The following is a 54215-nucleotide window of genomic DNA, read 5'->3' as shown; positions in this document are numbered from 1 at the left end:
CTGTCACGGCGGCGGCCCTCGCGCCGATGAGCGTGTCCGTCGCCGCTCTATTTTTCACCGGCCTCAAGGCGGGTCTTCTGACCTTCGGCGGCGCCTACACCGCCATCCCCGTCATGCGCGCTGACGCCGCAAGAGGCGGCTGGATCAGCGACGGCCAGTTCTTGGACGGCGTCGCCCTGGCCCAGGTGATCCCTGCGCCCCTCATCATCTTCGGCACCTTCGTCGGCTATGCCGGCGGCGGGTTTCCAGGCGCTATGGCGCTGACGGCCGGCATCTTCCTTCCGGCCTTCAGCTTCTCCCTCATCTTCTATGATCGGCTGGAGTTGGTCCTCGAGAACAGGTCGCTGCACGCCCTGCTGGACGGCGTCGCCGCCGCCGTCGTCGGCCTGATCGTCGCCACCGTCCTTCAACTGGGGGCCTCTCTGGTCGGCACTGTTCCGTATTGGCCGCTGGCCCTGGCGATCTTCGGCGCCGCCCTAGTCGCCGCCTACCGCTGGCGGGCGCAACTGGCGATACCTATCACCTTGGTCGCGGCCGGTCTGGCGGGAGCCCTCGCCTTCTGAGGGGATTGCCATTCAACCGGCCGCTGACCGATCTCCCTAACCGCAACAGCCCTTGCGATCCTCCTGGATCGGCGGACACGGCACGTCGGCGTAGGAGCAGAAGACGCAACAATCGCCGGGCAAGGGCTTCAGTTTCACGCCGCAACCGAGGCAGTCGTAGAACCAGATGCAGGCGTCGGTGGGCATGGTCTCGGTCGCGACATGACCGCAATGCGGACAGGTCAGCGTGGATTGGAGCAGGATCGACGCGCTCATTTAACGGCGGCCAATTGGGGCAGAAGCCAAGGCTCGACATAGGGCTCCCAGGCCAGGGAAAGCACGATCAGCAGCGTGGCGATGACAAGCAGCCAGAAGGCCAGCCGCGAAGGTCGGCCGCAGGCCGCATCGCGTCGGCACATCCGGGAGCGGCGCCAGTGCAGCAGCCAGCCGGCGGCAAGAACCAGGGCGGCGATCGGAGTCAGCCAATGACGCGCTCCAGCGAGCACAGTAACGCCCGCGAATGACACCCCGGCGACCGACAGCGCCAACGGCAGGACGCAGCAGGCCGCCCATGCCAGAAGGGAAGCGAACCCGCCGACCGCCGCTGAGGCGCTGACGGTGACTTCGGGAATATGGGGACGGTTTTGATCGGTCGTCATGGGCTATCCTGTCTGACTTCTGATACAGCCTACAACCCGTAGCCACTACGGGATCAAGAGCGTGTCCAGACAGGGTTTAACCATCGGCCGCCTGGCCCTCAGCACCGGGGTGAACCTGGAGACCGTGCGCTATTATGAACGCATCGGGTTGATGCCTGCGCCTGCCAGAACTCAGGGCGGCCATCGGTGCTACGAGCCCGAGCACGCCCAGCGGCTGAGATTTATCCGCCGATCTCGCGAACTCGGGTTCGGCATTGACGCTATCCGTCGCCTGATCGCGTTGAGCGAACCGACGCTCCAATCTTGCAGCGAGGTGCGGGACATGGCTCAGGATCACCTTGTCAGCATCGAAGCCAAGATCGCCGACCTGCAACGCCTTCAGGCCCTGTTGAAGCAGACGGTCGCTGACTGCGGCGACGGAGGACAAATTCGCTGTCCTGTCATTGAGGAACTGGGCTCAACCCCCCCCGCTTAGACGGACCGAGGACCTAGCGCCTCGATAATCAGGCAGTCCGAGATCGTGCCCTGGCGGCACTGGGACAGCAGGGCGCCCAGCTCACGACGCAGGGCCTCCAGGTCGGCGATCTTGCGCTCGACCTCGACCAGGTGGGCGCGCGTCAGTTCATCGACCGTGGCGCAGGATTGGTCGCGCCGATCCGACAGGTTCAGCAGGTCGCGCACCTGTTCGATGGAGAAGCCCAGATCGCGGGCGCGTCGGATGAAGGAGAGGCGGTTCAACTCCGCCTCGCCGTAGGCGCGGTAGTTGCCCTCTGTGCGGGCGGGCGCGGCCAGCAGGCCGATCCGCTCATAGTAGCGGATCGTCTCGACCTTGGTGTCGGTCCGCCGCCCCAGTTCGCCGATGCTCAGCGCCATTACGGCCCCTCCGTTTCCCGCCTCAGTGTCCGCCGCCGAACCTTAGACGCGCGCCGCCATTGACGGTGAAGCCGTCGGTCGGGCCCCAGGCGTCGACCGTCCAGCGGCCGTCAGCGGCACGTTGCGGCAGCAGCAGGGGATCATGCCGCGTCTGGCGCACGTTCAACAGGTTCTCGGCGTTCAGGAACAGGCTGACCCGTCCGAAGATGACCTCGCCCAGCAGGCCGACCTCGACATAGGACGGGCTTTCGCTGCGATAGGGGCTGTCCTCCAGCGTCTGCTTGCCGGTGTAGTAGATTTCCAGCCCCAAGCGGCCCCGGTCGTGCTCCTCCCACATGGCGACCAGGCCCGCCGTGTGACGCGGGGTCACGGGCGTGTCGCGGCGGGCGAAACCGTTGTCGTCCGGCTCGGTCGCATCGACGAAGACATAGCTGCCGGTCAGGGTGAACGGCGCTTGGCGATAGCGCAGCAGGGCCTCGGCCCCGCGCGTCCGGGTCACGCTCTCGACATTGATCAGGCGCACGCGGTCCATGCCATCGTTTACCGCCCGAATGGCGTCGTCCAGATCGGAGCCGAACAGGGTCAGGTTGGCCTCGATCCGCCCCCGCCGATAGCCGACGTCCAGGGAGGCGGTGCGGGCGACTTCTTCCTTCAGCCCGTCTAGCGGTTCCAGCCGCGACAGGCCGGTCGCCTCGGTAACATCGACGAAGGGCGTTGGCGCGAAGAAGCCTTGCCCCACCGAGGCGCGGACGGTCCAGGGACCGGGCCGGTACAGCATCGACAGGCGCGGGCTGAACTGGCCGCCGTATTCGCTGTGTTGATCGAAGCGCGCGCTGCCCGCCAGGGTCAGGTCGGGCGTCAACTCGTGCTCGACCTGCGCGAAGACGCCGGGGACCGTGTAGGTGTAGTCGAAGCCGGAAAAGGTCTCAGAGCGATAGGCGTCGACCTGAACCGCCGCGCCGGCCAGCCAGGTCGTGGCGCCGACCTCGGACCCCAGCGACGTTTCCAAGAAGCCGGTGTCGTGGCGGTCCTGCTCGAACACATCGCCGAACTGATGGTCGTGGGCCTGGGTCATGGCCGAGGCGCGGATGTGGGCCGTGCCCCAGGCGACAGGTAGGCGAGCCACCAGGCCCGCATCGAAGCGGTCGGTGTCCTGGGCCTGGACGAAGGGACGGCCGTCGGGCGCGGTGCGGCCCGGCTCGGTCCCGCCGCTGCGGGTCTCGGTCATGGCGCCGACGGTGACGAAGGCATCACCGCCATTGTCGCCTTCCCAGAACAGGCGCGGGCGCACGGACCAGCGCTCATAAGCGGCGATGTCGCTCCAACCGTCGCCATCCAGGTCCTGACGGCTCTGGCGATTATAGCCGCCGACAATCGACTGCCCCCACGCCCCTTTGAACGGCGCCGAGGCGTAAGCCGTCAGGTCCTGCCCGTCGCGGCTGGTGATGTTAGCCAGAACCTCGGCCTCGACCTCATCGCCCGGTCGACGCGACACCAGGTTGATGACCCCGCCCAGGGCCGACGGGCCATACAGCGCCGACGCCGCGCCCTTGATGACCTCAACCTGACCCAGGTCGGTCGGCGGAATCTGAAGCACGCCTAGGGATGACGCTTGACCGCCGTACAGGGGCAGACCGTCGGCCAGAAGCTGGGTGTAGCGGCCGCTCATGCCCTGCATACGGATATTGGCCGCGCCGAGCGCGGGCGACGTGACCTGAACCCGCACGCCGCCGGTCTCATTGACCAGCATGGCGATGTTGCCGGGCGTCATCAGCAGCTTTTCCTCGATCTCCTCGCGGCCGATGACCTCGACGCGGATCGGTTCGTCCTGAATGCGGCGGCCCGAGCGGGTCGCCTGGACGATGATGTCTTCGACCTCGGTCGCCTCGTCATGCCCGTGCTCCTGCTCGTCATCATGGTGTTCAGCGTCCTGCGCGAAGGCTGAGGGAGCCGACAGACTGACAGCCAGGGTGGCGGCGACTGCCGCCAAAACCGCGCGGCGGCCATTGCGAAGCGAAATGAAAGAAGAGGACACCAAGGCTCCAGTAATCTCGGAAAAACAGGAAGGCGCTGTCGGGTCAGGCGACCGGCTTGTGACGCGATTCGACTTTGAACGGGGCTGGCGCAGGGGCCGCCTTGACGGTCTTCAACTCAGCACGGGCGTGGCGGGCCACCTGCCAACCGCCCTGTAGCGCCAGTCCAGCCATGACCGCGGCGACCAGCAGGTCGGGCCAGCGCGACCCCGTGCCGAACACGCCCAGCGCCGCCAGCATGACCGCCAGATTGCCGATGGCGTCGTTGCGCGAGCAAATCCAGACAGACCGCATATTGGCGTCGCCCTTTCGGAACCCGAACAGCATGACGGCGGTCACCACGTTGGCGATCAGTGCCGCCAATCCAATCACACCCATTACCTGCGCCTCAGGCGTCTCGCCGCGCCAGACACCGACCAATGTGATGACGGCCACCCAGCCGCCGAAGACCAGCATGGTCGCGCCCTTCAGCAGCGCCGCGCGCGCCCGCCAGACCAGAGCCAGAGCCACGACGCCCAGGCTGATGCCGTAGTTGGCGGCGTCGCCCAGGAAATCGAGCGAATCTGCCTGAAGCGACGCCGACCCCGACAACAGCCCGGCGACGCCCTCGACCGCGAACATGCCGGCATTGATCGCCAGCGCCAGCCACAGCGCCAAACGCCATCGACCTGCCGGGGGCCGCTCATCCGCACAAAGATCGTCGCCGCAGCAGTTCGCCATAAAGGTATGTTGCACCCTGTAGTAGCTAGAGGGTCAAGCGGGACTGCCGTCCAAACGCGACCTTCGGTCGACGTATCCTGCGATGGACCTGGCCGATGTTTAGCGCGGGTTGGCGGGCGTGGACTGAGAAGCGCGCTGCGGGGCGGGTGGTGCCGCTGCCGCTGCCGGTGCCGGTGTCGGTGTCGGTGTCGGTGTCGGTGTCGGGCTCACCATAGGCGCGAAGGCCTGCGCTTCAGACAGTTTGGACGCTGAATGTGATGCCGTCGTTGGCGATGTGAGAGAAGCTGGGCAGCGGCCAGGCGTCTCTGTCACCCTGAAATAGGCTGCGGTGGCGAAGATAGCCCCTGCGATCGCAATGCCAGCGACGAACACCAGTACTGCGTAGTGCCACCGAATGCGGCGCTTGAGCCCCGCGAAAACACCGGAGAAGCGCTCGCTGATCGCAGCGTAGTCAGTGTTCAGCCGCTCTCCCTGGGAATCGATATCCTCACCGATAGCAGCCAGCGTTAGCCACTGGTTGACGATCGCTACCGCTAGCAGGACGACGAAAATCCAGACGCCCCCGAGCAGCGCGCGGTTGGTCCAGGCCTCCAGATCGCAGCCCGTCGATGCCTTAAGCTGGGAAGCCACGACCACCGTGGCGATTGGAATGCCGAGCAGTTGCCCCTGGATGTCGATCAACGTCTTGTGGATTTTGGAGACGTACTCGACCTTTGCCGCTTCGATCTCGCCCCGAATTCGAGCGTAGGAGAAGCTTGAAGCAAAGAGGCTGTAGCCGTTCTTCACCGCATCGTTGAGCGCTTCGGCGTTGTCGAGAAGGTAGGTAAAACGGTCGGCCAGCGGCTGCGGCTCTGCCGTCGTGATGAGCGTTTCAGCGAGGATCGCCCGCTTCTGATCCCTGTGAACGTCGTCAGTAAAGTGGGCCAGCAAGGCGTCGATCGCCGGCACCGATACCCGCGCCAGCGCCGACGCATCGTAGTGGACAGGTATGACCACCTTTCGGTCCCTGAAGAAGACCAGTTCCTGCTTCAGCGGGTCGACGTAGGCCGCGCACTCTGACACCAGAGCCACAAAGGCCAGAACCTTTCGATACGCTGCAATCCTCGACGGCACAGGAACCGTCGTATGATCGACCGCGCCGTCGATGATGTAGTATCGAGCGGGTTCATGAAGGCGCGCTTCACGCGCCCGGAGAAGGTCGTCAAGGGTCCGCACAAGCAACCCTGTGCCTATGCGAGGCGCTCCAGCACGCACCGGAACCACGTCGCCAACACCAGGCAGTTCATCGACCAGCACCGCTAGGTTAGCGTCGTCGGCCGCAACAGCATCCTGCTCGAGCAGTTGAAGGTTGGCGAGAATTTCTGCCGTTGCGATCGTCAGATCGCCCTCCACTCCATCCGCATCAAACGCGATGTTGCGGTAGACGTCGACGAGCTGATCGAACCGCAGGTTAGGCATCGACGTTGAACTCCCCCCGAAGCTGGGCGGCGAGTTCGTCCGGAAGACCTACGAGGGTCAGGCTGTTCTCGGCGGCGTCATACCGCACCTTGTTGCTTGTCAGAGCCTCGCGATCAAATTCGACTGACCACAGAGCGGTCTTGCCGCGAAATCGGACCAAGCCATTCAGTGCCCGTCCGTCGGGGACGAACCGGTCATTCAACTGACGATCCGGATCGACCAGGACGTCGAGTAGGACGCGCGGCGAATTCGGCATCAACTCATTCGCCAGGGCCTCAAACTCAAGTTCGGATCGACTCCTCGCCGAGCGGCTGCAGATCGTCTTGGCACGGTTCAGGAAGTCATCCTTCGCCTCACCGACAAGGCCCTGATCTATGGCGAATGCCTTCAGCGTGCGCACAAGGTCTGTGGTGTCCTGGCGATCTTGAACTGTGGTGTCGCAGCCAAGGAAGGCTTTAAAATACTCCGAAACGGCTCCCTTCCCCTTGAGGAAGCCGATGTACCGTTCGTCCTTGGCAGCCCATCCTTCGAGATTGACCCGGCCGGCGAAACGGAACCCGTCTACGTCGAGGTGATGCACGTCGGCGACGTCGTAGGTGTTGGTAAGGGCCGCGCCGAGTTTGTCATTGACGATAACGACCAGCAGATAATTTCGGCCATCTCGCGTGAAATGGGCGAAGAAGACATGCCCTCCCTGGGCGGCGTTCCTCAACCCAGCCTGGTGCTTCAACGTCTCCATCAGGCTGCCGGTCAGTTCGGCGAAGTCTTTGTAGCCGCCGTCGGCATAAGCACGAACATGCGCCTCCGTCGGCGCCGCGTCGGCGGCCGTCGAGAACTTGCCGTGCGATTTAGACGCGCGTCGGCTGTAGAGTTCGTACAGATCGTCGATCACGCGCTGCGCCGTCGTTGTCACAGTGAGCGCGCCATTGCCCATCTGCACACGAAAGCCGTCTTCACCCTTGACGAGATCATGGATGGCGGCGTGAATTATCGTGTTGGCCATCGATTGGTCCCCTCGCATCGAGGCCGCTCAGGGCCTCCCCCCGGCGAGCAACCTACAACACCCCATCCTGAATGCTACGGTTGACTCGTTGAACGAGTCCTTCGCAGCACATGGGTGCGCACGGGGATCAAGGCCCTACACCCTCATCTTCACTCGCCGACGGGTCGAGCCAGCCTATTTGGCGACACGCCGCCGCTTGAGCGGCTCCTGATCAGGCGACCTAAGCTGAACCCCCGCGCCGTGCGTGCCAGCGGGTATGAACATCACGCCGGCGGCCTCCAAGGTGGAGGTCAGAAGCTTTGCGTTGGCGGCTGTGACTGGAGCGGCGGCGTTGGTGCTCTCGGCTTTACGCACCGTGTTTAGCGCCAAGCCCGTCCGCTCAGCGAGATCAGAAACGGACATGTTCAGAAGGCCTCGGGCAGCGCGCAGTTGGGCGCCGGTAACGACCACGTCGCGCACGTCCGCATTATGATTCGGCTGCATGATTGACCAATAGCACCATAGTTGATAATTGGCACCAACCTTACGCGAGGGAGGTGACCATGAACGACGTTAAACGCGATCCGCCAGTTTGTCCGCTCCACGGCAAGCCGACGATGCGCGCGACCTGCCAAAAATGTAACGCCGCCTACATGCGGGGCTACCTGAGCACCATGCGCAAGACCCGTCCGGCAAAGGCGATCCTTGAGCGGGCGAAGCAGCGCGCCAGACGGCAGGGGATTCCTTACTCCCTCCGCCGCCAGGACATTGTCTTGCCGACAAGATGTCCGGTTCTGGGTCTTCCTCTGATCGTGGGCGAGGCGCGGTCTGACGCCTCGCCGTCTCTGGATCGCATTGACCCCGCAAAAGGCTACCAGCCTGGCAATGTCAGGGTTATCTGCGACCAGGCCAATCGGTTGAAGGGCAATCGCAGCCTGGGGGAGGTTCTGCGCTTGAGTCAGGCAGGGCCTCGCTGCCGGCGATCGGCGTATGCAGCCGTGGCCGCTTACATGGAACGTGAGGCCCTGCTGGTTGAAGTCAAACAGAAGGCGGCAAGGGAAATCTCCCCTAACAATCCGTGGGCGGTGGTTGCCGAGTTTCTGGAGCGGAAGTTCCGAGAGTTTCCAATCAAGTCGAACAAGTAGTCGTTTGGAATAAAGTTACCTTAATACAGAATTAACTGAACTTTTATTCCAATAACCGCGACATCACAACTTGACTAACGCATTTAGTTAAGTTTTCATGAAGGAACTGCTAACCGCGCACCGACCCATAGGAGACGTGCAACGAACCCAAGGAGAGAGCCATGAAGACCGACGAACGTGACGCACCCAGCCTGACGCCGCTAGAGAATCGCTGGCTGACAGCTGAAGAGGCCGCCGCCTACATGGGCGTGAAGGTGGAGACGCTGTCGAAATGGCGCCTCCGGGGGCACGGCCCTCGCTACTCGGCCGCGCTGCGCCGAGACCCGCGTTACCAACTGTCGGACCTCATGGAGCATATGACCGCGCGCATGGCGTCCAATACCCGCGAAGCACGGGCGATTCGGCATCAACCCTATGATGCTTACCCTGTGACAATGCGACGCCAAGCGCGGCCAGCGGCGCGCCGCTGATTCCACGTCGGCCAAGCGAAAACTCCTAGAGCGCCGCTATGTGGTGCCGGCCCCTTGGGGCGGTAACGAAGACCGCGACTCAGTTTTGTAGAGGTCGGCGGGACGGACCCCGAGCACCTCGGCCAGCTCCCCCAGAACGGCCACGGTCGGATTACCCGCGCCGCGCTCAAGGGAGGTTCGCTTCGACGGCTACCCGCACCGCTTCCACCTGGACCTGGCCCCGTCCGGGACGTAAGCCGCGACTCCAGTCGATATCCCGACCGTGCCTCCTCAAGTCACCCAGGGCATGATGCGCACCGCCCAAACCTGGCACTGAACCGATGGCCTGCCGCCGACCACTTCCGAAGAATGCCGATAATCGATTGAGCCGCTTAGGCTACCCCAATCCCCGGCTGGTCTCGATTGGACCAGACCCGCTGAAATTGATAGGATTGGTCGTTCGCATCGACACGCGGCGTTCCAAAAATGTGGAGGTGGTTCCAGCGGTGGTTCGGGAAAAGGGCGTCACCTATGCCTCGGCTTTGAAGATTTGCAGACGCGTTGCTTCATGGTTCACTAGGATCAACAACTGTCGGCCCGACATCGGGTCGGGCGCCGGATCGATCTGCGATTGAAAAGGGGCGGCTCATGGCCGAGTCGAAACACAACGCATCTGCTGGACCTCATGGGTCCGCAAGTCATGCACAGCACGGGCCGGACGGAATCTCCGACACGGCCGTCGATCCGGTTTGCGGCATGACCGTCGATCCGCAGAAGACGGCCCACCACGCCACCCATGCCGGCCATGATCACCATTTTTGCAGCGCAGGCTGCCGAGAAAAATTCGTCGCCGATCCTGAACATTACCTGAGTCCGTCTGTTGATCGGATTGTGGAAGCCCCGGCGGGGTCGATCTGGACCTGCCCGATGCATCCGGAAATCCGACAGGATCACCCTGGGGCCTGCCCCATCTGCGGCATGGCGCTCGAACCGGAGATGGTGACCGCAGGCGCTGGCCCCAGCGCCGAACTGACCGACATGTCGCGCCGGTTCTGGGTTGCACTGGTGCTGACCCTTCCCGTGTTTGTCCTTGAAATGGGCGCGCATCTCTTCCCCGCGCTGCATCATCTCGTGCCCATGAAGCTGTCGATCTGGATTCAGTTCGTCCTGGCGACGCCGGTCGTGCTCTGGGCAGGCTGGCCTTTCTTCGAACGCGCATGGGCGTCGCTGAAGACCCGCAATCTCAACATGTTCACCCTGATCGCCATGGGGACAGGAGTGGCCTGGGGCTACAGCGTCATTGCGACCTTGATGCCGGACATCTTCCCGGCCGCCTTCCGGGCCTCGGACGGGTCGGTTGCGGTCTATTTCGAAGCTGCCGCCGTGATCACCACCCTGGTGCTGCTCGGGCAGGTTCTCGAACTGAGGGCGCGCGAGCGGACCTCCGGCGCGATCAAGGCCCTGCTCAACCTGGCACCGAAAACCGCGCGGCGTATCGCCGATGACGGCAGCGAAGAGGAAGTCGCGCTCGAACTGGTTGTGGTCGGGGACCGGCTGCGCGTGCGGCCGGGTGAAAAGGTGCCGGTCGATGGTGTCGTCGAGGAAGGCCGCTCGGCGCTCGATGAATCGATGGTGACAGGCGAATCCATGCCGGTCACCAAGACGGTCGCCGACACGGTGATCGGCGGGACGATGAACCAGAGCGGCGCGCTGGTAATCCGCACAGACAAGATCGGCCGTGACACCATGCTGGCCCGCATTGTCCAGATGGTCGCCGAAGCGCAACGGTCGCGAGCGCCGATCCAGCGTATGGCTGACCAGGTCGCCGGATGGTTCGTGCCGGCGGTGTTGGTGGTCGCGGTGATCGCCTTCGTCGCCTGGGGCATATGGGGACCGGAGCCCCGCCTGGCGCACGGACTGGTCGCGGCGGTGGCGGTGCTGATCATCGCCTGCCCCTGCGCGCTGGGGCTGGCGACACCGATGTCGATCATGGTCGGCGTAGGAAGAGGCGCCGGCCTCGGCGTCCTCATCAAGAACGCTGAAGCCCTGGAGCATATGGAGAAGGTCGACACCCTGGTCGTCGACAAGACCGGGACGCTGACCGAGGGCAAGCCTGCCGTCACCCGGATTATCGTCTCAGAGGGTTTTGAGGAGGAAGAACTGCTGCGCATCGCCGCCGGGGTCGAACGGGCGTCCGAACATCCCCTCGCGTTGGCGATCGTCAACGCGGCGATGGACCGCAACATCGAAATCCCCTCCGTCAGCGACTTCGATTCGCCGACGGGCAAGGGCGCGGTGGGAACGATTGAGGGCAGACGCATCACGCTGGGCAATGCCCGCTTTCTGGGAGAGGCCGGGATCGACACCTCTTCCCTTGCGACGCAGGCCGACCAACTTCGCACGGATGGGGCGACCGCGATTTTCATGGGCATCGACAGCATGGTCGCAGGGGTGTTTGCCATTGCTGATCCGGTCAAATCGACCACGGCCGAAGCGCTCACCGCCTTGCGCGCCGATGGCATCACCGTGGTGATGCTGACGGGCGATAACCGCACGACGGCCGAAGCGGTCGCGCGTCAACTCGGCATCGACGCCGTCGAGGCTGATGTGCTCCCCGATCAGAAGGCCGCTGTCGTCGCGCGGCTGAAACAGGAAGGCCGTATCGTCGCCATGGCTGGCGACGGGGTCAATGATGCGCCTGCGCTGGCGACAGCCGACGTCGGCATTGCGATGGGGCCGGGCACCGACGTCGCCATGGAAAGCGCGGGCGTGACGCTTCTGAAAGGCGATCTGAACGGGATCGTCCGGGCTCGCGAACTGAGTAAGGCGACGATGTCGAATATCCGACAGAACCTGTTCTTCGCCTTCATCTACAACGCCGCCGGAGTGCCGATCGCGGCGGGGGTTCTGTATCCCTTTTTCGGCATCCTGCTCTCGCCAATGATCGCGGCGGCGGCGATGGCGCTGTCTTCCGTCAGCGTCGTGACCAACGCACTGCGCCTCAACCGCGTGCGGCTGTGAGTAGGAGCACAACCAGGTCCGATGGCGGGACGGAACTGAACTGTTGCGCAGGGGCGTGCTGGTGGCGTTCAGCCAGACTCTGCGTGGAGGACGCGGCCTGCATGAGATGATCGAGACCGTGGCCTGGCTTTGATCAGCGCCTTCGACAAAGCGCGTAGACAGGATCAATCATCCTGTTCCTGCTGATCGCCGTGGTTGCCTTCTACGCCACCGTGCGGCGCGGGGAGGAATGGCTGGGCACGCGGTGTTCGACGAGCCCTATGCTGCCTATGTGGCGCGCATGCCGCGTTTGTGGTCCGACTTCAGCAAATGGCGCGATCAGGAGACGCTGGAAGTGCGGTCTTCCTTCTTGCTGACCAACCTCCGCGACGGCCTGGCCTTCCTGCTGGTCATTCCGCTGTTCGTGGCGCTGGAGCACGCCTAGAGCAATCGGTCGCTGAGTTGAATCGAATGTGATCGGGCGGGGATTCCCTTGGCGTGCGAACCATGAGTCCATCGGCCTCTGATCTGGGAGGCTATGATGGGCAAGGCGCATTCGGACGATTTGCGGGAGCGGGTGGTCGCGGCGGTGGCGGCGGGGATGTCTCGACACCAGGCGGCGGCCCGGTTCCAGGTGGGGGTGTCTTCGGCGATCCGCTGGGTGACGCTGAAGGCGCAGACGGGGGGCATTGGACAGCGACCTCGGGGCGGCAAGCCACGGTCGCCGCTGGCGCCGCACACGGACTGGCTGCTGGCGTTGATCGCGGTGGAGAACGACCTGACGCTGGCCCAGATCGGTCAACGGCTGCTGGACGACCGGGAGGTTCGGACCAACGAGGCCTCGATCCGGCGGTTCTTCCAGCGCAATCGGATCACCGTCAAAAAAAACACTGCACGCCAGCGAGCAGACGCGGCCCGACGTGGCCGAGGCGCGCGCCCTGTGTAAGGCCAACCAGCCCCATCTTGATCCGGCCCGGCTGGTGTTCATCGACGAGACGGGAGCTAACACCAAGATGGTCCGGGCCTATGCCCGCGCCCCCAGAGGCCAGCGCGCCCTGGCCCGCCAGCCGTTCGGTCATTGGAAGACAACCACCTTCACCGCCGCCCTGCGTCATGACGGTCTGACCGCGCCCTTCGTGCTCGACGGCCCCATGAACCGCGAGGCTTTCCTCGTCTATATCGACAAGGTGCTCGGGCCGACGCTGAGGCCGGGCGACATCGTCGTCATGGACAACCTGCCCGCCCACAAGGGTGACGAGGTCAGGCGGCGGATCGAGGCCCGGCAGGCCCGGCTGATGCTGCTGCCGCCCTACTCGCCCGACCTCAACCCCATCGAGCTGGCCTTCTCCAAGTTCAAGACCCTGTTGCGAAGCGCCGGCGAACGAACCGTCGATGCCCTCTGGGACCGCATCGCTGAGGTCATCAAAGCCTTCACGCCAACCGAATGCGCCAACTACTTCCGCCACGACGGATACGAACCAACTTGAGCGCCGAATGGTCTAGCGGTGTAAAGGCCGTCTCGGCCATCAGCCCCTGTGAATGCAGTCGCCAGTGGTTTCTCCGCCTCCGCCCGGGCGGGCGTCACCAAAAACTCTAATGATGGTGCCGATGGTGCTGTCACCCTCGGCCAGTCCGGCTCACACCAGCGGGAGCGCCGGTGGCACTCTCAGCCAGTTTGGCTGACACCGATAAAGTGCTCCTTGCGTGGGGAGTGTCTCGCTTAAGCCATCTGGCCGTCCCAACCCGGAATGGCCCTATCCGTTGGACGGGTGCGCTTGAATTTGGTAGTTTCGCTAGGCCGTTTCAGATTGATGCGGCTCACAAATGCGGAGGTGGTTCCAGCGGTGGTTCGGTAAATGGGCGAGGTTTGAGTTGTCGGGTGAGCGCGGTGTTCGTGCGTTGATTTTTCAGCGTAATCACCCAGTTTTCCTAGTCAATCGGCTTCTCTCTCAAGGGGAGAAGGACCATTCCTGTTTGACGTCTTCGTCTGCTTCCTGCGCCAGCCGCCCGGCGCGTTCGACCTCGAACCGCTCCGGCGATAGCTGCGACAGCGCCCACACCGCCGCCCCACGCACCACGGGCGCCGGATCGTCCAGCAGCCCTTCGACCGCTGCGATCAACGCCGCCTCGCCCGAGTTCCCGGCCGCGTAAAGCGCATTGCGAATGAACCGATCGCGGCCGATCCGCTTGACCGGGCTCTTGGTGAACAGGGTGCGGAAGGCGGGGTCGTCCAGCGCCAGCAGGTCCGCCAGCGGCGGCGACTTCAGCGCGTCGCGCGCCTGCAACCGCGCCTCTGACGCCTCCTGCGCGAACTTGTTCCACGGACAGGCGGCCAGACAGTCGTCGCAGCCGTAGATGCGGTTGCCCGTCGCGATGCGGAACTCGCGCGGCCAGGCGCCGGCGTATTCAATGGTCAGGTAAGAGAGGCAGCGCCGGGCGTCGATCTGGAACGGCGCCGGAAAGGCCTGCGTCGGGCAGGCGTCCAGACAGGCGGTGCAGCGGCCGCAGTGCTCGGTCTCGGCCTCGTCCGCTTCGATCTCGGCGGCGCTCAGTATGGTCCCCAGGAACAGCCAGTTGCCGTGGGTGCGGCTGAGCAGATTGGTGTGCTTGCCCTGCCAGCCCAGACCCGCCCGCTGGGCCAGCGGCTTCTCCATCAGCGGGGCGGTGTCGACGAAGACCTTCACCTCCTGGCCCAGCCGCGCGGCGATCTGACCGGCCAGGATCTTCAGCCGCCCCTTGATGACCTCGTGATAGTCGTCGCCGCGCGCATAGACGGAGATATAGCCCGCCGACGCCTCCTCCAGTTCTGGCCGGGGATCTTCGTCGGGGCCGTAGTTCATGCCCAGAACGATAGCCGTCTTCGCCTCGTCCCACATGGCGGTGGGGTGGGCGCGGCGCTCCAGCGTCGTCTCCATCCAACCCATGTCGCCGTGACGGCCCGCGTGGACGAAGTGGGCCAGCTTCTCGCCTGCGCTCCACGGATCGCTGGCCGAGGCGAAGCGGCACACGCCGAAGCCCAGTTCGGCGGCGCGCTGTCGGATGAAGATGCGGGGATCGGCCGCCATGAGGGCGCTTTAGCCCTCTGTGCCCTTAGAAGTCGAGGTCGGCGTACCAAGGGGCCGGATGCACGCCGGGGAAGCGGTCGCCCAGAAGCGGCCGGAAACAGGGGCGCGACTTCAGCTTGGAATACCACAGCTTCAGCGACGGCCAGGACGCCCAGGCGATCTCGCCGAAATAGTCCAGCACCGACAGATGGCCCGCCGCGATCAGGTCGGCCTGGCTGAGACGGCGTCCGGCCAGCCATTCGCGGCTCGAAGCCAGCGGCTCCAGCACCGACAAATGGCCCTTCAGGGATTCGCGGCCTTCGCGCAGCATGCGGGCGTCGGGCGGCCCCAGACGCAGCAGGGGCTTCTCCATCCGCTCATGCAGCAGGACGGCGTCCACCTCGTCGGTGAAACGGCGGCTGAACCAGGTCGCGAGGCGGCGCGCCTCGGCGCGTTCGGCCGCATCGGCGGGCAGCAGCAGATCGCCTTTGGAGCGATCTTCGATCCAGCCCAGAACCGCCTCCAGTTCGCACAGGGTCAGGGGCCGGTTCTTCTCGGTCGTCCTCAACACCGGGGGCATGCCCGAGGGGTTCAGCTCGAACAGGGGGCAGTCGTCCTCCCACGGACGGACGGGCTCCTCGCTGTAGTCGACCTTGGCTTCGCCCAGCGCCAGCCGCGCCGCGCGCGAAGCCGGATGAAAGGCGAAATGATAGAGGACGGCGGGCGTGGACATCGTCCGGTCTTCATGCGCCCGCGCGCGTTAAGGCTCCGTTTACCGCGCGCGATTGTCGCAGGGGTTCAGGACCAAGGGCCGGTGCGGGCGACAGGCGCGTCGGGCGCGGTCGGTTCCGGCGTCGACGGCCGGGCCGGGGCGAAGGCGCCGCCGTGCGGTTCGGCGGCCCCGCGCGGGTCGGCGTGGATCAGGATGTCAGCGTGGGGGAAGGCCTTCAGCACCCGTTTCTCGGCGTCCAGAATGATGTCATGGGCGGCCTTCAGGCTGAGGTCGGGGTCCAGATCGACGTGCATCTGCACCATCAGGGCCTGACCGGCCATGCGGGTGCGAAGCTGGTGGACGTTGGCGATGCGGGCGTCCTCGGTCACGGCGGCGACGATGGCGGCGCGGTCCTCGTCCGAGGCGGCCTGATCCAGCAGGTGGCCGGCCGCCCCCTTCAGCAGATTGATCGCGCCCCAGGCCAGCCAGACCGCGACCACCAGGCCCGCCGCCGCGTCCAGTCCCGGCGCCTGGAGGAAGGCGCCCGAGATCACCCCGATCAGCACCACGACATTGGCGGCCAGGTCGGCGGCGTAGTGGGCGCGGTCGCCCGCCACGGCCAGGGAGCCGGTCTTCTTCATCGCCTGAGTCTGCATCCACACCAGGCCCGCCGTGATGGCGATGGACAGGACGACCACGCCGACGGCCCAGCCGCCCGAGGTGACGGGGCGCGGGTCGAAGATGCGCTGGATCGCCTCCCAGCCGATGAAGACGCCGGACGCCAGCACCATGCCCGCCTGCACCAGGGAGGCCAGGCCCTCGGCCTTGCCGTGTCCATAGCGATGATCGTCGTCGGGCGGGGCGGCGGCCCAGCGCACGGCGAAGAAGGTCGCCAGCGACGCCACCAGGTCCAGCGCCGAATCCGCCAGGCTGGCCAGGATGGAGACCGAACCGGACGCCCCCAGGGCGAAGGCCTTCATGACGATCAGCAGGACCGCCGTCGCCACCGACAAGGTGGTGATCCGGCGCGTGGTCTCATGGGCGGCGTCGAGGGGAGAGGCGGTCATTTCCCTGCCCTTGTCGCCCAAAACAACGCCCGCGCCAATGGCGGCGGCGGGGCGGGGACGCTAAGGAGAGGAGACGGGACGCCGCAGGGCGCAGCGCGCCCGACGTAAAGATCGAGACGGAGCATTCATGGCGGACTGGCTGGCGGCGATCCTTCTGGGTCTGGTCGAAGGATTGACCGAGTTCATTCCGGTGTCGTCTACCGGCCACCTGCTGCTGCTGGGGCATTTCCTCGGCTTCGAAAGCACCGGCAAGACGTTCGAGATCGTCATCCAGCTGGGCGCCCTGCTGGCCATCATCAGCGTCTATTTCAAGCGGCTGTGGACGCTGGCGACGCGCTGGCCCTTCGACCCCGAGGCGCGGCGCTTCCTGATCGGCCTGCTGGTCGCCTTCCTGCCGGCGGCGGCGATCGGCTATTTCGCCTACGGCTTCATCAAGACGGTGTTGTTCGAGACGCCGCTGGTGGTCTGCGTCGCCCTGATCGTCGGCGGTGTGTTGCTGCTGTGGCTGGACCGGATGAACAAGATCCCCGCCTATCTGGACGCTGATCGCTATCCGTTCCGGGTCTATTTCCTGATCGGCCTGTTCCAGTGCCTGGCCATGATCCCCGGCGTGTCACGCTCGGGCGCCACCATTGCGGGCGGTCTGCTGCTGGGCACGGACAAGCGGTCGGCCGCCGAGTTCAGCTTCTTCCTGGCCCTGCCGACCATGGGCGCGGCGGTCTTCTATGATCTGTTCAAGAACCGCGACGTGCTGGACTTCAGCGACTTCGGCCTGATCGCCATCGGCTTCATCGCCGCCTTCATCTCGGCCCTGGCCGTGGTCCGCTTCCTGCTCGACTTTGTGTCCAAGCGCGGCTTCGGCCCCTTCGCCTGGTGGCGCATCGTGGTCGGCGTGGTCGGCATCATCGGCCTGGGCGTGACGGGCGCGCTCTGACGCCCTCATGCAGCGTGCAGCAAAAACCCCTCGGGACGCCGGTCTCGAGGGGTTTTTCTTGAGCCGTCGTTGAGATCAGGCGGCGGGGCTTTCGGCGTACTGGCCGCCGTCGCGATAGCGCCACAGATAGCTCGGCGCGATGGCCTCCAGGCCCGAAGGCTCGACGCCCAGGTCGGCCAGGCCCTTGGCCCCCGGCGCCACGACGTTGTCGTTCTCCAGCAGCACGACCTGATCCTTGGTCAGGGCCGGGGCCAGGCCGATCATGGCCGGGATCTGGGCCAGCGAGCCGATCAGGCGCGCCACCGGGAAGGGCAGCGGCAGCAGGATGTTGCGGCGGTTGGTCTCGCGCAGGATGAACTTCAGGATGTCCTCGAAGGTCCAGACCGACGGGCCGCCCAGTTCATAGGTCTCGCCCTCGGCCTCGGGGGCGACGGTCGCGCGGGCGATGGCCTCGGCGGCGTCGGCGACATAGACGGGCTGGAACTTCGTCTGGCCGCCGCCGATCAGCGGCAGGACCGGCGACCCGCTGGCCATGGCGGCGAAGCGGTTCAGGAAGTGGTCGCCCGAGCCGAAGACGATCGATGGACGCACGATCACCGCGCCGGGGAAGGCGGCGCGCACGGCGGCTTCGGCCTGGCCTTTGGTGCGGGCGTAGTCGGCCTTGCCGTCGGCGTCGGCGCCCAGAGCCGAGATGTGGGTCAGGCGCTTGGCGCCCGCCGCCTTGGCCGCCTCGGCGACATTGATCGCGCCCTCGACGTGCAGGGTCTGGAACTTGCGGCCGCCGGTCTCGAACAGGATGCCGACCAGGTTGATCACGGCGTCGGCGCCGCGCACGGCCTCGGCCACGGCGGCCTTGTCGGTGATGTCGCAGCGCACGACCTGAACCTGGCCGACGTCGCCGGCCATGTGCAGCACGGGCGCGCTCTTGGCGTTGCGCGCGGCGACGCGCACGCGCCAGCCGCGACGGGCCAGGGCGCGCACCACCTGGGTTCCGATAAAGCCCGAGCCTCCGAACACGGTGACCAGACCGGGGGCGAAATCAGCCATCTCAGACGCTCCAACGCCAAGCCCCGGCCGCAGACGCAGCCGGAGGCGAAAATCTCATGGGCGGGGCTTAACCGAAGCGGCCCCGCCCCGCAACGAGAAGGGGCGGGATTCCGCCCGATCCATTCGCCTCTTGGGCAGCCCCTCAGTCGGCCCGGTGAACGATGCGCCCGCCCACGACCGTCAGCACGGCCCGGCCCTTGGGAATCTCGGCGGCGGGGACGGTCATCAGGTCGATGTCGAAGGCGGTGAAGTCGCCGCGCTTGCCGACGGCGATGGTGCCCAGTTCGTCCTCGCGGAAGCTGGCGTAGGCGGGCCACAGGGTGAACATCTTCAGAGCCGTCGTCCGGTCCACGGCCTCGTTCGGGCGCCAGTCCGGCCCCTGGAAGCCGTTCAGGTCGCGCCGCGCCACGGCGGCGTAGAACTCGATCAGGGGATCGCCGCGCTCGACCGGCGCGTCCGAGCCGCCGACCACGATCACCCCGCGGTCCACCAGAGTATGCCAGGCATAGGCCCCGTCCAGACGGGCGTCGCCCAGACGGTCGGCGGCGAAATGCAGGTCGCCGATGGCGTGGCTGGGCTGCATCGAGGCGATGATCGGCAGCTCGTCGAAGTAGTGATAGTCGGCGGGCCGGATAATCTGGGCGTGCTCGATGCGCCAGCGCGGATCGGCCAGCTTCCACTCGGACTTCGGCACGGCGCGCAGGGCTTCTTCATACCAGGCCGCGACGTCGTGGTTGCCCTGATCGCCGATGGCGTGGGTGGCGATCTGGATGCCGGCGCGCAACGCCTCCTGATAAAGCGGCATGACCTCCTCGCGCGAGGTCCGCATCAGGCCGGTGGTGTCCGGGCGATCCGAATAGGGCTCGAACAGCTTGGCCCCGCGCGAGCCCAGGGCGCCGTCGGCGTAGAATTTGATCGCCCGCGTGATGACCAGGCCGTCGCCCGCGTCGCGCGGACCGCCCGCCATCAGGGCGCGCGCGTCGCCCATGTCGATATTGTTGTAGACGCGGGCCGTGGCCTCGCCGTCGCGCGCCATCTGCTCCAGCAGGGGCACGTCCTTCCACGGCGCGCTCATGAAGTGGATGCCGGTCCAGCCGTAGCGGGCGTAAACGTCGAAGCCCGCGCGATAGGCTGCGCGCGTGGCCGCCGCGTCGGCCTGCGGCGCCAGGCCCGCGATCAGATCGCCCGAGGCGTCGACCAGCAGGCCCGTCGGCTGGCCGTCCGGCCCCTTCAGAATGTCGCCGCCCGAGGGTGAAGGCGTCGAGGCGTCGATGCCCGCCGCCTTCATCGCGGCGCTGGAGACGGCCACCGCATGGCCGTCGGCGCGGGTCAGCATCACGATCCGGCCCGGCGCGGCGGCGTCCAGATCGGCGGCGGTCAGGAAGCGTTTCTCGGGCCAGCGGGTCTCGATCCAGCCGCGCCCGACGATAACGCCCTCGGGGTGGGCCTCGGCCCAGGCGGTCAGACGTTGCATGGCCTCGACGACCGAGGCGGAGCCTTCCAGGTTCAGCGTCGTCTCGCGCCAGCCGATGCCGTCCAGGTGGGCGTGGCCGTCGGTGAAGCCGGGGAACAGCGCCGCCCCCTTCAGATCCACCACCTCCAGCCCCTCGGCCGAAGGCGCGCCGTTCGCGGCCCCGACATAGGCGATGCGTCCGTCGCGCACGACCACCACCTCGGCGGTCGGCCGGGTCTCGTCGCCGGTATGGATCGGCCCGCCCCGGATCAACAGGTTCTGGGCGTAGGCCGCAGGCGCGGCCGCCAGCATCAGGGCGGCGGCCAGGGACAGGGTCTTCAGGGTTCGGATCATCAGCGCCTCCAGTCGCGGCGCAGGGGAGCCTCAGCCGAGCTTGGCGTCAAGCGATCCTGCGCGCATCATCGCCGCATGAAGCTGTTCACCATCGGCTATGAAGGGGCGACGCAAGCCCAGGTCATCGACCGGCTGAAGACGGCGGGCGTGGAGCTGGTCGCCGACGTGCGGGCGGTGGCCTCGTCCCGCATCGCCGGCTTTTCCAAGACGATCTTGGGCGAAAGCCTGAAGGCGGAAGGGCTCGACTATCTGCAGCTGCGCGCCCTGGGCACGCCCAAGGCGGGGCGCGACGCAGCGCGCAAGGGCGATGTCGCAACCATGCACGCCGTCTTCTCCGCCCACATGCATGAGCCGGACGCCGAGGCCGCCTTCCAGCAGTTGCGCCATGTGGCGGGCGAGCGGCGCGTCGCCCTGTTGTGCTTCGAAGCCGACGCCTGCGGCTGCCATCGCTCCATCCTCGCGGGCCGGCTGGCGCGCGAGGATGGAGCTGAGGTGGTGAACCTCTAGGCGATCTTACGGACGCCCCACCACCTGATCGACCGAGTTGCTGGTGACCGGGTGATACAGCGGGCGGGCCTTGGCGTAGATGCGCGTGGCGATGGGACGGCCCCAGTCGCCTTCGGCCCACAGGGTCTGGAACAGCGGCAGGACGAATTTGCGCCGTCCCTGGCTGGTCAGGAAGCGGTCGGCCGTGGCGACGGCGGGCTCATAGCGGTTGGCCAGGGCGGCCTGCAGCCAGGCGAAGACCAGTTCGGCGTTGCCTTCGCGGTCCAGCTTCAGCGTGCTTTCCAGATCGGCCAGCTGGGCTGGGCTCAGCCAGTCGCCGCCCGCCGCCAGCCCCTCGGGCCGCCACGACAGGAAGCGCAGGCGCTGCTGGGTGTTCCAGTCCTTCCACGGCACGGCCGAGGCCGGGCCCTTGGCGACGTAGAAGGCGCGGGCGGCCGCATCGACCGGCTCGAAGGCGTGCGACACCGGCGCCTGGACGTTGGACGGCAGGCCCGGCTCATAGACCCAGGCGTTCAGTTGCAGCTTCTGCTCCAGACCCGCGTCGCCCTTGATCAGGTGCGTGCGGATGTCCTCAAGGAAGCGTTCCGACGTCATGGGCCGCCAGGCGTTGCGCTCGAAATAGCCGCGCAGCCAGGCGTCGAACGCCTCGCGCCCGGCGATCTGTTCGATCGTCCGCAGGAAGGCGGCGCCCTTGTCATAGGCGATGGTGTTCATGCCGTCGTCGGGATCGCGTCCGGTCAGCTCCAGGTGCAGGCGGGTGTCGGCGGGAGCCAGCTCCTTCAGCTCGTCCTGCAGCCCGCCCCAGGCCAGAACCTGTTCCTGCACGGCGGCGTCGCGTCCGTAGACGGCCTCCATGATCCGGTTCTCGAAATAGGAGGTGAAACCTTCATTCAGCCAGAAGTCGTCCCATGTGGCGTTGGTCACGAGGTTGCCTGACCAGGAGTGCGCCAGTTCGTGCGCCACCAGCGAAACCAGCGAGCGGTCCCCGGCGATGATGGTCGGGGTGGCGAAGGTCAGCATGGGGTTCTCCATGCCGCCGAAGGGGAAGCTGGGCGGCAGGACCAGCAGGTCGTAGCGGCCCCAGCGGTAGGGGCCGTACAGGGCCTCGGCCGCGTCCACCATCTCGGCGGTCGGCTGAAGTTCATGCGCCGAGGCCTGAAGTTGGCTCGGCTCGGCCCAGACGCCGGTGCGCTCGTCGAACGGGGCGAAGGCCAGGTCGCCGACGCCGATGGCGATCAGATAGGGCGGGATCGGGTTGTCCAGCTTGAAGCGCCAGGTCTTGGTCCCGGCGTCGGCCGCTTCGCCCTTCGGCGTCAGTTGCTCGGCCGACATGACCACGGTCAGATCGGCCGGGGCGGTGATGCGGGCGCTGTAGGACTGGCGGATGCCGGGGCTGTCCTGAGTCGGAATCCAGGTGCGGGTCAGGATCGCCTGGCCCTGGCTGAACAGATAGGGCTTCTGGCCGCCCGCCGTCTGCTGCGGGCTGAGCCACTGCAGGGCCGAGGCGTCGGGGCGGGTGGAATAGTCGATGACGATCTTCTGCGTCTCGCCGCCCTGGAAAGCCGGGATGCGCACGGTCAGGGGCTGGCCCTTGATCGGATCAGACGCGCCCAGGCTCCATTGCAAGGCGCGGCCCTGGGCGTCGGTCACGCCCTTGATGTCCAGCATCTTGGCGTCCAGCACCACCTCGGTCGCGCCGGGACGGCCGGTCACGTCCAGCGTGGCCTTGCCCGCCAACGTCTTGGCGGCGAAGTCGGCGGCCAGGTCCAGATCGACGTGCGTGACCCGCGCCTCGGCCGGGCGGGCGTAGGAGTGGGCGTCGTTGACGTAGTCGGTCGCGGGGGCCGGCGTCGGCGCGGCGGGAACCAGAGGAGTCATGGGGGTGATCTCTCCGGTCGTGGCGCAGGCGCCCAGGGACGTGGCGAGGGCGGCGGCGAGGGCAAGGGCGGAAACCCGCCCGACCAGCTTCAGGGTCATCGAACGCTCCGTATTCAGATGCGCCCGAAAAGGCTCCCTCGCGCCAGAAAGATCAAGCCTTTGCTGCAGGCGGCGGCAGGTGGTGGGCCTTGAACAGCCGCCCCTTCTCGGCCGCCAGCACCAGCAGCAGCGCCGCGACGCCCAGCAGGACGAAGCCCACGGTCATCGGCACGGTCGAGCCGTCGAATTGTTGGCCGATGGCGAAGCCCAGCAGGGCGCCGCCGATCGAGGAGATGAAGCCCTGAGCCGAGGAGGCCGTGCCCGCGATATGGCCCATCGGCTCCATGGCCATGGAGCCGAAATTGCCGGCGATGAAGCCGAAGCAGAACATCTTGCAGGCTTGCAGCGCGGCGAACATCCACAGGCTGTCGTGGCCCAGCCAGGCGATCAGCGCGTGCAGGGCGCTGAAACCGATGAAGCCGATCAAGGCCGTGTGCGCGATCAGGCGCGACCCCAGCGTCTCGACCAGACGCGCATTCAGGATCGAGGCCACGGCGATGCCCGCCGCCACCAGGGCGAAGACGACGGGGAACAGGCCCGGCGCCTTGAACACATCGAAGAAGATCTGCTGCGAGGAGTTGATGAAGCCGAACAGCGCTCCGCTGATGACGGTCATGGCCAGGGTATAGCCCATGCCCTGACGGTGGGTCAGGGCGAAGCGGAAGGCGCCGGCGATACGGCTGATGTTGATCGGCATGCGATCTTCGGCGTGCAGGGTCTCAGGCAGGCGCAGACCCGCCCAGATCAGGAAGGCCCCGCCCGACAGGGCGAAGACGCCGAAGATCCACGGCCAGGGCGCGACCAGCATGATCATCTGCCCCACGGCAGGGGCGATGATCGGCACGCCCAGAAAGACCAGGAAGCTCAGCGACATGACTCGCGCCATGGTCCGCCCGACATAGCGGTCGCGCACGATGGACACGGCCAGCACCCGCGTCGCTGCTGCGCCCACGCCCATGCCGATGCGCGACAGGATCAGCATGTCGAAGCTGTGAGCGAAGGCGGCCAGCACGCTGAAGGCCACATAGATTCCGATGCCCGCGAACAGCACGGGGCGACGACCGTAACGGTCCGACAGCGGGCCGTAGAACAGTTGCGCTCCGCCGAAACCCAGCAGATAGGCGGTGATGATCCACTGACGGCTGTTCTCATTGGTCACGCCCAGGTCTTCGCCGATGTGGGGCAGGGCCGGCAGCATGGCGTCGATCGCCAGGGCGTTCAGCGCCATCATCACGGCGATCAGGCAGACGAATTCGGCGAAACCCGGTCCCTTGGCGGGAAGCGGCGGTTTGGCCTCGATCGCGGCGGACGGTGTCGGGGCGCTGTTCATCGGCTCCAGATGCGGCCTGCGTCAGGCTGACGCAACCCTGCAAAGGTGAAGTTTTCCGCGCTGCAACAAGAAGTCACCCCGGCCGGGTGAACCGGATAGATCAGCTCTTCACCTTGATCCGCGCCGTCACCGACATGCCGGGCGACAGGCGCTCGACGCCTTCCTGGCCCGGATCGACGGCGATGCGGACGGGGATGCGTTGGGCCACCTTGGTGAAGTTGCCGGTGGCGTTGTCGGGGCGGATGACGCTGAACTCGGAACCGGTCGCGGGCGAGATGCGCTCGACCTTGCCGGTCAGGGGGCGTCCGCCCAGGGCGTCGACGGTGATCTCGACCGGCTGGCCGACGCGGACGTCGCGCATCTGCGTCTCCTTCATGTTGGCCGTGACCCAGACCACGTCGGGGACCAGGGCCGCCATCTGCGTGCCGACGGCGACCTGCTGGCCCTGGCGCATGGAGATCTCGCCCAGGCGGCCGTCGCGCGGAGCCTCGATGCGGGTGTTGTCCAGGTCGATCTGGGCCAGGCGCACCTGGGCGTGGGCGTTCTCGACGGCGGCTTCCAGCGAGCCGCGGCTGACCACGGCCGAGGTCACGCCGGTCTGGGCCACGCCCTCGGCGGCGCGGGCTTCCGCCAACTGGGCCTCGGCGGCGCGCAGGGCGTTCTGGGCGACGTCGACCTGAGCCTGAGCGACCCAGCCGCCCTCGAACAGTGTGCGCACGCGGGTCGCATCGGCGCGAGCCTTGGTCACGGCCGACTGTGCGGCGGCGATGGCGGCGCGCGTCTGGGCCACCGACCCGCGCGCCGAGGCCTGGCTCTGGGCCGAATTGGCCAGGGCCGCTTCGGCCGAGTACAGGGCCGCCTGAGCCTGCTCCAGCCGCTGACGATAAATCCGGTCGTCGATGGTCGCCAGCAACTGACCCTGCTTCACCGTCTGGAAGTCCTGCACCTCGACCGAGGTGACATAGCCGCTGACCTGGGGGCTGATGATCGTCACCTGGCCGCGCACATAGGCGTTCTCGGTCGTCTGCGGTCCGCCCGAAAACGGCGGCAGTCCCCAGGCGTGAAGGATCAGCCCCGCCCCGATCAGGGCGATCAGGCCCAGGACCACGCCCCACATCATCCGCCGCGTTCTGGAGACCAGGGGCGGGGGCGCGGCAGGCGTCGGAGCTTGGGCGGGAGGCGGCGGCGGGGCGGAGGGGGCGGCGTCGGTCATGATCGGGTCCGGTTCACTCGGCGGAGGGCGCAGGCGTGGTCGTCTGGCGCGACGCGGCGGCGTCGCGGCGGCGCAGGCACAGCGCTTCGATGCGGGGGCGGTAATGGTTGACGGCGACCCAGACGGCGCCGACGGCGGCGACGACAGAAATCATCAGGAAGACGTCGTTGTAGGCCAGCACCTGGGCCTGCTGGCTGACCTGTTGGTGCAGCAGGCGCAGGGCCGCGCCCTGACGCAACGCCGGATCGTCGATGACGTGGGCGTAGGCGCCGCCCAGTTGTTGCAGACGCTGCATCGTCTCCGGGTCGCCCAGATTGATGCTCTCGGCCAACTGGCTGGAGTGGAACTTCTCGCGCAGGGTCTGGACGGTGCCGATCAGGGCCGAGCCCATCAGGCTGCCGACGTTCTGACACAGGGAGAAGAAGATGATGAAGCTGATGAAGCTTTTTCCGCCGCCCTGCAGCACCTTGCCGAAGCCGATGATCATCGTCGGCCCGATGAAGAAGGCGGCCGCGAAGGCCAGCAGGGCCTGGCTGAGATACAGCTCGGACGTCCGCGTCATCACCGTCGCATGGCTGTCCAGATAGGCGCCCAGGGCGATGAGGCCCAGCGCGATGGAGATCGGCTTCCACAGCTTGGCCGGGTTCAGGGTGAAGGCGCTGACCAGTGATCCCGTCGCCGTGGCCGCCAGCATGACCCAGAACAGGTCGTGCATCTGGTCGTTGCCCAGTCCCATCTGTTGCAGGAAACCGACCGCGCCGGTCGTCTGTTCGGACAGCACGATCCGCACCAGCAGAATGGCCAGCATCAGCCGCACGATGTCGCGTCCGGCCAGCCAGCGCAGGTCGATCAGGGGGTTGGCGCGGTTGTACTCATGGATGGCGGCGGCCGACAGCAGCAGGACGGCGCCGGCCAGGGCCCAGCCGACCCACGGCGCCTCCAGCCACCAGACGATGCGCCCCAGCCCCAGCACGGCGCTGAGCAGCGCCATGCCTGGCGCGAACAGGGCGAAGGTGATGAAGTCCTGCGGCTCGAAGCTCTTGATGCGCTGAGCGGGCGGCATCTTCAGGGCGAAGACGGCGGCCAGGGCCACCAGCACCAGGCCGACCTCGAACATGTAGAAGGCCCGCCACAGGTCGCGGTCCAGCAGGGAGGTGACGCCCAGCCGGGCCGCCGGGATGGCCAGGCTGGACAGGCCGACGCCCAGGATGATGCCCTTCAGCCGGTGCTGCGCCGGAAAGGCCTGAATGATGTAGAGGATGCCCAGCGTCGTCATGCCCGCCGCCGCGACCCCGGCGACGGCCCGCACCACCAGGGTCGAGACGAAGTCCTGCAGGAACAGGTGGGCCAGGGCGGCGGCCAGGAAGACGATCAGGACGATTTCGGCGAACAGCCGCAGGCCGTATTGGATGCGGAATTTGACCAGCAGCAGGTTCATGCTGGCGTTGGTCATGACGAAGATGACCGGCAGCCAGGCCGCCTCGGCCAGGGTCACGCCCAGCGATCCCGCCAACTGCGGCTGGTTGGCCGTCACAGCCGCATTGCCCAGGCTGCCGGTCATGGTCACCAGGGCGCCCACCAGCCCATAGGCCAGGCGCCAGGGCATCGTATGGTCGGGCGTCGACGGCGAACCGGGCATGACCGGCCGCTCGTGCGGCTTCAGCGTGGCGAAGAACTCCTCCCACGGCAGATCCCAGTGACGGCGGCTCATGCGCGCGCTCCGCCCTGGGCGCGCACCATGTCGAGCGCCAGCTCCAGCGAGCGGCGGCTGAGTGCGATGCTGTCCTCGGGCGAGAGGACCGCCCGCGACGGCGCGCCCAGCATCAGGGCCAGGACGCGAATGTCCTCGACCGTCAGGTCAGGCCGCACCCGTCCCGCCGCCTGGGATGCGGCCAGGGCCTCGGCCCCGGCCTCGCGCACGCCCCGGCGCACCGGCTCCATGGCCTCGACCTTCAGGTCGCGGATGAGCGCGGACAGGCCGGCGCTGGTCATCATCAGAGCGACCAACTGCTCCAGAAACCACAGGAAGGCGTCCGGATCGTCCAGCCGCGCGCGCGTGCGGCGGCCCAAACCCTCGATCTGCTCGACGAAGATCGCCAGCACCAGCTCCGACCGATCGGCGAAGTTTCGATACAGCGTCGCCCGCCCCACCCCGGCCTTTTCGGCGATCAGGTGCAGGGGGACGTCCAGCCCGTCGCGCGCAAAGGCGTCCTCGGCCGCCTTCAGCAGTCTTTCGCGTCGTTCCGCGGCGTCTTGTCGCAAGGGGCGGGTCATGAAGCGCTAAGTGGACACTTGTGTCCGGTTGTTCAAGGGGCATTCGTTTCCTGAATGCACAAGACGCGCGCAAGCTGCGCGGCGACGGGCGGCGCGTGCGAGGCCGTCGTGCTACACGGGCCGAAGGGATGGAGGACGAGGATGCCAAGTCGTATCTGGAAGGTTCTGGCGGTTATCGGCGTCAGCGTGACGCTGTCAGGCTGCTATTCCTGCTCGCTCAACGGCGGCTGGGAGCGGCAGATGAACCCGTTCTGCGCCGAGAGCAGCGCCCTGGTCGGCGGATCAATCGTCGCGGCGCGTCCACAGGATACGGCGGCGGAAGGGATCAGGTTCGGGGAGAGCCGCGCTCCGATCCCCTAGCAGGCCGTGGTGCCGGTGGTCGGACTCGAACCGACACTCCTTGCGGAACCGGATTTTGAGTCCGGCGCGTCTACCAATTTCACCACACCGGCACGGCTAGGCTCAAGGCGGCGCAATCTAGCGGCGGCGAAGCCTCCGTCAATCGAAGATCGCACCGTGTCGCATCATTCGTCGCCGCGACGGAGGCGGCTGCCCGTCGACAGCTCAGGTTCGGACATGGCGTAGTTGACGCGATAGACGATCAGCCGGGCCGGAATGGGCCCGTCGCCGCCCCCGCGGTTTTCCAGTCGCCCCTTGCGCGTCCCCTGCATGGCGGCCGCGCCGAAGCCCCCGCCGACCGGGAATTCCGTCTCGACCACGCAATCATCAACCCGGCCGTCGGCCTGACTGACGCAGGTGATGACAGCAAATCCCGCTGTATAGGTGCGACCTTGGGGATATTCGGGCTGGGGCATCCGCTTCCAGGCCAGGTTGACCGGGAGACCGTCGTCCTTCAGTTCATCCAGTTGCCGGTCGCGTGGATCGACAAGCGGTCGGTCGCAAGCCGTCAGAGACTGATCTATTGCGGCGTTGGACGCAGGCAGTTCTACCAAATAGCGCAGATTGCGACCGCCTTCGCCGCCTCCGGGCGCCACAATCGTCATCGTTCCGCCCTCTCGCATCTGGCGCGCCAGGGGCGCCGGCAGTTCCGAAAAGGCGACGCTGGGATTGTCGCCCAGCAGGAAACGTTGCTCCGCTTCCTCCTCATCACCGATGCCGATGACGAGAATCCGGTTGGATTTGTGGAAGTCCTTGCTCTCCGGCGCCGCCGGCAGGCCGCCGATCATGACCTGATAGACCCCCCGCTGGCATCGAGCGGCCAGCAGAAGGCCATTGTCGAATTGGGTGTAGGCCACGGTCAGCTCGTTTTCAGGCTGAACCAGCAGATCCCAGTCTTCAGAGTCCTGGGCCGCCGCTGCCGCAGCCGCCGTCAAACTCAAGACGGCAGCCGTCAGGCCCTGAAAAATCCCGTTCCTCATCAACCTTCTCCGCCCGATGGCCGAAGAAGGTAGCCGGTCCGTACCCTGCTGCAAGCTAAAACGGACCGGCGTTCGCTCAGGCCGCCGCCACCGTCTGTTCGATGGCGCCGAACAGGGTGTGGTGCTTGTCGTCCAGCATTTCGATGCGGACGGTGTCGCCGTGCTTGAGGAAGGGGGTCTTGGCCGCGCCGGTCTGGATGGTCTCGACCGTGCGGATCTCGGCGATGCAGCTGTAGCCCAGACCGCCTTCGGACACCGGCTTGCCGGGGCCGCCGTCGGCGTCCTTGTTCGACACGGTGCCTGAGCCGATGACGGTCCCGGCGCCCAGGGCGCGGGTCTTGGCCAGGTGGGCGATCAGCGTGCCGAAGTCGAAGGTCATGTCGACGCCCGCGTCGGCCTTGCCGAAGTCCTGGCCGTTGACCTGAACCAGCAGCGCGCCGGACAGCTTGCCGTCCTGCCAGCGATCGCCCAGGGCGTCCGGCGTGACGAAGACCGGCGACAGGGCGCTGGCCGGCTTGGATTGAACGAAGCCGAAGCCCTTGGACAGTTCGGCCGGGATCAGGTTGCGCAAGCTGACGTCGTTGACCAGTCCGACTAGGCGGATCGCCGCCAGGGCCTCTTCGCGGCTGGCGCCTAGGGGCACGTCGCCGGTCACGACCACGATCTCGGCCTCCAGGTCGCAGCCCCAGGCCTCGTCCTTCAGTGGGATGGCGTCGCGCGGCGACAGGAAGCCGTCGGAGCCGCCCTGATACATCAGCGGGTCGGTCCAGAAGCTCTGCGGCATTTCGGCGCCGCGCGCACGGCGCACCAGTTCGACGTGGTTCACATAGGCCGAGCCGTCCGCCCACTGATAGGCGCGGGGCAGGGGAGCGGCGGCGTCGCGCTCGTGGAAGCGGCCGCGCGGCACGCCTTCGTGCTCGAGGCTTTCGGCCAGGGCGCGCAGCAGCGGCTCGCACCGCTGCCAGTCGTCCAGCGCCGCCTGTAGCGTCGGGGCGATCAGAAAGGCGTCCGTGAACCAGTTCAGGTCGTTGGAGACGACGACGAGGCGGCCGTCACGGCCGTGCTTGAGCGAGGCGAGTTTCATGGGGTGAAGCTAGTCTTGGCTGAGACGATTGGGAAGCGGGGAGATGAGCGGGGCTGACGCCGTTCGATCAACTGTTCGGGGGCGAGATGACGGCGCGGGCCTCCGCGCCGGTGCGCTGGGCGGGGTCGCGGACCTCGACCTCGACGATGACGGCGCCCGCGGGCTCGTGCGCCCACAGGTAGCGGCGCTCGATCTCGACCGTGCGGCCGGACGGCGCCATGCCTTCATAGGTATCGCCCCAGGGCGTGATGGCCTTCAGTTCGACCCAGCGCAGGCCGCAGGCGGCGTCCAGTTCTTCGATGGCCATTTCAGACAGTTCATCGGCGTGGGGCGCGGGCGATTCGGGGCTTACAGCCATCGGCGGACCTTTCTTTGATAGGCCTCGTAGTCGGCACCGAAGCGCGCGGTCAGATAACGCTCTTCACGGGCGATGACGAAGCGGTCGATGACGATCAGGCAGGGCAGGATCAGCCCCAGCGCGACCGGGCTGTCCATGGCGACGGCGAAGCCGATGTAAGTCAGACCGAAGCCCAGATAGATCGGATTGCGGCTGAAGCGGTACAGTCCGCCGGTCGCCAACGCCGTGGTCGGCTTCCACGGCTCGGGCGGGGTGCCCAGGCGACGGAAGGTCCCGGCGGCGATCCCGTCCAGAGCCAGGCCGCCGATCACCAGCACGAAGGCCAGGCCGCGTCGCCAGTCCGTGGCCAGCCCCAGCGACGGCTCGTCGATCAGGCGGCCGATCCCGAACCCGACCAGCAGGAAGGCCAGGTAGATCAGCGGAGGGGGCGCGAGCACGCCGGGGTTGTCTCGTGTCGTCATCGGAATTGGATCATATCGCTTGGCCGGACGGCGCAGTGAAGTCTGAGGACGGAGCATCGCCGGTGTTGATCACTTCAGACGGCTCGAAGATGAGCACTTCGGCTTCCTCGTCGGCGGCGGTGCGATGCTCGACGCCGCGGGGCACGACGATGAACTGGCCGGGCTCCAGCGTCTCGATCCGGTCGCGGAATTCAACCCGAAACCTGCCCTTCCAAACCAGGAACATCTCGTCAGCCTCGGGGTGGCGATGCCAGGGGAAGGTCCCCTGGACTTTGACCAGCCGCACGTCCTGACCGTTCAATTGAGCGGCGATGCGCGGCCGCCAGTGATCGGAGAAGGCCGCGAACTTCTGTTCGAGATCGACGACCTCGCCGCTCATCGCCCGGCTTCGTCGCCGTAGATGGCCACGCGGGCGGGCGAGGTCGAGGACACCGCCCCGCGATACATGCCCGAGGTGTTCATCGAAAAGGCGTGGACGCCGTCCTTGCCCATGACGATGACGCCGCCGTCGCCGCCGATGGTTCCGACCTCGGCGATCTCGGCGTCGGCGGCGGCCTGAACGCTAGCGCCCTCGGCCGTGCGCCGGCAGATGTCGCGCGCGACCGTGGCGCGGATGAAATACTCGCCCGTGCCGGTCGCCGAGACGGCGCAGCCGTCGGCGTTGGAGGCGTAGGTCCCGGCCCCGATGATCGGCACGTCGCCGACCCGGCCCCAGCGCTTGGCTGTGGTGCCGCCGGTCGAGGTGCCGGCGGCCAGGCGGCCCTGGCTGTCGACGGCCACGGCGCCGACGGTGCCGAATTTGCGTTCGTCCAGCGGGGCTTCATGCAGGTTGAAGGCCAGCGGCGCGGCCGGGCCCAGGCGGGCCGGTTCGGCGGGCGCGCCTTCCGGGCGCGGCGGCAGGGGCTCGCCCCGGTCTCGCAGCGCCTTCAGCAGGGCCTGCCAGCGGCTTTCGGTAAAGAAGAAGCCGGGGCCGACCTCCTCCAGCCCGACCGAGCGGGCGAAGGTTTCGGCGCCTTCGCCGATCAGCATGACGTGGGGCGACTTCTCCATCACGGCGCGTGCGGCGGCGATGGGGCGGCGGGTGCGGGTCAGGCCCGCCACGGCGCCCGCGTTCAGGTCCACGCCGTCCATGACGGCGGCGTCCAGTTCGTTCTTCCCGGCCGAGGTGAAGACGGCGCCGCGCCCGGCGTTGAACAGGGGGTTCTCCTCCATCACCTCGATGGCGGCCTGAACGGCGTCCAGCGACGAGCCGCCGCGCGCCAGCACAGCCGACCCGGCGTCCAGCGCCGCCTGCAGGCCTGCACGATAGGCGGCGTCGCGCTCGGGGCTCAGTTGGGCGCGTTCGATCACGCCCGCGCCGCCGTGAATGGCGAGCGACCATTGCGGCGCGTCCTGAGCGACGGCCGGGCAGGCCAGCAGGGCGGCGGCTGCAGCAGCGGCCAAGGCGATCGATTTCATTTCAAGCTCCCCTTTGTTCTTTTTCCTCCCCACTGCGTGGGGAGGTGGATCGGCGGCTGCGCCGCCGAGACGGAGGGGCCGCTTGGTTCCGCTGAAGAGGCCCCTCCACCGCTTCGCGGTCCCCCTCCCCATGATCATGGGGAGGAAAACTCAGTCTAGCGTTTGTGGTGCAGGCGCCGCCACAGGCGATGGGCCAGGATGGGGGCGAAGCCGCAGACCAGGGCGGCGGCCAGAACCATCCAGAACCCGCCCCCCAGCCAGTATTCGCCCGCCAGCGCCCCGGCCCCGGCCGCCAGAAGCGGGCCGAGCCAGGGCAGCCAGTGCGGAGGCCGAAACCGCATTCAGGCGTCGACCTTGATGACGCCGCGACGGATCTGGTCCAGCTCAATCGAGTCGAACAGGGCCTGGAAGTTGCCGTTGCCGAAGCCTTCATTGCCCTTGCGCTGGATGATCTCGAAGAAGATCGGGCCGAAGGTGTCCTGGGTGAAGATCTGCAGCAGCAGGCCTTCCTCGTCCGAACCGTCGATCAGGATGCGGTTCTTGCGCATCCGCTCCACGTCCTCGCCGTGATGCGGCAGGCGTTTGTCGATCAGCTCGAAATAGGTCTCGATGGTGTCCTGGAAGTCGACGCCGCGTTCGCGCATGGCCTCGACCGTCTCGAAGATGTTCTCGGTGGTCAGGGCGATGTGCTGGATGCCTTCGCCGTTGTAGCGGCGGATGAATTCCTCGATCTGGGAATTCTCGTCCTGGCTCTCGTTCAGCGGGATGCGGATGGCGCGGTCGGGCGCGATCATGGCCTGGGAGAACAGGCCCGTCGCCTTGCCCTTGATGTCGAAATACTTCTGCTCTTCGAAGTTGAACACCGAGCTGTAGAAGCCGGACCAGGTGCGCATCTCGCCGCGACGGACGTTGTGGGTCAGGTGGTCCAGGATCTCCAGACCCATGGAGTTCTTGCGCTCGGCCTCTTCCCAGCCCTCGATCTCGTCCCAGGCGTCATACAGCGAGCCGTTTTCACCATACTGGTCGATGACGTACAGCAGCGAGCCGCCGATGCCCTGCAGCACATAGGGGTAGTCGCCGGCCAGGGCGCCGCCGCCCGTGCCTTCGGCCTTGCGGGCGCCGCGCGCCAGCGCGCCTTCATAGGCGGCCTTGGCGTCGGCGACGCGGAAGGCCATGCCGTTGGCCGAGGGGCCGTGGTCCTTGGCGAAGTCCGCCGCCTGCCCGGCGGGCGTGCGGTGGACCAGCATGGTGATGTCGCCCTGCTTCAGGCGCACCACGCCGTTGGCCGGGTTCACATGGGTCGGGGTGAAGCCCATCAGCTCCAGACGCGAAATCATCGCTTCGGGCTCGGGGCCGGTGAATTCGACGAACTCGAAGCCGTCGACGCCGAGGGGGTTTTCCTGGTCGAGTTTGGCGGCGTCCTGCATGGCGCGTCTCCTCTTACTTATGGTTTGACGCGGCTCAGGCCTGCATGGCGCGGCCGCTGATTGGGGCGGAACCTACTGGCGGGGCGGTATCGGGCGCAAGGCGGCTGTGGATTGAAACGGCACACGTTCAGGTGTCGCAGGCGATCGTTCGCCTCTCGCGCCGTTCCGCCTGGCCTGCTATCGGGCGGGGGACGAGAGGCGGGGGCCTCGATCGGGACGCCTGAATGCTTCGCAAGCTCTACGACTGGGTCTTCTCCCTGGCCCGCCATCGTCACGCGACCCGCTCGCTGGCCGTGGTCTCCTTCGCCGAAAGCTCCTTCTTCCCAATTCCGCCGGACGTCATGCTGGCGCCCATGGTGCTGGCCAAGCCGGAACGGGCCTATTTCTACGCTGCGGTCTGCACCATCGCCTCAGTGCTGGGCGGGATCCTGGGGTACGCCATCGGCTACTTCCTGGAGCCGGTCGGCATGTGGATGCTGGCTCTGCTGGGCAAGGCGGACACCTTCGAGGCGTCCAAGGCCCTGTTCCAGCAGCACGGCGCCTGGGTCATCCTGATCAAGGGGCTGACGCCCATCCCCTTCAAGCTGATCACCATCGCCTCGGGCATCTTCCAGTTCAATCTGGCGCTGTTCATCGCCCTGTGCGTGCTGACGCGCGGCGCCCGCTTCTTCCTGGTGGCCTTCGTGCTCAAGCGTTGGGGGCCGCCCATGCTGGCGATCGTCGAAAAGCGGCTGGCCCTGTTCACCGTGCTGTTCCTGGCGCTGCTGGTCGGCGCCTTCTTTATGGTCAAGCTGATCGGTCACTGATCGACGCCGGTCCCCGCTCAGTTTATGAGAGGCGCCTGGTTCCTGTGAGGCGCAGATGAGCGCGATCTATAAAACGCTGACCCGCTGGTGGACGGCCTTCGCCCTGACCGCCGCCCTGGCCATGCTGGGCGCGGCCCATGCGTTCGAGCGGTTCGGCGGTCTGGCGCCCTGCAACCTGTGCCTGAAGCAGCGCGAGGTCTATTGGGCCGCCGTCGCCATCGCCGGGGCCGCTACCTTCTGGGCCCTGTTCAGCCGGGCCAGCCGGGGCACGCCGCGCATCGCCTCCTTCCTGCTGGCGGCGATCTTCCTGACCGGGGCGATCACGGCGGGCTATCACGCCGGGGGCGAGCTGCGCTGGTGGGCCCTGCCGGCCACCTGCATGGCCGCGCCGAGCACCACCATCGACCTGTCGGCGCTGACGGCCCTGGTCGACGGCACGGGCGGAAGCTCGGGCTTCGTCTCCTGCGGCGATATTCCGTGGAGCTTCGCGGGGCTGTCGATGGCGGGCTGGAACTTTGTGATCTCCCTGGCGCTGGCTATCTTCAGCTTGCTGGCGGCGAAACGTCCCAAGGACGCCCGCGCGCCCAGAAGCTAGGATAGAGGCGTCATGACCCAATCAGCCGAAGCTGTCTCCGCCGCCCGCCGCATTCCTCTGGCCCGCCCCGGCGTGGGTCAGGACAAGGCCCGCCTGGCCGAGATGCTGCGTGTCGACCACGCGGGCGAGTTCGCCGCCGTCCACATCTATCGCGCCCAGCGCGCCGTGCTGGAAGGCCGCAAGGGCAAGGACGCCATCGCCGCCGACCTGACCGAGATGGAGGGACACGAGGCCGTCCACCTGGCCCGCTTCGAGGCCCTGCTGAACGAGAACCGGGTGCGCCCCACGGCCATGATCCCGCTGTGGAAGCTGGCGGCGACGGCGCTCGGCGCCGGCACGGCCCTGATCTCGGAAAAGGCGGCCCACGCCTGCACCGAGGCGGTCGAGAGCGTCATCGAGAAACACTATGCCGACCAGATCGAGGAGATCCGCGACCGCGATCCCGAACTGGCCGCCGAACTGACCCAGTTCCGCGAAGAGGAACTGGCGCACCACGACCACGCCATCGAGCACGGCAGCCGCGAGGCGCCCGCCTACCGCCTGCTCTCCAGCGTCATCAAGGTCGGCTGCAAGGCCGCCATCAAGATCAGCGAGCGGATCTAAGTCCTTCTCCCCTTGAGGGAGAAGGTGGCAGGCGAAGCCTGACGGATGAGGGGTGGTTACGCCGTCGTCCTGTCGTTTGAACTCAACCGTGCGCTCTCAAACTTTGAACGTCGCGCCGACACCCCTCATCCGAGCGCCTCCGGCGCCCACCTTCTCCCTCAAGGGGAGAAGGGTCAGCGGACGTCGAACGCCAGCATCAGGGTCTTCTGCGCCGGGTTGGCGTTGTCGTCGGACAGGATGTAGAGGCGCGTCCCTTCCGCGCGGCGCTCGGCGGCGATCCCCTCGAAATTATCGGTCAGACCGGGCAGTTTCAGCTCGACCAGAACCGGCCCCAATGCGCCCTCGGCGTCCATGCGGCGCACGCGGGCGCGCACGTCAAACGGCGGGCGCCACGACCGTTGCACCGCGAACCAGCCGTCGCCGCCGGGATCGCGCTCCAGCCCGGTCAGCCGCCAGCTGTCGGAAGGCGTCGTCGGCTCGACCACGGTGCGGCAACCGGCCGGCGAACAGTCCCAGATCCCCCCGCCTTCGCCGCCGACGCGCCAGCCGCCGGGCGCGGCCGCCAGCGCCTCCATGCCTTCATTCAGCGGGAAGTCGACCGCCGGATGCGGCCGCGCCTCGGGCCGGGCGCTGAGCGCATCCAGCGGGCCGTAGCTCCAGATGCGATGCTCGCGCTCGAAGCTGACCAGCACTTCGCCGTCCTCGGTCAGGGCCAGCCCTTCGGCGTCGCCCGCGACCTTGTCGGCGATCGGTTCGCCTTGGGCCGTGGTCAGTCGCCGCACCCGCAGATCGTGCAGCCCCGCCAGCTTTCCGTCCGCATCCAGCTCCAGCCGCCCGCGCACCAGGTCGCCTGAGTCCGATACGGCGATGAAGCCGCCGCCGCCCGTCAACTTCAGGTCCGACAGGCCGTGCAGGCTGGAGACCGGGGCGGCGATCAACTGCACTCCGCCCGCATAGCGCACGCCCTTGGCCAGCTTGGCGCCGCCCGGCCAGCCCAGTCCGACCTGCCGGGTCGAGCCGCCCGCAGGCGCCCAGCCGTCGGCCGTCGCCTCTGGCGTCCAGGGATGGGAGGTGACCGCCGCCCCGGCGCAGGCGGCCAGGGCGAGGGAGATCAGGGCGGCGACGTAGAGGCGGCGATTCACGCCGCGCGCTTGTGCGGGACGCGCCCGCCCTTGCTGCTGACGGTCTTCGGCTCGGCCTCGAACAGTTCGGCCAGCTTTTCGGTCATCGCGCCCGCCAACTGCTCGACATCGACGATGGTCAGGGCGCGGCGATACCAGCGGGTCACGTCGTGGCCGATGCCGATGGCCAGCAGCTCGACCGGGCTGCGCGTCTCGATCTTCTCGATCACTTGGCGCAGGTGCTTGTCCAGATAGAGGGCCGCATTGGCCGACTGGGTGGAATCGTCGACCGGCGAGCCGTCCGAGATGACCATCATGATCTGCCGCGCCTCGGGCCGGGCCAGCAGGCGGTCGTGCGCCCATTCCAGCGCCTCGCCGTCGATATTCTCCTTCAGCAGGCCCTCGCGCATCATCAGGCCCAGGTTCTTCTTGGCCCGGCGCCACGGCGCGTCGGCGCCCTTGTAGATGATGTGGCGCAGGTCGTTCAGGCGGCCCGGATTGGCGGGCTTGCCGGCGCTGATCCAGGCCTCGCGGCTCTGTCCGCCCTTCCAGGCGCGGGTGGTGAAGCCCAGGATCTCAACCTTGACGCCGCACCGCTCCAGCGTCCGCGCCAGAATGTCGGCGCAGACCGCCGCCACCATGATCGGCCGCCCGCGCATCGAGCCGGAGTTGTCGATCAGCAGGGTCACGACCGTATCGCGGAACGGGCTTTCGCTCTCCATCTTGAACGACAGGGGGCTGGTCGGGTCGGTGATGACGCGGGTCAGGCGCGCCGTGTCCAGCATCCCTTCCTCGAGGTCGAACATCCACGAGCGGTTCTGCTGGGCCAGCAGCCGCCGCTGCAGCTTGTTGGCCAGGCGCGACACCACGCTGCCCAGCGTCGACAACTGGGCGTCCAGCAGGGCGCGCAGCCGATCCAGCTCCATCGGGTCGCACAGTTCGGCGGCGTCGATGATCTCGTCATAGGCGGTGGTGAAGGCGCGATAGACCTCGACTGCGCGGCCGTCGTCCTGGGTCTGCTGGTGGTTGGGGCGGTCGCCTTCGCTGAGCTCGGGGGCGTCTTCCTGGCCCTCGCCGTCGGGCTCGCCCGGCGTGCCGTCGGGGCGGGCCTGGCGCTCGTCCTCGGCGGACTGGTCGTCGGCCGTGCCGTCCAGGGAGTCGCCGCCCTCGCCGCCGTCCTGTTCTTCCTGCTCGTCCTGATCCGCCTGGTCCTGGTCGGGCTTGTCCGCGTCGTCCTCGCCGTCCTCCTCGGGCGAGTCGCCGCCGTCGGCGTCGCCGGGGTCCAGGTCCAGCGCGCGCAGCAGATCCTTCATCCGCGCGCCGAAGGCCGCCTGATCGTCGCCCAGGGCCGCCAGGGCGTCCAGTTCGGCGCCCGCCTTGGCCTCCAGTTCGGCGCGGACGCGGTCCAGCATGGTCTTGGCGCCGTCGGGCGACGGCTCGCCGGTCATCCGTTCACGCAGCAACAGGGCGGCCGCCTCGGCCACCGGCACCTGGGCCGCTTCGGCGCGCAGGGCGCCCGACTTCTCCAGCCGGGTGACCAGGGCGGAATCGAGGTTGCGCCGCACGCCCTTCAGCTCGCGCGCGCCGACCGCCTCGACGCGGGCCTGCTCGACGGCGTCGAACACCTCGGCCGCGTTCATGTCGACGGGGCGCAACCGCGCGTCCAGCGCCGGATCATGGTTGGCCAGCCGCAGGGCCATTCGGTCCGCCTGACCGCGCAGGGTCGCGCTTTCGGGCGCGGCCGGATCGCGCGGCGGATGGGGCAGGGTCAGCACGCCCTTGGACAGCTTGGGGCCGTCGCCGCCGAAATGCACCTCCAGCTCGGCCTGTTCGGCCAGGGCTCGAGCGGCGTGCGCCAATGCGCGCTTGAAGGTCTCGACGGGGGTCTCTGCGGCGGCCATGCGCCACACATAGACCATACTGCGGCGGGGGAAAGGGGACGAGGCGTCCTAGGTCGGGGATTCCGTCGCGGCGGCCCCTGGACCCAAATGGTCCAGATTCATCTGGAGCGAATGTCTGAGTCTCGTTGGACATGCGTCTAACGAAACCGATTTCGCTCTAGCGGCGCGCGGCGCGCTCGACCGGACGCTTCACCGCCGCTTGTCGGCAGATGTCCTGCCGGACGTTGGAGCCGGTCGGTTGACCGCGATAGCATTCCTCGCGCACCTCTTCCCCAGGGCGCGGCGCCGATCGATCGCGCACCACGCCGCCCACCGGCATGGCCGCCGCCGACTGGGCGTGCACGGGGGTGGTGGACGAGCTCGACAGGAGCAGGCTGAACAGAAGGGTCGTCAACATCGGCGTCTCCTTTTTGACGAAGGCTTTGTGTCAGAACACCGCACGTCCGCCGGGGGAGCGGGGCGCGGGCCGTTCGCCCCAGCGTGAACCCTGCATGTCCCGCATCATATCGGTCGACATGCGTTCGCGTTGGCTGCTGTTCAGCGGCACCTTGCGGCAGACGCGCTGCTGAATGGTGCTGCCCATGGCGCGCTCCCAGTCGCAGACTGTCCGTGTCGGGCCGCTCGTCACCGTAGGCGGTCGCGCCGAGATGGTGCGCGAAGGCGAACTGGAGGGGCTGGGCGCGCGCGGCTCGACAGCGGCGTTGTCATCCTGCATCGCGACGCCGTTCAGCATGAGCAGAGCAAGGACGGGGATCAGCATGGCGAGAACTCCCTTTGGGGAATGTCAGATCACCACCATGCAGACAATCGAATGACGTTACAACACCGTTCTCTCAACGGCTCCGCTTGAGCCTAGCGGGATTTGAGCCGCACGCGCATGACGCCGCCGGGGCCGACCTCGACGTCGAACCGGCCGGTGGCGCGGACCAGTTCGGACAGTTTGGCGTGGCCATAGGTGCGCTGGTCGAAGTCGGAGTAGGTGTTGCGTAGGCGGTTGGCGACGCCGCCGATGTTGACCCAGCCGTCGCCGTCCTCGTCCATGTCGGTGATGGCGGTGGCGATCAGGGGAACGGCTTCGGCAGGCTTGCGCTCGGCCGGGGGCGCCGCGCCCGCGCCCGCCTCGGCGGCGGCCCGTCCGGTCAGGTTCTCTGTGTAGATGAAACGGGTGCAGGCCTGGCGGAAGCTCTCGGGAGTCTTGCGCTCGCCAAAGCCGTAGACGGGCACGCCCTGTTCACGAATGCGCGCCGCCAGCCGTGTGAAGTCGCTGTCCGACGACACCAGGCAGAAGCCGTCGAACCGGCCCGAATGCAGCAGGTCCATCGCGTCGATGACCAGGGCGATGTCGCCCGAATTCTTGCCCTTGGTGTTCTGGAAGTTCTGCTGCCACTGAATCGCCCAGCGCGGCAGGACGTCGATCCATCCCCGCAGCGCTGGACTGGCCGCATCGCCATAGATACGCCGCGCCGAGGCCTCGCCCAGCGCGGCGATCTCGGTGAACAGCGCCTCCGCGATCCGGGCCGAGGCGTTTTCGCCGTCGATCAGAACGGCCAGGCGCGGGGCGCGGGCGGTGGCGTTCAGGGCGTCGGTCGGCATGAGAGGGGGCCTCGTGTTCGTGGGGACATCGTCCGAAGCGCCAGCCTCGACCTCCAAACGGGCGCGGTCAACCGCGGCTGCTCCCGGTGATGGGACATGCTACAGCGAGCCATGACCCAAACGCCCCTGCGCCGCCTGATCGACCTGCCCGGTGTCGATGATCTGGAACTGAAAGCGCTGATGAAGCCGCGCTACGCCGATCCCGACGCCCGCGACGAATTCCCCGAGATCGACGCCCTGACCCAGGCCCTGTTCGGCCTGACCGCCGACGCGGCCGAGGCCGTCGAACGGCCCGGTGACTGGGACGACATCCATCGCCTGTCGGGCGCCGATCTGGCCGACGCCTTTGAGGCCCTGGGCTGGGATGTGACGGACAAGCGCCGCAAGCCGTTACGCCTCATGGCGCACTACGCCCTGCCTTTGGCGCTGGCGATCCGCGGCGTCGCCGGCGAGTTGCCGTTCCACGCCGAGGCCGATCACCCGACCACGGACTGGGGCGCCGGCCTGGCCGCCGACGCCGCCCGCTTCCGCAAGCGATAGAACGAAAACGGCCGGCGGGTCCCCCCGCCGGCCGTCGTCGCTTCAGACGTGATCGAAGAGCTTACTGAGCGGGCTTCGGCGCCTCGGCGGCGCGCACCTCGACCGGCAGGCCCAGGGCGTCCAGTTGCGGTTTGACGACCGAGGCGTCGCCGACCACCACCCAGACGAAGCGCGAGGGCTGGATGGCGGCGCGGGCGGCGGCGTCCATCTCCTGCGCCGTCAGGGCGTTGATCCGGCCCGCCAGCGTCTCGGGATAGTCGTCCGCGCGGCCGTAGAGAGCGTTGGACTGCAGGGCGCCCAGCACCTGATACGAGGTCTCATAGCTGCCCGACAGGGCGCGGGTGCGGCCCAGGACGGTGCGCTCGCGCTCCTGCGCCGTCACCCCGTCGGCGCCCAGGAAGCGGTCGTACTGGCTGACCAGGGCGGCGATCGACTCGCCGGTGCGGTCGGCCTGGACCGGAGCGTTGACGATATAGGGCGCGCGGTTCTCCAACTGGCTGATCGTGCCGCGCACGCCGTAGGACCAGCCCTTGGTCTCGCGCAGATCGGCGTTGATGCGCGACAGGAAGTCCGTGCCCAGCACCGTGTTGGCGGTGGTCAGGGTCAGGATGTCGTCGGTCCCCGACACCGGCAGCACCTGACCGCCGTAGATCAGCGACTGCGGCGACTGCGGCCGATCGATCAGCACCACCCGCGCCGAAGTCTGGGGCAGGGCGGCGTCGAAGGCCTTGTCGCCCTTGGCCGTCGCCGGGGCGCGCCAGTTTCCGAAAGCGGCCTCCAGTTGCGGCTTCAGCTCGTCCAGCGAAAGGTCCGACACCACGAACAGCTGGGCGTTGTCCGGACGGATCCAGCGGGCGTGCTCGGCCGCCAGGTCGTCGCGCGACAGGCCGCGGATCACCGCCTCGTCGCCCGAGCCGCCGAACGAACGGCCATAGGGGTGGCTCTCGCCGTAGATCAGCGGGGGCAGGGCGCGCCCGGCGATCGACGCCGGCTGGGTCTTCTCATTGGCCAGTGCGGCCAAGCGCGTGGCGCGCAGGCGTTCGATCTCGGCCGGAGCGAAGGCCGGATTGCGAACCACGTCGGACAGCAGGACCAGCGACGGCTGTAGATTGGTCGTCACCGCCGACAGGCTGGCCACCGTGCGGTCCATCGACGAACCGACGGAGACGCTCGCGCCCAGGCGCTCCTGCGCCTCGGCCAGAGCCTTGGAATCGCGCGTCGTCGTGCCTTCCTGCATGACGTTCAGCATCAGGGTGTGGGCGCCCAGGCGGTTGGCGCGGTCGGCTGCGACCCCAGCGTCGAACTCCAGCGCCACGCGGGTCACCGGCACGGTGGTCGAGCGGGCGTAGACGATCTCGATCCCGTTCGACAGGGCGGCGCGCTCCACCGCCGGGAAATCGACGTTGGACACCTGGCCGATGGCCGGGGCGGGGTCGCGGGCCACGCGCTGGATCGGTTCGGCCGGAACCGGCGTCGCGCCCGCCGGGGCTGCGGCGGCCTCGGCATAGGCTTCGCGCTCGCCCGGCACGACGATCTGGCTGTAGACGGGGCGGCTCAGCCACTTCTGCAGGGCGGCCTGGACCTGGGCCGGGGTCACGGCGGCGTAGGCCGCCAGCTCCTTCTTGTAGAAGTCCGGATCGTTCGAATACAGCTGGCCTTCGGCCAGGACCGAGGCCTTGCCGTTGGCGGTCTCCAGCCCCTGGATGCGCTGCGAGGCGTAGCGCGTCACCACGCGGTTGATCTCGTCCTGGGTCGGGCCGTTGGCGATCAGGTCGGCCAGTACGGCGTCCATGCGCCGGGCCACGGCGTCCGCATCGGCGCCAGGCTTGACCATGGCGGAATAGCTGAACATGCCGAGCCGCTGGAAGGTCTGGTTGGAGGCCGAGACGCTGGAGGCCGTCTGCTCGTCGCGCACCAGGACGTTGTCCAGACGCGAGCTGGCCAGGCCGCCCAGCACGGAGGCGCCGACGCTCAGCGGCACGGAGTCGGGGTCGCCCAGGCCCGGCACGGCCCAGGTGCGGCTGATGCGGGTCTGGGCTACGCGGTCGTGCAGCACCTGCTCGACCGGCGCCGCCAGGGTCGGCACAGGGGCTGCCGCCGGGGTGTTGACCGGGCCGCGCGCGATGGCGCCGAAATACTTCTCGGTCAGCTCGCGGGCCTTCGCCTCGTCGATGTCGCCCGACAGGACCAGGACGGCGTTGTTCGGGCCGTAGTTCTCACGGAACCAGTCGCGCACCGTCTCCATGCTGGCCGAGTCCAGGTCGGCCATCGAACCGATGGTCGAGTGGCGATAGGGGTGGCCCTCGGGGAACAGGGCTTCCAGCGTGGCGTAGTAGGTCATGCCGTAGGGCTGGTTGTCGCCCTGGCGCTTCTCGTTCTGGACGACGCCGCGCTGCAGATCCAGGACCTCCTGGCTGACCTGCCCCAGCAGATAGCCCATGCGGTCGGCTTCCAGATACAGGGTGTAGTCCAGCGCCGGGGTCGGCACCGTCTGGAAATAGTTGGTGCGGTCGAACCAGGTCGTGCCGTTCAGGCTGGTCGCGCCCGCCGCATTCATCGTCTGGATGTGGCTGGAGGGCGAGTTCTCGGACCCGCCGAACATCAGATGCTCGAACAGGTGCGCAAAGCCGGTCGAACCCTTCGGCTCGTCCTTCGATCCGACATTGTACCAGACCGACACCGCCACGACGGGCGCCTTGCGGTCTTCGTGCACCAGCACGGTCAGTCCGTTGTCGAGCTGGAAGCGCTTCCACGGAATGTCCACGCGGGCGATCAACTCGGAGACCGGCGCCCCGCGCAGGGGCTCGGCCTGGGTCGTCGTCGTCGTAGCGGAGGCGGCGGCCGCAGGCGCGGCGATAACGGGCGTGCTCACGGCCAGCAAGGCGGCGAGCGCAACGGAAGAGGCGGCAAGGCGCATGGTGATGTCGGTTCCCAACGGATCATGTTGGGTCGGACCTTAACCACGCGCGCCGTCGCTGCAACGCGACACATTGTTATATGGAGAATTCTTCATCTTCGTCGACGCGCTTGGCGTGATCCAGGCTGGGCTCCAAGCCTGCCTTCTAAGTTGCGGCAAGCTTCAGCAGCGCCCTTAGCGCGTCGCCGTCGCCGATCTCGCCCTCAAGGGCCGCATGTTCCTGGATCCAGACCGGCGTCGCCTTGCCGAGCGCGTTTCGGCCTGCGTCGGTCAAGGCAACCCGCCGTCCGCGCCGATCTTTCTCGTCTACCGCTATGGTGACTAGGCCAGCCCGCTCCAACGGTTTCAAATTCGCGGTCACGGTTGAGCGGTCCATCGCCAGCAGTTCGGCCACGGCGCCGATCGTCGGCGGTTCGGGCCTGTTCAGTCCGTTCATCAGCGAGAACTGGCCGCTGGTGATCCCATAAGGCCGAAACGCCTCGTCGAACCGTCGGGACAGGGCCCGTGCAGCGCGCTGGGCGTGCAAGCAAAGGCAATGATCTCGAATATGCAGTGTCTGAGAAAAGGCGGTCGGCGGATTTGACATGACTGAAATTATGTTGATATCAAACTTTATGTCAATGCGTGACGGCAACGTCTAAAGCGTCCGGATAAGCTGAAGGAGCATCCCATGATCCAGGTCACGGCTTTCAAGTGGGTGCCTGACTTCGCCCAGGGTTCAGTCCGCGACATCCGCGTTCGCTGGGCGTTGGAGGAGGCGGGCCTCGGGTATGATGATCGGCTGATTGGGTTTGAAGACCAGTCAACGCCCGCATACCGATCCCTGCAGCCTTTCGGTCAGGTTCCCGCTTACAGCGACGGCAAGGTGCAGATGTTTGAGAGCGGGGCCATTGTCTTGTGGATCGCGCAGAATTCGTCTGAACTCATGCCTGATGATCTCGCTGGACGTGCGCTGGTCATGACATGGCTCTTCGCCGCCATGAACAGCGTCGAACCTCTTGTCGCCGAACTGGCCGGGATCGATTTTTTCAACGCCGACAAGGCTTGGGCGAAGGAACGCCGACCAGAGGTTGAGGCCGCCCTGCGCGGACGGTTGAGCGATTTGCAGGACGCACTGGGGGATCGGCGATGGTTCGCCAACGACCGCTTCAGTGCGGCGGACATCTTGATGGCGCACGTGCTGCGGGACCTACGTCACACGGACATCGTCGCCAGCTTCCCTACGCTAGCCGCCTATGTCACGCGCGCCGAGGCCCGTCCTGCGTTCAAGCGCGCGCTCGCTGATCAGTTGAGGCCATTCGGCGAGTACGAGGCGATTCAGCGGGCCGCCGTGTAGGATGAAAGCGGCCCGTCGCCGGGCTCGATCAAAGCCGGGACCGGTGGGCCTCTTTCCTCAATCCTCGTCCATCTTGAGCGCGGCGATGAAGGCTTCCTGCGGGATCTCGACCTTGCCGAACTGGCGCATGCGCTTCTTGCCCGCCTTCTGCTTCTCCAGCAGCTTCTTCTTGCGGGTGGCGTCGCCGCCGTAGCACTTGCTCGTCACGTCCTTGCGCAGGGCGCGGACGGTTTCGCGGGCGATGATCTTGCCGCCGATGGCCGCCTGGATCGGGATGGTGAACATGTGCGGAGGGATCAGCTCCTTCATCTTCTCGACCATGCCGCGGCCGCGCGTTTCGGCGCGGGCGCGGTGGACCAGCATGGACAGGGCGTCCACCGGCTCGGCGTTGACCAGGATGCTCATCTTCACCAGGTCGCCGACCTTGTAGTCGGTGATCTCATAGTCGAACGAGGCGTAGCCCTTCGAGATCGACTTCAGGCGGTCGTAGAAGTCGAACACCACTTCGTTCAGCGGCAGCTCATAGACCACCAGGGCGCGGGAGCCGACGTAGGACAGCTCGATCTGGCTGCCGCGACGGTCCTGACACAGCTTGATCACCCCGCCCAGATATTCGTCGGGCGTCAGGATGGTGGCCTTGATCCACGGCTCGCTGATCGTCTCGATCTGCATGACGTCCGGCAGGTCGGCCGGGTTGTGCAGGTCGATCTCGGTCCCGTCGCGCAGGCCGATCTTGTAGACGACCGAGGGGGCCGTCGCGATCAGGTCCAGGTTGAACTCGCGGCTCAGGCGCTCCTGGATGATCTCCAGGTGCAGCAGGCCCAGGAAGCCGCAGCGGAAGCCGAAGCCCAGGGCGGCCGAGGACTCCATCTCATAGGTGAAGCTGGCGTCGTTCAGGCGCAGCTTGCCGATGGCGGCGCGCAGGTCTTCAAAGTCGGCGGCGTCGACCGGGAACAGGCCGCAGAAGACCACCGACTGCACGTCCTTGAAGCCCTTCAGCGCTTCGGCCGTGGGCTTCTTCTCGTCGGTGATGGTGTCGCCGACGGCGGCGTGGGCGACTTCCTTGATCTGGGCGGTGATGAAGCCGACCTCGCCGGGGCCGAGCTGGTCCACGGGGGTGTTCTTGGGCAGGAAGACGCCGACGCGGTCGACCAGGTGAGACGAGCCGGTCTGCATCATCTTCACGCGCATGCCGGCCTTCAGCACGCCGTCGAACACGCGCACCAACAGCACCACCCCCAGGTAGGGGTCGTACCAGGCGTCGACCAGCATGGCCTTCAGCGGGGCGTTGATGTCGCCTTTAGGCGCGGGCAGGCGCGTGACGATGGCCTCCAGAACGTCCTCGATGCCGATGCCCGACTTGGCCGAGCACATGACCGCTTCCGAGGCGTCGATGCCGATGACGTCCTCGATCTGGGCCCGCACCCGGTCCGGTTCGGCGGCGGGCAGGTCGATCTTGTTCAGGACCGGCACGATCTCGTGGTTGTTGTCGATCGCCTGATAGACGTTGGCCAGGGTCTGGGCCTCGACGCCCTGCGAGGCGTCCACCACCAGGATCGAGCCTTCACAGGCGGCCAGCGAACGCGACACCTCATAGGCGAAGTCGACGTGGCCCGGCGTGTCCATCAGGTTCAGGACATAGTCGTGCCCGTCCTTGGCCTTGTAGTTCAGGCGCACGGTCTGCGCCTTGATGGTGATGCCGCGCTCCTTTTCGATGTCCATATTGTCTAGGACCTGCTCGGACATTTCACGCGCGGTCAGGCCGCCTGTGAACTGGATCAGGCGGTCGGACAGGGTCGACTTGCCGTGGTCGATGTGGGCGACCACCGAAAAGTTGCGGATGCGTTCGATAGGGGGCGTCGTCATGGTTCGGCGCGCGTAGCACGGCCGGAGCGATTGCGCCACGGGAGCCGTTGAGTGGGGGGCTCGAACCGTCACGGCGACTTCGCCTTAAAAAAGTCACGACTTCGCCAACTTTATTCTGGGTGGTCTTCAGATCAAATGACGGGATGCAGGGCGTACTGATCGCACAGCTCTACTCCATTTGATCAGATCGTCTCCCGCAAGGTGGGCGGAGTGTACGAATTATCGAGGAAAATCAGAGGTTCTCTTAAGGGGAACGACCCATGTCACTCGACGATTTCGGCCTTCGGAGGTGGAGGAGCCTCCTTAATCACCTTTGATTGGAGGCAAGGAAATGCGTGCCAAACTAATGACGTCTGCTGCGGTCCTGGCTGGGGCCCTGGCTTTTGCGGGCATGGCTCAGGCTCAGTCCTCGAGCGGTCCGAACGGCCCGGTCGGCGGCAACACTTCGGCGGCCGACTCCTACAATAGCGGCGGCAACAGCACCGACGTAGACCTGGGCGTCGCGGATTCGTTCAACGACAATTCGGACAACTCCACCAACACCAATCTGGAGTTGGGCGTCTCGGATTCGTTCAACGACAACTCGGACAATTCGACGAACACTGAAGTCGGCATCGCGGACTCGTTCAATACGGACAATTCGCAGGACAATTCCACGAACACCAACCTGGAGTTGGGGGTCTCTGACTCCTTCAACGACAATTCGGTGAATGACTCGGGCAACGACAACTCCACCAATATCGGCGACATCCGTGTCTCCCTCAACATGCAGGAGCTCAGCGCCAACGTCAGCGATCTGAGCTTCGACATGTCGGAAGACGGCCAAGGCCCGCAAAACGCGCGGATCCGTACCGGCAACATCAACCAGAGCGGCGGCGCCTTCGCAGGCTTCGCCGGCATCCAGACGGTGAGCAACAACACCGGCATGGCGTCGGTTGGTCAGGCGGCCACGGCGATCAGTGCCAACGCCAACATCACCTTCGGCAACGGCGGCGGCAACTAGGCCTTCGTTTTCGGCGGCCGGTTCTCCGGCCGCCGAACTTCTTTCCTGGGAGGGAACCATGCTCAGCATTCTGTCGATCCTGGCGTTGCTGGGGGCGGCCGATCCGAATTCGGCCTCTCCGCCGACGCCCCCTCCGCCTTTCATCATTATCGCTCCGGCCGTCGCCGACGCTCCAACCGCCGCCACAGGGCCGCGGTCGCTGGCGGTTGACGAGCTTGATGCATTGCACGGCCGTCAGGGCGCGTCGTCTGTCGTTATCGCCAGCGATCAACTGCTGCAGGCGACCAACAGCGGCAACAGCGTCAACGCCAATACGGTGACGACGGGCGGCATGCGCATCGACGCCAACGCCTTTTCCGGCTTCAACGGCGTCGGCAATTTCGTCATGAACAGCGGCAACAACAATAACCTGCAAGGCGCGATCACGATCAATATCGTGACGACGGCTCCGAACCCGTGACACGCTCGTCCGCCCGGCTTCTGCTCAACCTGGGGCTGGCCGCCGTAGCGGGCCTGCCGGCCCTGTCGGCGGCTTCGGCTCAGGCCGAGATCCTGTTGAACAACGGTCCGGCCGCCGCTCGGGTGAAGGTGGTCAGCTATCGCGACCTGCCGTTCCGCACCGTGGTGCGCCAGCAGTATGACTTCAGCTGCGGGTCGGCGGCCCTGGCCACCCTTTTGCGCCATCACTACGGCCGTGACGTCGGAGAGGCTCAGGTGTTTCGCGCCATGTTCGCCGACGGCGACCAGGAGACCATTCGCCGTGTCGGCTTCTCCCTGCTGGACATGAAGCGATACCTCGACGCGCGCGGCTATCCTGCCGACGGCTTCCGGCTCAGCCTCGATGAGCTGATCGAGATGAACGCCCCGGCCATCGTGATGATCGATACGGCCGGCTACAAACACTTCGTGGTCTTCAAGGGCGATGACGCGGGCCATGTCCTGGTCGGCGACCCGGCCCTGGGACTGAAGATCTATTCGCGCGACCAGTTCACCGAGATGTGGAACGGGGTCGCTTTCGTCGTCCGTCAGCCGGCGGACACCTTCAACGACGCCGAAGAGTGGCGCGTCTGGAACCGGTCGCGACCGGGGCAGGCGCTTCAACCCATGTCCTTGGCTGAACTGACGCGGGAGTTGCCGCCGCTATATCAAGTGACGACGCGTTTCTCCCTCGATCCTTATCTGAGGTGACGACCATGAGACGCGCGCGTTCAAGCATTCTGCTCGTCATGACCTGTCTGGCGCCGGTCAGCCTCGCGGCGCCGGTCTCGGCCGAATCCATCGCTTTTGCGGCCGAGCTTGTCGGCGACGCCTCGCTGGAGCCCTTCGCGATCCCGCCGCCGCAAGCCTCGGCGCCGGCCGCGCCGCCTGACGCGGTCATGAGCGGGCCTCAGGTCATGACCGACGCGGACATGTCGGAGGCGCGAGGCGGCTTCATGACAGCGGGCGGCTTCACCTTCGGCTTCGGCGTCGTGGTCCGTTCCTATGTGAACGATCAGCTGGCCCTGCAGACGCAACTGACCTGGACGCCGACCGGCCCTGTAAGCCAGCAGGTGCAGCACAATGTTCCCGGCGTGGCCGATCTGGCGGGCGCCATGGCCAGCCTGGTGGCGGGCGGCATCGACCTTCGCGGCTTGAACAACACCGGCGGGGTGGCGGTGGTGGACGGCTCGGGCGCGACGGCGATCCTGCACAACATCACGACCAGCCAGTTGCAGAACCTGATCATCAATAACGCCGACAATCGCAACATCCGTCAGGACATGGAGCTGAACCTGGTCCTGCCCGACCTGGCGACGATTCAGACCAACAGCCAGATGCACAACTACGGATCGAACATCGCCCGCGACATCGACTGGGCCGGACTCAGGAGCCTGGGCGGCTTCTAGGTCGCAGCCTTGGAGTCTCCCTCCCTCTTAGGGGCCGCCGTCGGGCGGCCCCTTCTTCATGTCAGAAGATGATCGGCAGGCGCAGGATGAAGCGCATGTCCGGCGCATCCTCGGTCACGCCGAACTCGAAATTGCCGTTCAGGCTGTAGCGGTCGTTCAGCAGGTAGGACATGCCGAACTGCAAGGCGCCGACCTGTAGTTCGTCAGACTCCTCCGTGATGTCGTTCAACTCGCTCTTCGTCGGCCGGATATAGTTGTGCTTATAGCCCAGCGAGAAGGAGAAGCGCGGGTTCAGCGAGAAGCCGAAACCGATCGACAGGCCGATGGCGTCGCCCGGATCGACCTCGCCGATGCGGATCTCGCCCTCGGTCTTGTTGATGTCGCGCGGCAGGTGGGCGAAGTAGCTAAGGCTGCCGAAGATCACTGCCGGATCGCTGGGATACAGGAAGCTGACGCTGGGCTCGACGCCCCAGAAGCCCGATCCGGTCGCCAGGCGCGTGGCGACGCCGAACTCGTCGCGATCAATGTCGAAGGGCCCTTCGCCCGTGTCGCTCTTGACCCTCAAGCCGGCGATGAAGATGGGGCGGCCGCGCTCGCCGCCGTTGATTTGATAACGGACGGCCGCTTCGACGTCGCCGACGCCGTCGCCGCTCAGGTCGATGGTGCGCGTCACCGCCTCGTCGCGCTGCTGCACGGTGGTGATGGTGTCGTTGCGCCAGACATAGGGCACACGCAGCTCCGCCTCCATGCGCGACCCGATGCCGTATTTCCCGGCCACGGTGACGACGCCGGTGTCGCGATCGGCCTCATTGGCCTCGATCACCCCGATCTGCACGCCGGGCACGATCTCGATGCCCCGGAACACCAGGCGGTTGGCGCTGGAGCGCGTGTATTCGGTCGAGACGTCCAGGGTGAACTTGCCGGGCTGGCTCAACACGGCGATGCCTTCGGGAATGGCGGCCAGTTGCTCGCGTCGCACCTCGGGAGAGGGCGGCGGCGGGGCTTCGGTCGGCGGCAGGGTCGGTTGGGCCGGACCATTGGGCGCAATGGAGCTGGCGACCTGCTGGCCGGCGCGCAACTGGTTCAGTGTGCGATCCGCAAAGACCGCTCGGCCCGAGGCGTCGGTCTGCACCTGCCAGCGCGGATCGACGGACGGCGGCGCCATGGCCGCACGCTCGGTCAGCAAGGCCTCCTGCGCCTCGATCCGGCGTTGCTGCTCGATGACCAGGGCCTCCAGCCGCGCGACCCGCGCCGCCAGCTCCTCGTCCTGGGCCAGGGCGGCGCCGGGGGCCAGCAGGGCCGCCATCGCGACCGAGGCGCCGATCAGCCGCAGCGCGGATCCGGCCCGACGCGGCGGTCGACCGGGCGAGAGAGGCGGGCGGGGCCGAGAGGGTTGTCGGTGGGGGCTCATGACGCTCGCTCTCTCTTTTCGTTCTGGTTTCAGTGAAGGGCGTGGTCGTCGACGCCATAGTCGCTGGCGGCGCGCAGATAGGCCTCGTCCAGAAGGGTGACCCAGCCGCTCTGCATGGCGATCAGCCGCCCACGCCGCATCTGGCCCAGGGTGCGGCTGACATGGACCAGGCTCAGGCCCAGGGCGTCCGCCAGGGTCTCCTGGGTCAGCGGCAGGTGCAGGCGGTCGCTGGTGCACAGACCGGCGCGTTGCAGTCGGTCGCGCAACTCCAGCAGCAGATGAGCCAGGCGCGCCTGGGCGGACTGTCGTCCCAGTCGCACCACATGGTTCAGCAGGCAGGTTTCCTCGTATCGACGCGATGTCGCCAGGGCGCGGCGCAGCCGGTCGTGGCGCGGATCTTGAAGCGCCAGGATTTCACGCAGCATCAGGGCGTCGACATATTCCACCCGCGTCAGGGCGATGATGGTCGTCTCGTCCAGCGGGCGCGGATCAAGGCTCAGCCCCACCGAGTCTCCGGGCAGCAGGAAGCCGAAGATCTGGCGTTGGCCGTCGGCCAGGATGCGCTGGCGACACGCCCATCCGCTCAGGATCAAGCGGGGCGAGGCGGCCCGGCCGTCGGGATCGAAGGGCTGGCCTGCGGGCACGGCCTCCTGAAACACGCACAACCGGCGAACCAGGGCGCGTTCTTCATCGCTCAATCGGGTGATGGAGGCGAGGTTACGCAGGGCGGCTAGGTCGGCCGGCGCAGATACGGAACGGCGCACGCTCACCGCGCGCGTCACCATGCCCTTGCGGGCAGGCGCGACCCACCACCTCCGGCGGTCCGGCTTCGGTTCCTCTCCCACACCATCTCAGGCGTTCCTCCAGGACAAGAAACGGCCACAATGCGACGGTCGTTCCTGCCGAGGCGTAGAAACGTTGATTTTATATTAACTTGGCCGTGGAGACTGCGGATCGCGTGAAGGCTGCGGCGTCGTTCAGGTAGAACAGACGGCGGACCTTACGGTCGGTCTGTCTTCTCATCATGATGTAAGGAAAGATGGCGCACCCGAAGAGATTCGAACTCCTGACCCCCAGATTCGTAGTCTGGTGCTCTATCCAGCTGAGCTACGGGTGCGCACTGCCTTGCGGGCAGGGCCGGGTATCTAGCGGGTCGCCTTCGGGCTGGCAAGCAGGTTTTCTCAGAAAATCTTGAGAAAATGCGGGGTTGGCCTCGGAGGCCTGCGGGCCTAGGCATAAAGCCTCCCTGTAATGTCCCGGAGTGCTTGAGTGCGCGCCTTTTCCTTCTCCCATCTGCGTCCTGCGCGCAGGATTTCCTCTCTCACAGCCGGGACGGCGCTTGCGGCCCTGTTGCTGACGGGATGCGCGACGACGGCGGAAGGAATCCAGGCCGAGGCGGAGCCGGTTTCGGCGGAGGCGTCGATCGCGGCGCAGGCGTCCGCAGCCAGGGGGCCGTTCGTGTCGGCGGCCAATCCCCTGGCGGTCGAGGCGGGGATGAAGGTGCTGGCGCGTGGCGGTTCGGCCGTGGACGCGGCGGTGGCGATCCAGGCGGTGCTGGGCCTGACCGAGCCGCAGTCTTCGGGTCTGGGCGGCGGCGCCTTCATGATGTTCTATGAGGCCGAAAGCGGCGTCGTCACCGTCTATGACGGGCGCGAGACCGCACCGGCCGCCGCCACGCCTGAGCTCTTCTATGAGAACGGCAAGCCTCTGGCGTTCGGGGATGCGGTGCTGAGCGGACGCTCGACCGGGGCGCCCGGCGTGGTGCCCATGCTGGCCCTGGCCCAGAAGCAACACGGCGCCCTGGCCTGGTCCGAGCTGTTCGGCGACGCCGAGAAACTGGCGCAGGACGGCTTCGTCGTCAGCCCGCGTCTGGCGGGCATGATCAACGGCTCCGCGCCTCAGGCGAAGACCCGCTGGGCGACCGAATATTTCACCAAGCCGGACGGCGCGCGCTATCAGGCGGGCGAGACCCTGCGGAACCCGGCCTATGCCGAGACGGTGCGCCGCATCGCCCGCGAAGGCGCGGCCGCACTGCAGCAGGGCCCGCTGGCCGAGGCCATCGTCGCGGCGGTGAACGAGGGGCCGCGTCCCGGCGCCCTGACGACCGCCGACATCGCCGGCTATCGCCCTGTGGTGCGCGAGGCCGTGTGCGGTCCCTATAAGATCTACACCATCTGCGTGCCGCCGCCGCCGTCCAGCGGGGCTTCGATCCTTGAGCTGCTGGCCATGGCCGAGCAGACGCCGGACATCGACAAGGGGCCGAACAGCCCCGAGGCCTGGGCCGCCTTCGGCCAGTTGCAACGGCTGATGTACGCTGACCGCGACCGCTACTTCGGCGATCCGGCCTTCGTCTCCGTGCCGGTGGCGGGTCTGCTGGACCCGGCCTATGTCGCCGAGCGAGCGGCCCTGGCCCCGGCCTTGCGCGGCGCGGCGCCCTATGGCGTGCCGGCGGGGGCGCCGAACGTCGGCGCGGACGCCACGCGCGAACCGGCGGGCACCTCGCACCTGGTCGTAGTGGACGCCAAGGGCGACGCCGTCAGCATGACCACCACGGTCGAGAGCTTGTTCGGCTCGGGCCGGATGGCGGGCGGCTTCTTCCTGAACAATCAGCTGACCGATTTCTCCCTGGTCCCGACGGCGACGGACGGCACGCCGGCGGCCAACGCCGTGGCGGCGGGCAAGCGTCCGCGCTCGTCC

56 protein-coding genes and 2 tRNA genes (2 of these 58 running past the window's edge) are annotated in these 54215 nt (G+C 67.0%); 20 read left to right on the top strand and 38 right to left on the bottom strand.

Translation table 11 applies throughout. The annotated features are described in order from the left end of the window. Nucleotides 1-563 carry the 3' end of a chromate efflux transporter gene (gene chrA / locus AC3IPP_RS14975; protein ID WP_303682708.1) on the top strand. 589 nt of this gene lie to the left of the window's left edge, so only the last 563 of its 1152 coding nucleotides appear in the window; its start codon lies off the left edge, out of view; its stop codon occupies nucleotides 561-563. Between the two features lie 36 nt (nucleotides 564-599). Here the strand turns inward: chrA and AC3IPP_RS14970 are convergent, their stop codons facing one another. Both AC3IPP_RS14970 and AC3IPP_RS14965 read right to left on the bottom strand, forming a co-directional pair. Further along, a complete protein-coding gene (locus AC3IPP_RS14970; protein WP_303682707.1) occupies nucleotides 600-818 on the bottom strand; it encodes a GDCCVxC domain-containing (seleno)protein in 219 nt (72 codons plus the stop codon). Further along, complete coding sequence (locus tag AC3IPP_RS14965) at nucleotides 815-1201, bottom strand: MFS transporter permease (RefSeq protein WP_303682706.1); 387 nt, start codon at nucleotides 1199-1201, stop codon at nucleotides 815-817. The genes AC3IPP_RS14970 and AC3IPP_RS14965 overlap by 4 nt, the downstream gene beginning before the upstream one ends. A gap of 61 nt (nucleotides 1202-1262) precedes the next feature. Here AC3IPP_RS14965 and AC3IPP_RS14960 point away from each other — a divergent pair, with 61 nt between their 5' ends. Then, nucleotides 1263-1676: a MerR family transcriptional regulator gene (locus AC3IPP_RS14960; protein ID WP_489149538.1), complete on the top strand. Its 414-nt coding sequence runs from the start codon at nucleotides 1263-1265 to the stop codon at nucleotides 1674-1676. Here the strand turns inward: AC3IPP_RS14960 and AC3IPP_RS14955 are convergent. The 6 genes from AC3IPP_RS14955 to AC3IPP_RS14930 form a co-directional block, all read right to left on the bottom strand. Further along, the gene (locus AC3IPP_RS14955; RefSeq protein ID WP_303682705.1) at nucleotides 1673-2074 is read right to left on the bottom strand and encodes a MerR family transcriptional regulator; all 402 of its coding nucleotides are present in this window, start codon (nucleotides 2072-2074) and stop codon (nucleotides 1673-1675) included. The two genes, AC3IPP_RS14960 and AC3IPP_RS14955, sit on opposite strands and share 4 nt — an antisense overlap. A gap of 22 nt (nucleotides 2075-2096) precedes the next feature. Further along, entirely contained in the window at nucleotides 2097-4109 is a 2013-nt protein-coding gene (locus tag AC3IPP_RS14950; protein WP_489149537.1) for a TonB-dependent receptor plug domain-containing protein, read from the bottom strand. Nucleotides 4110-4152: 43 nt separating this feature from the next. Continuing rightward, nucleotides 4153-4764, bottom strand: coding sequence for a cation efflux transmembrane domain-containing protein (locus AC3IPP_RS14945; protein ID WP_303682703.1), 612 nt, complete (start codon nucleotides 4762-4764; stop codon nucleotides 4153-4155). A 162-nt stretch (nucleotides 4765-4926) separates the two neighbouring features. Then, entirely contained in the window at nucleotides 4927-6285 is a 1359-nt protein-coding gene (locus AC3IPP_RS14940; protein ID WP_312054165.1) for a hypothetical protein, read from the bottom strand. Then, complete coding sequence (locus tag AC3IPP_RS14935; protein WP_303682701.1) at nucleotides 6278-7288, bottom strand: nucleoid-associated protein; 1011 nt, start codon at nucleotides 7286-7288, stop codon at nucleotides 6278-6280. The genes AC3IPP_RS14940 and AC3IPP_RS14935 overlap by 8 nt, the downstream gene beginning before the upstream one ends. A 174-nt stretch (nucleotides 7289-7462) precedes the next feature. After that, nucleotides 7463-7747: a helix-turn-helix transcriptional regulator gene (locus AC3IPP_RS14930; RefSeq protein ID WP_312161278.1), complete on the bottom strand. Its 285-nt coding sequence runs from the start codon at nucleotides 7745-7747 to the stop codon at nucleotides 7463-7465. A gap of 83 nt (nucleotides 7748-7830) precedes the next feature. Here AC3IPP_RS14930 and AC3IPP_RS14925 point away from each other — a divergent pair, with 83 nt between their 5' ends. The 5 genes from AC3IPP_RS14925 to AC3IPP_RS14905 all read left to right on the top strand — a co-directional run bounded on the left by AC3IPP_RS14925 (nucleotide 7831) and on the right by AC3IPP_RS14905 (nucleotide 13348). Next, on the top strand, nucleotides 7831-8412 hold the full coding sequence (locus AC3IPP_RS14925; RefSeq protein WP_303682700.1) for a hypothetical protein: 582 nt from the start codon (nucleotides 7831-7833) through the stop codon (nucleotides 8410-8412). Between the two features lie 161 nt (nucleotides 8413-8573). Further along, nucleotides 8574-8882, top strand: a complete 309-nt coding sequence (locus tag AC3IPP_RS14920) for a helix-turn-helix domain-containing protein (RefSeq protein WP_303682699.1) — start codon at nucleotides 8574-8576, stop codon at nucleotides 8880-8882. A gap of 627 nt (nucleotides 8883-9509) precedes the next feature. Further along, nucleotides 9510-11882 carry a heavy metal translocating P-type ATPase gene (locus tag AC3IPP_RS14915; RefSeq protein WP_178823912.1) on the top strand — a complete coding sequence of 791 codons (2373 nt, stop codon included), beginning with the start codon at nucleotides 9510-9512 and terminating at the stop codon, nucleotides 11880-11882. Between the two features lie 229 nt (nucleotides 11883-12111). After that, nucleotides 12112-12306 (top strand): hypothetical protein, encoded by a 195-nt coding sequence (locus tag AC3IPP_RS14910; RefSeq protein WP_296563227.1) that lies wholly within the window; start codon nucleotides 12112-12114, stop codon nucleotides 12304-12306. A 96-nt stretch (nucleotides 12307-12402) separates the two neighbouring features. Continuing rightward, a protein-coding gene (locus AC3IPP_RS14905) for an IS630 family transposase (protein ID WP_376745491.1) occupies nucleotides 12403-13348 on the top strand; the annotation gives its coding sequence in 2 pieces (ribosomal slippage) (nucleotides 12403-12740 and nucleotides 12739-13348; 948 coding nt in all). Nucleotides 13349-13810: 462 nt separating this feature from the next. Here the strand turns inward: AC3IPP_RS14905 and queG are convergent. The 3 genes from queG to AC3IPP_RS14890 all read right to left on the bottom strand — a co-directional run bounded on the left by queG (nucleotide 13811) and on the right by AC3IPP_RS14890 (nucleotide 16684). Continuing rightward, a complete protein-coding gene (queG, locus tag AC3IPP_RS14900) occupies nucleotides 13811-14926 on the bottom strand; it encodes a tRNA epoxyqueuosine(34) reductase QueG (protein ID WP_489149536.1) in 1116 nt (371 codons plus the stop codon). A gap of 25 nt (nucleotides 14927-14951) precedes the next feature. Beyond that, on the bottom strand, nucleotides 14952-15638 hold the full coding sequence (fzlA, locus tag AC3IPP_RS14895; protein ID WP_489149535.1) for an FtsZ-binding protein FzlA: 687 nt from the start codon (nucleotides 15636-15638) through the stop codon (nucleotides 14952-14954). 65 nt (nucleotides 15639-15703) lie between these two features. Next, complete coding sequence (locus tag AC3IPP_RS14890; RefSeq protein ID WP_489149534.1) at nucleotides 15704-16684, bottom strand: cation diffusion facilitator family transporter; 981 nt, start codon at nucleotides 16682-16684, stop codon at nucleotides 15704-15706. A gap of 127 nt (nucleotides 16685-16811) precedes the next feature. Between AC3IPP_RS14890 and AC3IPP_RS14885 the strand changes: the two genes are divergently transcribed. Further along, a complete protein-coding gene (locus AC3IPP_RS14885) occupies nucleotides 16812-17618 on the top strand; it encodes an undecaprenyl-diphosphate phosphatase (RefSeq protein ID WP_489149533.1) in 807 nt (268 codons plus the stop codon). Nucleotides 17619-17693: 75 nt separating this feature from the next. Here AC3IPP_RS14885 and AC3IPP_RS14880 read toward each other — a convergent pair whose 3' ends face one another. Both AC3IPP_RS14880 and AC3IPP_RS14875 read right to left on the bottom strand, forming a co-directional pair. Further along, the gene (locus AC3IPP_RS14880) at nucleotides 17694-18665 is read right to left on the bottom strand and encodes a complex I NDUFA9 subunit family protein (RefSeq protein WP_489149532.1); all 972 of its coding nucleotides are present in this window, start codon (nucleotides 18663-18665) and stop codon (nucleotides 17694-17696) included. A gap of 142 nt (nucleotides 18666-18807) precedes the next feature. After that, nucleotides 18808-20472 carry an amidohydrolase gene (locus AC3IPP_RS14875; protein WP_489149531.1) on the bottom strand — a complete coding sequence of 555 codons (1665 nt, stop codon included), beginning with the start codon at nucleotides 20470-20472 and terminating at the stop codon, nucleotides 18808-18810. Nucleotides 20473-20547: 75 nt separating this feature from the next. On the opposite strand from AC3IPP_RS14875, the gene AC3IPP_RS14870 reads away from it, so the two are divergent. Continuing rightward, a complete protein-coding gene (locus AC3IPP_RS14870; protein WP_087138799.1) occupies nucleotides 20548-20979 on the top strand; it encodes a DUF488 domain-containing protein in 432 nt (143 codons plus the stop codon). A 6-nt stretch (nucleotides 20980-20985) separates the two neighbouring features. On the opposite strand, the gene AC3IPP_RS14865 is transcribed toward AC3IPP_RS14870, so the two are convergent. From AC3IPP_RS14865 to AC3IPP_RS14845, 5 genes are all read right to left on the bottom strand, one after another. After that, nucleotides 20986-22956 (bottom strand): M1 family metallopeptidase, encoded by a 1971-nt coding sequence (locus AC3IPP_RS14865; protein ID WP_489149530.1) that lies wholly within the window; start codon nucleotides 22954-22956, stop codon nucleotides 20986-20988. A gap of 52 nt (nucleotides 22957-23008) precedes the next feature. Then, on the bottom strand, nucleotides 23009-24286 hold the full coding sequence (locus AC3IPP_RS14860) for a multidrug effflux MFS transporter (RefSeq protein WP_087138797.1): 1278 nt from the start codon (nucleotides 24284-24286) through the stop codon (nucleotides 23009-23011). 100 nt (nucleotides 24287-24386) lie between these two features. Next, complete coding sequence (locus AC3IPP_RS14855; protein WP_489149529.1) at nucleotides 24387-25499, bottom strand: HlyD family secretion protein; 1113 nt, start codon at nucleotides 25497-25499, stop codon at nucleotides 24387-24389. Between the two features lie 13 nt (nucleotides 25500-25512). Then, a complete protein-coding gene (locus AC3IPP_RS14850) occupies nucleotides 25513-27210 on the bottom strand; it encodes an efflux MFS transporter permease (RefSeq protein WP_087139304.1) in 1698 nt (565 codons plus the stop codon). Then, the gene (locus AC3IPP_RS14845; RefSeq protein ID WP_489149528.1) at nucleotides 27207-27761 is read right to left on the bottom strand and encodes a TetR/AcrR family transcriptional regulator; all 555 of its coding nucleotides are present in this window, start codon (nucleotides 27759-27761) and stop codon (nucleotides 27207-27209) included. The genes AC3IPP_RS14850 and AC3IPP_RS14845 overlap by 4 nt, the downstream gene beginning before the upstream one ends. A gap of 153 nt (nucleotides 27762-27914) precedes the next feature. Between AC3IPP_RS14845 and AC3IPP_RS14840 the strand changes: the two genes are divergently transcribed. After that, nucleotides 27915-28133: a hypothetical protein gene (locus AC3IPP_RS14840; protein WP_489149527.1), complete on the top strand. Its 219-nt coding sequence runs from the start codon at nucleotides 27915-27917 to the stop codon at nucleotides 28131-28133. Nucleotides 28134-28140: 7 nt separating this feature from the next. On the opposite strand, the gene AC3IPP_RS14835 is transcribed toward AC3IPP_RS14840, so the two are convergent. The 9 genes from AC3IPP_RS14835 to hppD form a co-directional block, all read right to left on the bottom strand. Beyond that, nucleotides 28141-28225: transfer RNA gene (locus AC3IPP_RS14835), tRNA-Leu, on the bottom strand. 72 nt (nucleotides 28226-28297) lie between these two features. Continuing rightward, on the bottom strand, nucleotides 28298-29206 hold the full coding sequence (locus AC3IPP_RS14830; RefSeq protein WP_489149526.1) for a hypothetical protein: 909 nt from the start codon (nucleotides 29204-29206) through the stop codon (nucleotides 28298-28300). A gap of 22 nt (nucleotides 29207-29228) precedes the next feature. After that, complete coding sequence (locus tag AC3IPP_RS14825) at nucleotides 29229-30236, bottom strand: fumarylacetoacetate hydrolase family protein (RefSeq protein ID WP_489149525.1); 1008 nt, start codon at nucleotides 30234-30236, stop codon at nucleotides 29229-29231. Nucleotides 30237-30303: 67 nt separating this feature from the next. Further along, nucleotides 30304-30594, bottom strand: a complete 291-nt coding sequence (locus tag AC3IPP_RS14820; RefSeq protein ID WP_087139299.1) for a hypothetical protein — start codon at nucleotides 30592-30594, stop codon at nucleotides 30304-30306. Then, nucleotides 30585-31055: a methyltransferase family protein gene (locus AC3IPP_RS14815; RefSeq protein WP_489149524.1), complete on the bottom strand. Its 471-nt coding sequence runs from the start codon at nucleotides 31053-31055 to the stop codon at nucleotides 30585-30587. The genes AC3IPP_RS14820 and AC3IPP_RS14815 overlap by 10 nt, the downstream gene beginning before the upstream one ends. A gap of 10 nt (nucleotides 31056-31065) precedes the next feature. Beyond that, nucleotides 31066-31434 (bottom strand): cupin domain-containing protein, encoded by a 369-nt coding sequence (locus AC3IPP_RS14810; RefSeq protein WP_087139297.1) that lies wholly within the window; start codon nucleotides 31432-31434, stop codon nucleotides 31066-31068. Further along, nucleotides 31431-32513 (bottom strand): isoaspartyl peptidase/L-asparaginase family protein, encoded by a 1083-nt coding sequence (locus AC3IPP_RS14805; protein ID WP_489149523.1) that lies wholly within the window; start codon nucleotides 32511-32513, stop codon nucleotides 31431-31433. The genes AC3IPP_RS14810 and AC3IPP_RS14805 overlap by 4 nt, the downstream gene beginning before the upstream one ends. A 155-nt stretch (nucleotides 32514-32668) precedes the next feature. Continuing rightward, nucleotides 32669-32854 carry a hypothetical protein gene (locus AC3IPP_RS14800; protein ID WP_003164030.1) on the bottom strand — a complete coding sequence of 62 codons (186 nt, stop codon included), beginning with the start codon at nucleotides 32852-32854 and terminating at the stop codon, nucleotides 32669-32671. Next, entirely contained in the window at nucleotides 32855-33940 is a 1086-nt protein-coding gene (hppD, locus tag AC3IPP_RS14795; protein WP_489149522.1) for a 4-hydroxyphenylpyruvate dioxygenase, read from the bottom strand. Nucleotides 33941-34164: 224 nt separating this feature from the next. Here hppD and AC3IPP_RS14790 point away from each other — a divergent pair, with 224 nt between their 5' ends. The 3 genes from AC3IPP_RS14790 to AC3IPP_RS14780 are packed head-to-tail and all read left to right on the top strand — an operon-like array spanning nucleotide 34165 to nucleotide 35944. Beyond that, a complete protein-coding gene (locus tag AC3IPP_RS14790) occupies nucleotides 34165-34746 on the top strand; it encodes a YqaA family protein (RefSeq protein ID WP_489149521.1) in 582 nt (193 codons plus the stop codon). Nucleotides 34747-34801: 55 nt separating this feature from the next. Further along, complete coding sequence (locus tag AC3IPP_RS14785) at nucleotides 34802-35341, top strand: disulfide bond formation protein B (protein WP_313576985.1); 540 nt, start codon at nucleotides 34802-34804, stop codon at nucleotides 35339-35341. Between the two features lie 12 nt (nucleotides 35342-35353). Continuing rightward, on the top strand, nucleotides 35354-35944 hold the full coding sequence (locus tag AC3IPP_RS14780; protein ID WP_087139292.1) for a demethoxyubiquinone hydroxylase family protein: 591 nt from the start codon (nucleotides 35354-35356) through the stop codon (nucleotides 35942-35944). A gap of 173 nt (nucleotides 35945-36117) precedes the next feature. Here the strand turns inward: AC3IPP_RS14780 and AC3IPP_RS14775 are convergent, their stop codons facing one another. From AC3IPP_RS14775 to AC3IPP_RS14755, 5 genes are all read right to left on the bottom strand, one after another. Then, the gene (locus AC3IPP_RS14775) at nucleotides 36118-37086 is read right to left on the bottom strand and encodes an esterase-like activity of phytase family protein (RefSeq protein ID WP_489149520.1); all 969 of its coding nucleotides are present in this window, start codon (nucleotides 37084-37086) and stop codon (nucleotides 36118-36120) included. Then, nucleotides 37083-38966 carry a cobaltochelatase subunit CobT gene (gene cobT, locus AC3IPP_RS14770; RefSeq protein ID WP_489149519.1) on the bottom strand — a complete coding sequence of 628 codons (1884 nt, stop codon included), beginning with the start codon at nucleotides 38964-38966 and terminating at the stop codon, nucleotides 37083-37085. Before cobT ends, AC3IPP_RS14775 begins: the two co-directional genes overlap by 4 nt. 157 nt (nucleotides 38967-39123) lie before the next feature. Beyond that, a complete protein-coding gene (locus tag AC3IPP_RS14765) occupies nucleotides 39124-39363 on the bottom strand; it encodes a hypothetical protein (RefSeq protein WP_087140438.1) in 240 nt (79 codons plus the stop codon). 30 nt (nucleotides 39364-39393) lie between these two features. Beyond that, on the bottom strand, nucleotides 39394-39726 hold the full coding sequence (locus AC3IPP_RS14760; protein WP_489149518.1) for a hypothetical protein: 333 nt from the start codon (nucleotides 39724-39726) through the stop codon (nucleotides 39394-39396). Between the two features lie 92 nt (nucleotides 39727-39818). Next, entirely contained in the window at nucleotides 39819-40559 is a 741-nt protein-coding gene (locus AC3IPP_RS14755) for an NYN domain-containing protein (protein WP_087140436.1), read from the bottom strand. 111 nt (nucleotides 40560-40670) lie between these two features. Here AC3IPP_RS14755 and AC3IPP_RS14750 point away from each other — a divergent pair, with 111 nt between their 5' ends. Beyond that, nucleotides 40671-41099 (top strand): hypothetical protein, encoded by a 429-nt coding sequence (locus AC3IPP_RS14750; protein WP_087140435.1) that lies wholly within the window; start codon nucleotides 40671-40673, stop codon nucleotides 41097-41099. A 61-nt stretch (nucleotides 41100-41160) separates the two neighbouring features. Here AC3IPP_RS14750 and AC3IPP_RS14745 read toward each other — a convergent pair whose 3' ends face one another. Next, the gene (locus AC3IPP_RS14745) at nucleotides 41161-44016 is read right to left on the bottom strand and encodes a M16 family metallopeptidase (protein ID WP_489149517.1); all 2856 of its coding nucleotides are present in this window, start codon (nucleotides 44014-44016) and stop codon (nucleotides 41161-41163) included. Nucleotides 44017-44161: 145 nt separating this feature from the next. Next, entirely contained in the window at nucleotides 44162-44602 is a 441-nt protein-coding gene (locus tag AC3IPP_RS14740; RefSeq protein WP_087140434.1) for a MarR family winged helix-turn-helix transcriptional regulator, read from the bottom strand. A gap of 84 nt (nucleotides 44603-44686) precedes the next feature. Here AC3IPP_RS14740 and AC3IPP_RS14735 point away from each other — a divergent pair, with 84 nt between their 5' ends. Continuing rightward, entirely contained in the window at nucleotides 44687-45352 is a 666-nt protein-coding gene (locus AC3IPP_RS14735; protein WP_489149516.1) for a glutathione S-transferase family protein, read from the top strand. A 57-nt stretch (nucleotides 45353-45409) separates the two neighbouring features. Here AC3IPP_RS14735 and lepA read toward each other — a convergent pair whose 3' ends face one another. Beyond that, nucleotides 45410-47218 carry a translation elongation factor 4 gene (lepA, locus tag AC3IPP_RS14730; protein ID WP_489149515.1) on the bottom strand — a complete coding sequence of 603 codons (1809 nt, stop codon included), beginning with the start codon at nucleotides 47216-47218 and terminating at the stop codon, nucleotides 45410-45412. A gap of 331 nt (nucleotides 47219-47549) precedes the next feature. On the opposite strand from lepA, the gene AC3IPP_RS14725 reads away from it, so the two are divergent. Genes AC3IPP_RS14725 through AC3IPP_RS14710 form a run of 4 tightly spaced genes read left to right on the top strand, consistent with a single transcriptional unit; the run spans nucleotide 47550 to nucleotide 50107 of the window. Then, nucleotides 47550-48221 carry a hypothetical protein gene (locus tag AC3IPP_RS14725; protein WP_489149514.1) on the top strand — a complete coding sequence of 224 codons (672 nt, stop codon included), beginning with the start codon at nucleotides 47550-47552 and terminating at the stop codon, nucleotides 48219-48221. Between the two features lie 58 nt (nucleotides 48222-48279). After that, nucleotides 48280-48681 carry a hypothetical protein gene (locus AC3IPP_RS14720; protein WP_489149513.1) on the top strand — a complete coding sequence of 134 codons (402 nt, stop codon included), beginning with the start codon at nucleotides 48280-48282 and terminating at the stop codon, nucleotides 48679-48681. Next, nucleotides 48678-49409 carry a C39 family peptidase gene (locus AC3IPP_RS14715; protein WP_218779188.1) on the top strand — a complete coding sequence of 244 codons (732 nt, stop codon included), beginning with the start codon at nucleotides 48678-48680 and terminating at the stop codon, nucleotides 49407-49409. Before AC3IPP_RS14720 ends, AC3IPP_RS14715 begins: the two co-directional genes overlap by 4 nt. Before the next feature lie 5 nt (nucleotides 49410-49414). Next, nucleotides 49415-50107, top strand: a complete 693-nt coding sequence (locus tag AC3IPP_RS14710; RefSeq protein ID WP_143276065.1) for a hypothetical protein — start codon at nucleotides 49415-49417, stop codon at nucleotides 50105-50107. A gap of 61 nt (nucleotides 50108-50168) precedes the next feature. Here AC3IPP_RS14710 and AC3IPP_RS14705 read toward each other — a convergent pair whose 3' ends face one another. The 3 genes from AC3IPP_RS14705 to AC3IPP_RS14695 all read right to left on the bottom strand — a co-directional run bounded on the left by AC3IPP_RS14705 (nucleotide 50169) and on the right by AC3IPP_RS14695 (nucleotide 52635). After that, nucleotides 50169-51518, bottom strand: a complete 1350-nt coding sequence (locus AC3IPP_RS14705) for a transporter (RefSeq protein WP_489149512.1) — start codon at nucleotides 51516-51518, stop codon at nucleotides 50169-50171. Nucleotides 51519-51547: 29 nt separating this feature from the next. After that, nucleotides 51548-52363 carry a Crp/Fnr family transcriptional regulator gene (locus AC3IPP_RS14700; RefSeq protein WP_489149511.1) on the bottom strand — a complete coding sequence of 272 codons (816 nt, stop codon included), beginning with the start codon at nucleotides 52361-52363 and terminating at the stop codon, nucleotides 51548-51550. Between the two features lie 195 nt (nucleotides 52364-52558). Next, nucleotides 52559-52635 (bottom strand) — tRNA-Arg (locus AC3IPP_RS14695). A 152-nt stretch (nucleotides 52636-52787) separates the two neighbouring features. Here AC3IPP_RS14695 and AC3IPP_RS14690 point away from each other — a divergent pair. Then, on the top strand, nucleotides 52788-54215 hold the 5' portion of the coding sequence (locus AC3IPP_RS14690; protein ID WP_489149510.1) for a gamma-glutamyltransferase family protein. 351 nt of this gene lie beyond the right edge of the window; only the first 1428 of its 1779 coding nucleotides appear in the window; it begins with the start codon at nucleotides 52788-52790; its stop codon lies beyond the right edge, outside the window.

It is taken from the genome of Brevundimonas sp. KH_060 (assembly GCF_057838275.1).
The sequence above is the reverse complement of the archived record's forward strand: the minus strand, read 5'-3'. Positions and strand labels throughout refer to the sequence as shown.

Excerpts from the sequence above, each read along its gene's own strand:
- AC3IPP_RS14920 (WP_303682699.1), top strand. The coding sequence starts at position 8,574 with ATGAAGACCGACGAACGTGACGCACCCAGCCTGACGCCGCTAGAGAAT.
- AC3IPP_RS14955 (WP_303682705.1), bottom strand. The coding sequence starts at position 2,074 with ATGGCGCTGAGCATCGGCGAACTGGGGCGGCGGACCGACACCAAGGTC.
- AC3IPP_RS14855 (WP_489149529.1), bottom strand. The coding sequence starts at position 25,499 with ATGACCGACGCCGCCCCCTCCGCCCCGCCGCCGCCTCCCGCCCAAGCT.
- AC3IPP_RS14745 (WP_489149517.1), bottom strand. The coding sequence starts at position 44,016 with ATGCGCCTTGCCGCCTCTTCCGTTGCGCTCGCCGCCTTGCTGGCCGTG.
- fzlA (WP_489149535.1), bottom strand. The coding sequence starts at position 15,638 with ATGTCCACGCCCGCCGTCCTCTATCATTTCGCCTTTCATCCGGCTTCG.
- AC3IPP_RS14910 (WP_296563227.1), top strand. The coding sequence starts at position 12,112 with ATGGCTGGGCACGCGGTGTTCGACGAGCCCTATGCTGCCTATGTGGCG.
- AC3IPP_RS14760 (WP_489149518.1), bottom strand. The coding sequence starts at position 39,726 with ATGCTGATCCCCGTCCTTGCTCTGCTCATGCTGAACGGCGTCGCGATG.
- AC3IPP_RS14850 (WP_087139304.1), bottom strand. The coding sequence starts at position 27,210 with ATGAGCCGCCGTCACTGGGATCTGCCGTGGGAGGAGTTCTTCGCCACG.
- AC3IPP_RS14935 (WP_303682701.1), bottom strand. The coding sequence starts at position 7,288 with ATGGCCAACACGATAATTCACGCCGCCATCCATGATCTCGTCAAGGGT.
- hppD (WP_489149522.1), bottom strand. The coding sequence starts at position 33,940 with ATGCAGGACGCCGCCAAACTCGACCAGGAAAACCCCCTCGGCGTCGAC.
- AC3IPP_RS14765 (WP_087140438.1), bottom strand. The coding sequence starts at position 39,363 with ATGTTGACGACCCTTCTGTTCAGCCTGCTCCTGTCGAGCTCGTCCACC.
- AC3IPP_RS14780 (WP_087139292.1), top strand. The coding sequence starts at position 35,354 with ATGACCCAATCAGCCGAAGCTGTCTCCGCCGCCCGCCGCATTCCTCTG.
- AC3IPP_RS14810 (WP_087139297.1), bottom strand. The coding sequence starts at position 31,434 with ATGAGCGGCGAGGTCGTCGATCTCGAACAGAAGTTCGCGGCCTTCTCC.
- AC3IPP_RS14735 (WP_489149516.1), top strand. The coding sequence starts at position 44,687 with ATGATCCAGGTCACGGCTTTCAAGTGGGTGCCTGACTTCGCCCAGGGT.
- AC3IPP_RS14825 (WP_489149525.1), bottom strand. The coding sequence starts at position 30,236 with ATGAAACTCGCCTCGCTCAAGCACGGCCGTGACGGCCGCCTCGTCGTC.
- AC3IPP_RS14885 (WP_489149533.1), top strand. The coding sequence starts at position 16,812 with ATGGCGGACTGGCTGGCGGCGATCCTTCTGGGTCTGGTCGAAGGATTG.
- AC3IPP_RS14705 (WP_489149512.1), bottom strand. The coding sequence starts at position 51,518 with ATGAGCCCCCACCGACAACCCTCTCGGCCCCGCCCGCCTCTCTCGCCC.
- AC3IPP_RS14785 (WP_313576985.1), top strand. The coding sequence starts at position 34,802 with ATGAGCGCGATCTATAAAACGCTGACCCGCTGGTGGACGGCCTTCGCC.
- AC3IPP_RS14710 (WP_143276065.1), top strand. The coding sequence starts at position 49,415 with ATGAGACGCGCGCGTTCAAGCATTCTGCTCGTCATGACCTGTCTGGCG.
- AC3IPP_RS14790 (WP_489149521.1), top strand. The coding sequence starts at position 34,165 with ATGCTTCGCAAGCTCTACGACTGGGTCTTCTCCCTGGCCCGCCATCGT.
- AC3IPP_RS14925 (WP_303682700.1), top strand. The coding sequence starts at position 7,831 with ATGAACGACGTTAAACGCGATCCGCCAGTTTGTCCGCTCCACGGCAAG.
- AC3IPP_RS14805 (WP_489149523.1), bottom strand. The coding sequence starts at position 32,513 with ATGAAATCGATCGCCTTGGCCGCTGCTGCAGCCGCCGCCCTGCTGGCC.
- AC3IPP_RS14870 (WP_087138799.1), top strand. The coding sequence starts at position 20,548 with ATGAAGCTGTTCACCATCGGCTATGAAGGGGCGACGCAAGCCCAGGTC.
- AC3IPP_RS14815 (WP_489149524.1), bottom strand. The coding sequence starts at position 31,055 with ATGACGACACGAGACAACCCCGGCGTGCTCGCGCCCCCTCCGCTGATC.
- AC3IPP_RS14875 (WP_489149531.1), bottom strand. The coding sequence starts at position 20,472 with ATGATCCGAACCCTGAAGACCCTGTCCCTGGCCGCCGCCCTGATGCTG.
- AC3IPP_RS14750 (WP_087140435.1), top strand. The coding sequence starts at position 40,671 with ATGACCCAAACGCCCCTGCGCCGCCTGATCGACCTGCCCGGTGTCGAT.
- AC3IPP_RS14755 (WP_087140436.1), bottom strand. The coding sequence starts at position 40,559 with ATGCCGACCGACGCCCTGAACGCCACCGCCCGCGCCCCGCGCCTGGCC.
- AC3IPP_RS14800 (WP_003164030.1), bottom strand. The coding sequence starts at position 32,854 with ATGCGGTTTCGGCCTCCGCACTGGCTGCCCTGGCTCGGCCCGCTTCTG.
- AC3IPP_RS14970 (WP_303682707.1), bottom strand. The coding sequence starts at position 818 with ATGAGCGCGTCGATCCTGCTCCAATCCACGCTGACCTGTCCGCATTGC.
- AC3IPP_RS14965 (WP_303682706.1), bottom strand. The coding sequence starts at position 1,201 with ATGACGACCGATCAAAACCGTCCCCATATTCCCGAAGTCACCGTCAGC.
- AC3IPP_RS14860 (WP_087138797.1), bottom strand. The coding sequence starts at position 24,286 with ATGAACAGCGCCCCGACACCGTCCGCCGCGATCGAGGCCAAACCGCCG.
- AC3IPP_RS14720 (WP_489149513.1), top strand. The coding sequence starts at position 48,280 with ATGCTCAGCATTCTGTCGATCCTGGCGTTGCTGGGGGCGGCCGATCCG.
- AC3IPP_RS14865 (WP_489149530.1), bottom strand. The coding sequence starts at position 22,956 with ATGACCCTGAAGCTGGTCGGGCGGGTTTCCGCCCTTGCCCTCGCCGCC.
- AC3IPP_RS14880 (WP_489149532.1), bottom strand. The coding sequence starts at position 18,665 with ATGGCTGATTTCGCCCCCGGTCTGGTCACCGTGTTCGGAGGCTCGGGC.
- AC3IPP_RS14725 (WP_489149514.1), top strand. The coding sequence starts at position 47,550 with ATGCGTGCCAAACTAATGACGTCTGCTGCGGTCCTGGCTGGGGCCCTG.
- cobT (WP_489149519.1), bottom strand. The coding sequence starts at position 38,966 with ATGGCCGCCGCAGAGACCCCCGTCGAGACCTTCAAGCGCGCATTGGCG.
- AC3IPP_RS14840 (WP_489149527.1), top strand. The coding sequence starts at position 27,915 with ATGCCAAGTCGTATCTGGAAGGTTCTGGCGGTTATCGGCGTCAGCGTG.
- AC3IPP_RS14740 (WP_087140434.1), bottom strand. The coding sequence starts at position 44,602 with ATGTCAAATCCGCCGACCGCCTTTTCTCAGACACTGCATATTCGAGAT.
- AC3IPP_RS14915 (WP_178823912.1), top strand. The coding sequence starts at position 9,510 with ATGGCCGAGTCGAAACACAACGCATCTGCTGGACCTCATGGGTCCGCA.
- queG (WP_489149536.1), bottom strand. The coding sequence starts at position 14,926 with ATGGCGGCCGATCCCCGCATCTTCATCCGACAGCGCGCCGCCGAACTG.
- AC3IPP_RS14940 (WP_312054165.1), bottom strand. The coding sequence starts at position 6,285 with ATGCCTAACCTGCGGTTCGATCAGCTCGTCGACGTCTACCGCAACATC.
- AC3IPP_RS14890 (WP_489149534.1), bottom strand. The coding sequence starts at position 16,684 with ATGACCGCCTCTCCCCTCGACGCCGCCCATGAGACCACGCGCCGGATC.
- lepA (WP_489149515.1), bottom strand. The coding sequence starts at position 47,218 with ATGACGACGCCCCCTATCGAACGCATCCGCAACTTTTCGGTGGTCGCC.
- AC3IPP_RS14820 (WP_087139299.1), bottom strand. The coding sequence starts at position 30,594 with ATGGCTGTAAGCCCCGAATCGCCCGCGCCCCACGCCGATGAACTGTCT.